General features: G+C 34.0%; 58 protein-coding genes and 1 tRNA gene (1 of these 59 running past the window's edge). 27 read left to right on the top strand and 32 right to left on the bottom strand.

From position 1 onward, the window contains the following. The 3 genes from GIY83_RS00290 to GIY83_RS00280 all read left to right on the top strand — a co-directional run. Positions 1-95 carry the 3' end of a hypothetical protein gene (locus GIY83_RS00290; protein ID WP_229029177.1) on the top strand. It extends 283 nt beyond the left edge of the window, so only the last 95 of its 378 coding nucleotides appear in the window; its start codon lies beyond the left edge, outside the window; it ends in the stop codon at positions 93-95. 93 nt (positions 96-188) lie between these two features. Then, positions 189-2,348: a TonB-dependent receptor gene (locus tag GIY83_RS00285; protein ID WP_208684033.1), complete on the top strand. Its 2,160-nt coding sequence runs from the start codon at positions 189-191 to the stop codon at positions 2,346-2,348. Between the two features lie 165 nt (positions 2,349-2,513). Further along, positions 2,514-4,112, top strand: a complete 1,599-nt coding sequence (locus tag GIY83_RS00280; RefSeq protein ID WP_229029176.1) for a PepSY-associated TM helix domain-containing protein — start codon at positions 2,514-2,516, stop codon at positions 4,110-4,112. A 280-nt stretch (positions 4,113-4,392) separates the two neighbouring features. Here GIY83_RS00280 and GIY83_RS00275 read toward each other — a convergent pair whose 3' ends face one another. The 4 genes from GIY83_RS00275 to cysC all read right to left on the bottom strand — a co-directional run bounded on the left by GIY83_RS00275 (position 4,393) and on the right by cysC (position 7,331). Then, positions 4,393-5,055 carry an RNA methyltransferase gene (locus GIY83_RS00275; protein WP_121320266.1) on the bottom strand — a complete coding sequence of 221 codons (663 nt, stop codon included), beginning with the start codon at positions 5,053-5,055 and terminating at the stop codon, positions 4,393-4,395. A gap of 72 nt (positions 5,056-5,127) precedes the next feature. Next, complete coding sequence (locus GIY83_RS00270) at positions 5,128-6,087, bottom strand: sulfotransferase family protein (RefSeq protein ID WP_194617601.1); 960 nt, start codon at positions 6,085-6,087, stop codon at positions 5,128-5,130. Positions 6,088-6,096: 9 nt separating this feature from the next. Further along, on the bottom strand, positions 6,097-6,780 hold the full coding sequence (locus GIY83_RS00265; protein ID WP_208684031.1) for an aspartyl/asparaginyl beta-hydroxylase domain-containing protein: 684 nt from the start codon (positions 6,778-6,780) through the stop codon (positions 6,097-6,099). A gap of 20 nt (positions 6,781-6,800) precedes the next feature. Next, positions 6,801-7,331, bottom strand: coding sequence for an adenylyl-sulfate kinase (cysC, locus tag GIY83_RS00260; RefSeq protein ID WP_208684029.1), 531 nt, complete (start codon positions 7,329-7,331; stop codon positions 6,801-6,803). Between the two features lie 322 nt (positions 7,332-7,653). Here cysC and GIY83_RS00255 point away from each other — a divergent pair, with 322 nt between their 5' ends. The 4 genes from GIY83_RS00255 (at position 7,654) to GIY83_RS00240 (ending at position 13,012) form a co-directional block, all read left to right on the top strand. Beyond that, the gene (locus GIY83_RS00255) at positions 7,654-8,355 is read left to right on the top strand and encodes an NAD-dependent deacylase (RefSeq protein ID WP_208684027.1); all 702 of its coding nucleotides are present in this window, start codon (positions 7,654-7,656) and stop codon (positions 8,353-8,355) included. Further along, positions 8,352-9,044 (top strand): sterol desaturase family protein, encoded by a 693-nt coding sequence (locus GIY83_RS00250; protein WP_208684025.1) that lies wholly within the window; start codon positions 8,352-8,354, stop codon positions 9,042-9,044. The genes GIY83_RS00255 and GIY83_RS00250 overlap by 4 nt, the downstream gene beginning before the upstream one ends. Positions 9,045-9,133: 89 nt before the next feature. Then, positions 9,134-10,480, top strand: coding sequence for an adenylosuccinate lyase (gene purB / locus GIY83_RS00245; RefSeq protein ID WP_208684023.1), 1,347 nt, complete (start codon positions 9,134-9,136; stop codon positions 10,478-10,480). A 282-nt stretch (positions 10,481-10,762) separates the two neighbouring features. Then, positions 10,763-13,012, top strand: a complete 2,250-nt coding sequence (locus GIY83_RS00240) for a cation:proton antiporter (protein WP_208684021.1) — start codon at positions 10,763-10,765, stop codon at positions 13,010-13,012. 104 nt (positions 13,013-13,116) lie between these two features. On the opposite strand, the gene GIY83_RS00235 is transcribed toward GIY83_RS00240, so the two are convergent. Beyond that, complete coding sequence (locus GIY83_RS00235; RefSeq protein WP_194617594.1) at positions 13,117-13,755, bottom strand: peroxiredoxin; 639 nt, start codon at positions 13,753-13,755, stop codon at positions 13,117-13,119. Between the two features lie 111 nt (positions 13,756-13,866). Beyond that, a complete protein-coding gene (locus tag GIY83_RS00230; protein WP_194617593.1) occupies positions 13,867-14,778 on the bottom strand; it encodes an AEC family transporter in 912 nt (303 codons plus the stop codon). 118 nt (positions 14,779-14,896) lie between these two features. Here GIY83_RS00230 and GIY83_RS00225 point away from each other — a divergent pair, with 118 nt between their 5' ends. The 3 genes from GIY83_RS00225 (at position 14,897) to meaB (ending at position 17,401) form a co-directional block, all read left to right on the top strand. Next, entirely contained in the window at positions 14,897-15,304 is a 408-nt protein-coding gene (locus GIY83_RS00225) for an Rrf2 family transcriptional regulator (RefSeq protein ID WP_194617592.1), read from the top strand. 58 nt (positions 15,305-15,362) lie between these two features. Next, entirely contained in the window at positions 15,363-16,004 is a 642-nt protein-coding gene (locus tag GIY83_RS00220; RefSeq protein ID WP_194617591.1) for an NAD(P)-dependent oxidoreductase, read from the top strand. A gap of 299 nt (positions 16,005-16,303) precedes the next feature. After that, positions 16,304-17,401: a methylmalonyl Co-A mutase-associated GTPase MeaB gene (gene meaB / locus GIY83_RS00215; RefSeq protein ID WP_194617590.1), complete on the top strand. Its 1,098-nt coding sequence runs from the start codon at positions 16,304-16,306 to the stop codon at positions 17,399-17,401. 61 nt (positions 17,402-17,462) lie between these two features. On the opposite strand, the gene GIY83_RS00210 is transcribed toward meaB, so the two are convergent. The 3 genes from GIY83_RS00210 to GIY83_RS25060 form a co-directional block, all read right to left on the bottom strand. Then, positions 17,463-19,397: an LTA synthase family protein gene (locus GIY83_RS00210; protein WP_208684019.1), complete on the bottom strand. Its 1,935-nt coding sequence runs from the start codon at positions 19,395-19,397 to the stop codon at positions 17,463-17,465. A gap of 58 nt (positions 19,398-19,455) precedes the next feature. Further along, a complete protein-coding gene (locus GIY83_RS00205; RefSeq protein WP_055095484.1) occupies positions 19,456-19,683 on the bottom strand; it encodes a hypothetical protein in 228 nt (75 codons plus the stop codon). Between the two features lie 316 nt (positions 19,684-19,999). Further along, on the bottom strand, positions 20,000-20,125 hold the full coding sequence (locus GIY83_RS25060) for a hypothetical protein (RefSeq protein WP_255474273.1): 126 nt from the start codon (positions 20,123-20,125) through the stop codon (positions 20,000-20,002). A gap of 98 nt (positions 20,126-20,223) precedes the next feature. On the opposite strand from GIY83_RS25060, the gene GIY83_RS00200 reads away from it, so the two are divergent. Continuing rightward, the gene (locus GIY83_RS00200; RefSeq protein ID WP_194617588.1) at positions 20,224-20,739 is read left to right on the top strand and encodes a hypothetical protein; all 516 of its coding nucleotides are present in this window, start codon (positions 20,224-20,226) and stop codon (positions 20,737-20,739) included. A gap of 169 nt (positions 20,740-20,908) precedes the next feature. Beyond that, complete coding sequence (locus GIY83_RS00195) at positions 20,909-21,844, top strand: DUF6268 family outer membrane beta-barrel protein (protein WP_208684017.1); 936 nt, start codon at positions 20,909-20,911, stop codon at positions 21,842-21,844. Between the two features lie 2 nt (positions 21,845-21,846). Here the strand turns inward: GIY83_RS00195 and GIY83_RS00190 are convergent, their stop codons facing one another. From GIY83_RS00190 to GIY83_RS00165, 6 genes are all read right to left on the bottom strand, one after another. Then, complete coding sequence (locus tag GIY83_RS00190) at positions 21,847-22,560, bottom strand: LytTR family DNA-binding domain-containing protein (protein WP_194617586.1); 714 nt, start codon at positions 22,558-22,560, stop codon at positions 21,847-21,849. 274 nt (positions 22,561-22,834) lie between these two features. After that, positions 22,835-23,884, bottom strand: coding sequence for a sensor histidine kinase (locus tag GIY83_RS00185; RefSeq protein ID WP_194617585.1), 1,050 nt, complete (start codon positions 23,882-23,884; stop codon positions 22,835-22,837). A gap of 127 nt (positions 23,885-24,011) precedes the next feature. Continuing rightward, a complete protein-coding gene (locus tag GIY83_RS00180) occupies positions 24,012-24,602 on the bottom strand; it encodes a porin family protein (protein ID WP_194617584.1) in 591 nt (196 codons plus the stop codon). A 322-nt stretch (positions 24,603-24,924) separates the two neighbouring features. Beyond that, a complete protein-coding gene (locus tag GIY83_RS00175) occupies positions 24,925-26,706 on the bottom strand; it encodes a cytochrome-c peroxidase (protein ID WP_194617583.1) in 1,782 nt (593 codons plus the stop codon). Positions 26,707-26,802: 96 nt separating this feature from the next. Further along, complete coding sequence (locus GIY83_RS00170) at positions 26,803-28,260, bottom strand: hypothetical protein (RefSeq protein ID WP_194617582.1); 1,458 nt, start codon at positions 28,258-28,260, stop codon at positions 26,803-26,805. Positions 28,261-28,454: 194 nt separating this feature from the next. Then, a complete protein-coding gene (locus GIY83_RS00165; RefSeq protein ID WP_194617581.1) occupies positions 28,455-29,336 on the bottom strand; it encodes a PPK2 family polyphosphate kinase in 882 nt (293 codons plus the stop codon). A gap of 221 nt (positions 29,337-29,557) precedes the next feature. Here GIY83_RS00165 and GIY83_RS00160 point away from each other — a divergent pair, with 221 nt between their 5' ends. From GIY83_RS00160 to GIY83_RS00115, 10 genes are all read left to right on the top strand, one after another. Continuing rightward, positions 29,558-30,268, top strand: a complete 711-nt coding sequence (locus GIY83_RS00160; RefSeq protein ID WP_194617580.1) for a YgcG family protein — start codon at positions 29,558-29,560, stop codon at positions 30,266-30,268. Between the two features lie 38 nt (positions 30,269-30,306). Next, a complete protein-coding gene (locus tag GIY83_RS00155) occupies positions 30,307-31,143 on the top strand; it encodes a hypothetical protein (RefSeq protein WP_194617579.1) in 837 nt (278 codons plus the stop codon). 5 nt (positions 31,144-31,148) lie between these two features. Continuing rightward, a complete protein-coding gene (locus GIY83_RS00150) occupies positions 31,149-31,667 on the top strand; it encodes a hypothetical protein (RefSeq protein ID WP_194617578.1) in 519 nt (172 codons plus the stop codon). A 311-nt stretch (positions 31,668-31,978) separates the two neighbouring features. Then, positions 31,979-32,479 carry an RNA polymerase sigma factor gene (locus tag GIY83_RS00145; protein ID WP_194617577.1) on the top strand — a complete coding sequence of 167 codons (501 nt, stop codon included), beginning with the start codon at positions 31,979-31,981 and terminating at the stop codon, positions 32,477-32,479. Between the two features lie 2 nt (positions 32,480-32,481). Continuing rightward, on the top strand, positions 32,482-33,423 hold the full coding sequence (locus GIY83_RS00140) for a hypothetical protein (protein WP_194617576.1): 942 nt from the start codon (positions 32,482-32,484) through the stop codon (positions 33,421-33,423). A gap of 92 nt (positions 33,424-33,515) precedes the next feature. Continuing rightward, complete coding sequence (locus GIY83_RS00135) at positions 33,516-33,881, top strand: TonB-dependent receptor plug domain-containing protein (protein WP_194617575.1); 366 nt, start codon at positions 33,516-33,518, stop codon at positions 33,879-33,881. Between the two features lie 130 nt (positions 33,882-34,011). Further along, a complete protein-coding gene (locus GIY83_RS00130; protein WP_194617574.1) occupies positions 34,012-34,599 on the top strand; it encodes an LURP-one-related/scramblase family protein in 588 nt (195 codons plus the stop codon). Between the two features lie 114 nt (positions 34,600-34,713). Continuing rightward, positions 34,714-35,430: a 3-ketoacyl-ACP reductase gene (locus tag GIY83_RS00125; protein ID WP_208684015.1), complete on the top strand. Its 717-nt coding sequence runs from the start codon at positions 34,714-34,716 to the stop codon at positions 35,428-35,430. Between the two features lie 109 nt (positions 35,431-35,539). Next, positions 35,540-36,049 carry a hypothetical protein gene (locus tag GIY83_RS00120; RefSeq protein WP_194617572.1) on the top strand — a complete coding sequence of 170 codons (510 nt, stop codon included), beginning with the start codon at positions 35,540-35,542 and terminating at the stop codon, positions 36,047-36,049. A gap of 3 nt (positions 36,050-36,052) precedes the next feature. Beyond that, positions 36,053-36,670, top strand: a complete 618-nt coding sequence (locus tag GIY83_RS00115; protein ID WP_208684014.1) for a hypothetical protein — start codon at positions 36,053-36,055, stop codon at positions 36,668-36,670. A 203-nt stretch (positions 36,671-36,873) separates the two neighbouring features. On the opposite strand, the gene mtaB is transcribed toward GIY83_RS00115, so the two are convergent. Continuing rightward, positions 36,874-38,208 carry a tRNA (N(6)-L-threonylcarbamoyladenosine(37)-C(2))-methylthiotransferase MtaB gene (gene mtaB, locus GIY83_RS00110; protein WP_208684012.1) on the bottom strand — a complete coding sequence of 445 codons (1,335 nt, stop codon included), beginning with the start codon at positions 38,206-38,208 and terminating at the stop codon, positions 36,874-36,876. Positions 38,209-38,712: 504 nt separating this feature from the next. On the opposite strand from mtaB, the gene GIY83_RS00105 reads away from it, so the two are divergent. Continuing rightward, positions 38,713-39,231: a hypothetical protein gene (locus GIY83_RS00105; protein WP_065451486.1), complete on the top strand. Its 519-nt coding sequence runs from the start codon at positions 38,713-38,715 to the stop codon at positions 39,229-39,231. A 102-nt stretch (positions 39,232-39,333) separates the two neighbouring features. On the opposite strand, the gene GIY83_RS00100 is transcribed toward GIY83_RS00105, so the two are convergent. The 12 genes from GIY83_RS00100 to hisS all read right to left on the bottom strand — a co-directional run bounded on the left by GIY83_RS00100 (position 39,334) and on the right by hisS (position 50,547). Continuing rightward, a complete protein-coding gene (locus GIY83_RS00100; RefSeq protein ID WP_208684010.1) occupies positions 39,334-39,861 on the bottom strand; it encodes a GNAT family N-acetyltransferase in 528 nt (175 codons plus the stop codon). 12 nt (positions 39,862-39,873) lie between these two features. After that, positions 39,874-40,677, bottom strand: coding sequence for a Cof-type HAD-IIB family hydrolase (locus GIY83_RS00095; protein WP_194617568.1), 804 nt, complete (start codon positions 40,675-40,677; stop codon positions 39,874-39,876). A gap of 65 nt (positions 40,678-40,742) precedes the next feature. Further along, positions 40,743-40,961, bottom strand: coding sequence for a putative signal transducing protein (locus GIY83_RS00090; protein ID WP_072961853.1), 219 nt, complete (start codon positions 40,959-40,961; stop codon positions 40,743-40,745). Between the two features lie 28 nt (positions 40,962-40,989). Further along, on the bottom strand, positions 40,990-41,805 hold the full coding sequence (locus GIY83_RS00085) for an alpha/beta hydrolase (protein ID WP_208684007.1): 816 nt from the start codon (positions 41,803-41,805) through the stop codon (positions 40,990-40,992). A 69-nt stretch (positions 41,806-41,874) separates the two neighbouring features. Further along, positions 41,875-42,540: a DEAD/DEAH box helicase gene (locus GIY83_RS00080; protein ID WP_194617566.1), complete on the bottom strand. Its 666-nt coding sequence runs from the start codon at positions 42,538-42,540 to the stop codon at positions 41,875-41,877. A 102-nt stretch (positions 42,541-42,642) separates the two neighbouring features. Continuing rightward, positions 42,643-43,806, bottom strand: coding sequence for a sigma-54 dependent transcriptional regulator (locus tag GIY83_RS00075; protein ID WP_194617565.1), 1,164 nt, complete (start codon positions 43,804-43,806; stop codon positions 42,643-42,645). Between the two features lie 210 nt (positions 43,807-44,016). Then, positions 44,017-45,333, bottom strand: a complete 1,317-nt coding sequence (locus GIY83_RS00070) for an ABC transporter permease (protein WP_208684005.1) — start codon at positions 45,331-45,333, stop codon at positions 44,017-44,019. Positions 45,334-45,411: 78 nt separating this feature from the next. Beyond that, positions 45,412-46,341 carry an ABC transporter ATP-binding protein gene (locus GIY83_RS00065; protein ID WP_194617563.1) on the bottom strand — a complete coding sequence of 310 codons (930 nt, stop codon included), beginning with the start codon at positions 46,339-46,341 and terminating at the stop codon, positions 45,412-45,414. A 163-nt stretch (positions 46,342-46,504) separates the two neighbouring features. Further along, positions 46,505-47,617, bottom strand: coding sequence for a molecular chaperone DnaJ (gene dnaJ / locus GIY83_RS00060; RefSeq protein WP_194617562.1), 1,113 nt, complete (start codon positions 47,615-47,617; stop codon positions 46,505-46,507). Between the two features lie 78 nt (positions 47,618-47,695). Next, positions 47,696-48,274 (bottom strand): nucleotide exchange factor GrpE, encoded by a 579-nt coding sequence (locus GIY83_RS00055; RefSeq protein WP_194617561.1) that lies wholly within the window; start codon positions 48,272-48,274, stop codon positions 47,696-47,698. A 472-nt stretch (positions 48,275-48,746) separates the two neighbouring features. Then, positions 48,747-48,817 (bottom strand) — tRNA-Trp (locus GIY83_RS00050). A 302-nt stretch (positions 48,818-49,119) separates the two neighbouring features. Further along, a complete protein-coding gene (hisS, locus tag GIY83_RS00045; RefSeq protein ID WP_194617560.1) occupies positions 49,120-50,547 on the bottom strand; it encodes a histidine--tRNA ligase in 1,428 nt (475 codons plus the stop codon). 202 nt (positions 50,548-50,749) lie between these two features. Here hisS and GIY83_RS00040 point away from each other — a divergent pair, with 202 nt between their 5' ends. Further along, on the top strand, positions 50,750-51,994 hold the full coding sequence (locus tag GIY83_RS00040) for an ABC transporter permease (RefSeq protein ID WP_194617559.1): 1,245 nt from the start codon (positions 50,750-50,752) through the stop codon (positions 51,992-51,994). Between the two features lie 188 nt (positions 51,995-52,182). Here GIY83_RS00040 and prmC read toward each other — a convergent pair whose 3' ends face one another. The 3 genes from prmC to GIY83_RS00025 form a co-directional block, all read right to left on the bottom strand. Next, the gene (gene prmC / locus GIY83_RS00035; protein WP_194617558.1) at positions 52,183-53,049 is read right to left on the bottom strand and encodes a peptide chain release factor N(5)-glutamine methyltransferase; all 867 of its coding nucleotides are present in this window, start codon (positions 53,047-53,049) and stop codon (positions 52,183-52,185) included. Positions 53,050-53,130: 81 nt separating this feature from the next. Further along, positions 53,131-53,940 (bottom strand): hypothetical protein, encoded by an 810-nt coding sequence (locus tag GIY83_RS00030; RefSeq protein WP_208684003.1) that lies wholly within the window; start codon positions 53,938-53,940, stop codon positions 53,131-53,133. A 4-nt stretch (positions 53,941-53,944) separates the two neighbouring features. Further along, on the bottom strand, positions 53,945-54,430 hold the full coding sequence (locus GIY83_RS00025) for a GNAT family N-acetyltransferase (RefSeq protein WP_194617556.1): 486 nt from the start codon (positions 54,428-54,430) through the stop codon (positions 53,945-53,947). Positions 54,431-54,536: 106 nt separating this feature from the next. On the opposite strand from GIY83_RS00025, the gene ribD reads away from it, so the two are divergent. From ribD to GIY83_RS00010, 3 genes are all read left to right on the top strand, one after another. Then, the gene (gene ribD / locus GIY83_RS00020) at positions 54,537-55,586 is read left to right on the top strand and encodes a bifunctional diaminohydroxyphosphoribosylaminopyrimidine deaminase/5-amino-6-(5-phosphoribosylamino)uracil reductase RibD (RefSeq protein ID WP_208684001.1); all 1,050 of its coding nucleotides are present in this window, start codon (positions 54,537-54,539) and stop codon (positions 55,584-55,586) included. Then, the gene (locus GIY83_RS00015; protein ID WP_208683999.1) at positions 55,579-56,181 is read left to right on the top strand and encodes an HAD family phosphatase; all 603 of its coding nucleotides are present in this window, start codon (positions 55,579-55,581) and stop codon (positions 56,179-56,181) included. Before ribD ends, GIY83_RS00015 begins: the two co-directional genes overlap by 8 nt. 234 nt (positions 56,182-56,415) lie before the next feature. Then, positions 56,416-57,048 (top strand): YigZ family protein, encoded by a 633-nt coding sequence (locus GIY83_RS00010; RefSeq protein WP_208683997.1) that lies wholly within the window; start codon positions 56,416-56,418, stop codon positions 57,046-57,048. A 31-nt stretch (positions 57,049-57,079) separates the two neighbouring features. Here GIY83_RS00010 and GIY83_RS00005 read toward each other — a convergent pair whose 3' ends face one another. Next, complete coding sequence (locus GIY83_RS00005; RefSeq protein WP_173971691.1) at positions 57,080-57,484, bottom strand: thioesterase family protein; 405 nt, start codon at positions 57,482-57,484, stop codon at positions 57,080-57,082. Between the last annotated feature and the right edge of the window lie 187 nt (positions 57,485-57,671).

Genomic DNA, 57,671 nt, shown 5'->3' with positions numbered 1-57,671 from the left:
CAATAACATCGAGAAAAGCCGTTTTTGCTTATTTCGATAAAAAACCAATTTCGGTTTCGAATGCTACTTTTCATCCTCCCTCTTATTTGATATAGATTTTAGTTTCGCTTTTCAATTCTTTTGAAGGGCTTTTACTCGTGTTCTACCAAGAGAATACCTGTTACTTTTTAAAATTTATATCATTTAAAATGAAGAAAATATATCTCATCCTATTGCTTATAGGTCAATGTGTCGCAGCACAAAATAAAGTCGAAAAAGATACCACAAAATCTCAGGAACTTGAAAACGTTTTTATAACGGCCAATCGTACAGCTACTTTACGCAAGGAAACTCCGGTTGCTATTAGCAAACTGACTGCTAAAACTATCAACGAAACCAAGGCGACAGCGGTTTATGAAATTATCAATAAAACTCCTGGAGTATTGATGGTGAACTTAGGCAACGAGCAACATATGATGTCGATTCGTCAGCCTATGACTACTAATGCTTATTATTTATATCTCGAAGATGGTTTGCCGATTCGGCCAATGGGAATCTTTAATCACAACGCTTTACTGGAAATTAATCAGTTTAATTTGCAAAGTATCGAGGTTGTAAAAGGTCCTGTATCCTCTTTATACGGACCTGAAGCGGTTGGCGGAACTATCAATTTAATTTCGCAAAAACCACCTGTTGATCCGGAATTTAAATTTGGGGTTCAGGCTGACAATTATGGTTACAGAAGATTTCAGGCCGCTGGTGGTGCAACAATCGGGAAAGTTGGTTTTCATATTGCCGGAATTTCGAGTTTGCAGGAAAACGGCTGGATGACGTATTCTGATTATAACAAAGACAATCTGAATGCGAGAATCGATTATAACATCTCCCCTTCGACCCGATTGAGCAGTAATACGATGTACGGAAAATATTATTCGGACATGAGCGGAACGGTTATTGAAGAGGCTTTTAATAACAGAACCTATAAAAGCACTTCTAACTTTACTTATAGAAAATCTCAGGCTTTACGAACACGATTAACATTAGAACACGATTGGAACCCTAATTCAAGCAGTTACATTACAGGATATTTACGCGATAACAAATTAGGTCAAAACCCTTCGTACGGAATAAGATGGAGTCCAACCATAAATCCTACAACTGCTAAAGGCGAAGTCAACTCGAATAACTTTAAAAGTTATGGTGCAATTGGGCAGCATACTCAAAAGTTTGATTTCTTGAATGCCAAATTGGTTGCCGGAGCTTTATATGATTATTCTCCCGTAACCTATTGGTCTTATGTTATTGATCTAAAAGCCAATCTAAATCCTGGAGAAGCCGGAAAACAAACCGTGAGTTCTTACGAAATTATTGCAGAACATCCAGATTCAAAATTGGCGGATTATACTGCAGACATTTTCAACTCTGCCGGATATGCACAAATGAGTTTCAATCCAATCGAAAAATTAATTATTACTCTTGGCGGTCGTTATGACAACATGAAAGTGAACTATGACAATGCTTTAGACAAATCGACCGGCAGTAAAGTTTATGACAAAATGACTTTTAAAGCAGGTGTCAATTACAATCCGTTTGAATTTGCAGGTTTTTATGGCAATTACTCGCAAGGTTTTGCGCCTCCCGGAATTACATCTATTTTCAGGACCAAACCCAGAACTGGCGGAACAACAGGAGTTCCTGCTGATTTTTATTATAATCTGGAGCCTGCCAGTTTCGACAATTACGAACTGGGCGGATGGCTTTCTTTCTTTCAAAATAAGCTGAATTTTGATTACGCTTTGTATTATATGGAAGGTAAAAATGAATTGCTAAACATTAAACTCGCTGATAATTCGACCGATTATCGTTCGGCTGGAGAAACGCGTCATAAAGGAGTTGAGTTTGGCGCTTCGTACCGTCCGTCAAAACAATTCAATATTCGTGTTGGCGGAACTTATGCGCAGCACACTTATATCGACTTTGAACTTTCTGACAAACCAAGCGATCCTGTTCAGAATCTGGACGGAAAAGAAATGCCTGCAGCACCAAAATGGTCTGGAAATTCTGAGGTAAGTTATTACCCCAACTGGCTCCCGAATCTTAGAACTTCTGTGGAATTGCAACTTGTTGGAAGTTATTATCAGGATCAGATCAATACCGTAAAATATAGTGGTTATAATATATTCAATGCCAGAATCGGTTATCAATGGAAAAAAATTGAAGTATATGGAAACGTACTTAACCTGACGGATAAATTATATGCTTATAATGTTTCCCGAGCCAATACCGCAAACGCTCAGCCAACTTATACAGCAGCCGCGCCAAGAACTTTTGTGTTTGGAATACAGTATAATTTTTCATTAAAAAAATAGAAAATTCATGCCACAGATTAAAATAATTAAAAAGATTAAGGAATTTTAAAATTTGAACCATTAAGATATTAAGATTCATTAAGCGAAATTTAACTTTTCTTAATTTCTTAATGGTAAAAAAATCATTTTAATCTGTGGCAAAAAAATTAGCGAAATCATAAAACTATGAGCAAAGAAATAAATAAGGACAAAAAGTCTAAAAAGAAGGATTCAAAGTTTGTCAAGAAAATCAAACAGCACATGTACAAATGGCATCGTGGGATTGGATTAATCACCATTATTCCGGTGATCTTCTGGACGCTTTCAGGATTAATGCATCCGTTTATGGCGCATTTCTTTAAACCAGAAATTGCGCACGATAAACTGGAAACACCAATAATTGATAAAACGAAACTGCACTTTTCGATTCAGGAAGTTTTACAGAAAAATGAACTTACACAATTTAAAAATTTCAGAATCGTTTCGTTCAACAATAAAACCTATTATCAGCTGAAAACTATAATTGGTGAACTTTGGTATTTTGATGCTTCGACTGCTGAAAAACTGGAAAATGGAGATCAAAAATATGCAGAATGGCTTTCGCGTTATTTTCTGGATGACCAAAAAAGTGCCGTAAAAAATAGTGAAGTTGTAACCGAATTTACTTCGCAATACAAGTACGTAAACCGTTATTTACCCGTGTACAAACTCAGTTTCGACCGTCCGGATGCCATACAGGTTTATGTAGAAACATCATCTGGCAAACTAGCCACTTATAACCCAACTTCAAGGCAAGCATTTATCTGGTTCTTTGACACGTTTCATAATTGGTCGTTTATTGATTCCATATCAAATAATAGTATCCGAATCATTACCATGATTTTCTTATTATCCATCATTGGATTTTCTGCCTTGAGCGGAATCCTGATTTATGGTTTATTGTGGAAACAATTCAAAAAAACAGATAGTTTAGCACCTAAAAAAGGCCTTAGAAAATACCATCGCCAAATTGGGATTTGGGTTTCACTTTTTACTCTAACATTTGCTTTTAGTGGCGCCTATCACGCCACCACAAAATGGAATCCGTATACTTTATCGCAAATGGTTTATGAACCAACATTCGAAACTAAAGAAATTCCGGTTGCCAATACTAATCTGGATTTAGACTGGAGCCGTTTCCAGAATGCGGGTATTATTACTTTAAATGATACGACATATTTTCGTTGTGAATTGCTTGAAAAACAAAAATTCAAAACATCGAAATCAGATTCTAATGCAAAATGGAATAAAAAAGACGATCCAAAATCTGAGGTGGTTTACATTAATGCCGCCACTAATGAAGTTGCGCCAAATCTGGACTTTCGATACGCGGAATTTCTGGCTTATTATTTTACAGATGGAGCACCTAAACTTGCTTGTTGCGAAATGGATCAGGGTTCAGATGAAGCTCATACTTCTTTAGAAAACGTAAAATTATTAGAATCTAAACTCTTAACTGATTTTAGCAGTCGCGAATATGGTTTTGTCAACAAAAGATTACCGGTTATAAAACTGGCTTACGACACACCGCAAAAAACAACTTATTTCATCGAAACTGCCACTTCAAGATTGGCTGCTGTAGTTAAAAATAGCGATATGATAGAAGGTTACTCGTTTGCTATCCTCCACAAATTTTTATTTATGGATTGGGCAGGAAAAAACATTCGCGATCTAACAATGGTTGTAGCCGCACTGACTATTTTGATTGTTAGTATTTTGGGATTTATTTTGTTTTTGAGAAAATAAAAAATCTTGCAAAGTCAAGTCGCAAAGTTTTTTTATTAGCCACAGATTAAAAAGATTAAAAAGAATTATTTCACGCAGATTCTGCAGATTTAGGCAGATTTATTTTTTACTAAATTATAATAATCCTGCTTATTTTTTTTAAAAATCTGCGTGAAACAAAATAAAACTTTGCGACTTAGCTCCCGATATCGGGATTGCGATATTAAATTTATAATTATTATCAGCTTGTCTGGTACAAGTTTTTTTCTCAGCAACTTAGAATCTTAGCCTCTTAGTAACTTTATCTCGGATTCTCTTCAAAATAACGCGCCTCAATTCGTTTAATATCTTTAATCGAATTTTTAGCCCAGGCCAAACGTTTCTCCAGAATTTCTTCTTCGGATAAATGCCAGTTGATATCTGATTTTTGTAATCTGTTGGTTAGGTTCTGAATGATGATGGCTGCAGAAACAGAAATGTTTAAACTCTCTGTAAAACCAACCATTGGGATTTTAAGAAAACCATCGGCTTTTTCTAGAATTTCCTCGGATAATCCATCTCTTTCTGTTCCGAAAAATAAGGCACTTGGTTTTGTAATATCAAAATCTTCCAACAAACAGTCATTTTCATGAGGCGTTGTGGCAATAATTTGATATCCCTGATCTTTTAAAGTCGAAATACAATTGGTAACCGAATCGAACTGGTTGATGTCTACCCATTTTTGGGCACCCATGGCAATTTCTTTATCGATCTTTTTTCCGTAACGCTGCTCGATAACATTGAGTTCCTGAATTCCAAAAACTTCGCAACTGCGCATAACAGCACTTGTATTGTGCATCTGAAAAACATCTTCTACAACAACTGTAAAATGCTTTGTACGATTTCCGAGTACTTTTAAGAATTTTTCTTTGCGGTTATCAGTCAGTATATTTTCAAGGAAAGCGAGGTAATCTAAATCAATCATTATATTCGTGTTTCCCGCAAAAATACACCATAATTAAAACAGAAAGAAATTTCACCTCCATTTTCAACTGTCTTAATAGGCAACTAAACTATTATTCAGTTTTTCATGCAAAATGTTGAGTTTCGAAAAATCGATTTGCAAAGTTTCTTCTTTAAACTCATCTCCTGTAAAAACGGCATTTTCATTTTTAGAATGTCTTTTTAAACGATCATACATTTTTTCTAATTCATCATTAGCATAATCAACTTTTATAAATGGGATAAATTTCTCCAGAACTGCTTTCATTCCATCATTATAATTAAGCATTACAACGTTTGTATCTCTTTTATAAAAATCAAGAAATCCCTGAAAATATTTCTCGAGAACTAAACCTCCATATTGCTCCAAAGTATTTTCACTGATTTCTTTAGCAGAAATTCCAAAAACAATCGAAGGCAATAGATTAGGAACCATATGCATTCCCTTCAATTTCTGATGCGATTTTAAAACCTCTGTTGGGTTTCTATAAAGTAATGCGAAAGGAATTTCAGGATAAATTGATCTTAAATACGACGCCTTAAAAATATGCCAGGCATCGAGTTTTATAATTAAATGCTTTTGTTCAGGATATCTTTTTTGGCCGAGTAATTTTATTACTGATTTTAATAGCGACGTTTTTTTATCGTCACTAAAAAGATCACTTCTTAAAATTTGATCGATAATTGGCGCTTCAGAAACCATTATATTTTTTGAAGAACTCGCCAAAGACTGACTCAACATCGTAGAACCACATCTTGACACATGAAAAACCAGTGATTTTAATTCTGCGGAAATTAATTCATTAGACCAATCTATAAGATTCTCTACTGTACTTACTACTTTAAATGGTTTCGAATTAAAAGCATGACTTCTACACTTTGCTATACTTTCATCAAAAAACGGATCGGCATATTTTATATCTGCCAAATAAATCCATTCGAAATAAATCTCGTTGTCTTTTTCTATTAACTTATAGGGAATCCAATTTGAAAGAGGATGATTTTGATTTTCCATTTGATAATTTTATTTTGATTGTAAATCGGCAATAATTTTGGCCCCGGCTTCTGACGGATTTCGGGAAAGTTCATCAATAATTAGCTGTTTCATTTCGTCAGAATATTGATTCTCTTTTGGCGGTTCATTCATATCAAAACCCATGTTAGTAAACAATTGATCAGACCAGTCGTTTCTTATACAGTCCAGTGTAAAATGAATGCGAGGTTCAGCACTTTTGTTTTCTACACTATGCCGAAGCTGAAAATTGGCATACCAGCACTCCCCCATTTTCATAGGAACACGCTTTTTATCTACATAAAAAAAGACATTATCATTGGTTATAATAGGTATGTGAATTCTAAAAAAACCATCTTCATAAGAGGTGTCATTATCTACATGCTCCTTAATTTCGCTTTGAGGATCTAATCGAAGTAATCTGACAGCTTCTTTTTCGCATTGAAACCAATCCATAATTTCTCTAAAATAATGGCAGCGCTCCAGTAAATTGGTGTTTTTATATTCTTTGTTTGGAAAAGATGTAATGTCATTTATCAAACCCGATTGCGACCTTAGGGAAACGCTTGTCCATTTTCCCTCGTAGCGATTGGTATTAAAATGCGGTGTCCATAAATCATTTTCGCATATCACAAGATCTTCTTGTAATTTATCTATCGAAAAAGAAATGGGAAGTTGACTCGAAGAAGGATTCATATACTAAAGGATAAAGTTATTCAATATTCAGATAAATTATTAATGATAAAATTATAGAGCTTATTTGTCGAAATACTCTCGGCTTCTACATCTGTTTTCAACACTAAATCTGCATTGGATGGAATTTCAAAAACATCGCTTATTCCGGTAAAATTGCTGATTTTATTACGGTCGTTGTCCGGCAGCAAAGCTTTTTGATACAATCCTTTTGGATCTCGTTTAATGAGATTATTTATCGAACAATCTAAATATACCGTTCTGACAAACTCATAGGTTCTTAACTCGTTACGCAGATTTTCATAAGGATTAATCACCGACATTAAAACGATTGTATCTTCTCTAACAAAGTTTTGTCCCACCTGAAACAAACGCCTGATATTTTCGCACCTGTCTTCTCTGGAAAATCCTAAATCACTGCAAATGGTTTTGCGATAAACATCTCCATCAACGATTTCGACCTTATAACTTTTATCCACTAACAAATGCCGGACATTTTGAGCCAATGTGGTTTTACCTGATCCTGATAATCCTGTAAACTGAATTAAAATCATTGAAATTTTGGTTTGATTTGTAACTCATTAAAAATAAACATTCTGTAAGACTCTTACAATAAGTATAATTACGCTTTTATTAGCTGCAAAAAATAAAAATCCAAAATGTGCCTTTAGGTACACAATGCTGGTAGTCATTAGATTCTGCTATTCTTTAGCGTACCGTGGTACGCAACAAAAACGATTGCTATTGTCTACCTGCGGCACGCTAAATCTATTCCCATTCTTATTTCTACCAATATTTGGTGCCTAACGGCACAAAATATATACTTTAACTTTTTTATTCCCATAAATCACTATTTTTATCCTTCAATTGAATAAGATGAAAAAGAAATTAGTTGTTTTAACCGGAGCCGGTATAAGTGCTGAAAGCGGTATTAAAACTTTTCGCGAAAGCGATGGTTTATGGGAAGGACATGATGTAATGGAAGTGGCAACTCCTGAAGGCTGGAGAAAAAATCAGGAATTGGTTTTGGACTTTTACAATAAAAGACGCCAGCAGCTTAAAGAAGTGAAACCTAATTTAGGTCACAAAATTTTAGCCGAATTAGAGCAGGATTTTGATGTACATATTATTACGCAGAATGTAGATGATTTACACGAACGCGCCGGAAGTACCAAAGTCTTGCATTTGCACGGAGAATTACTAAAAGTACGAAGTACTCAAAACCGTTATTTAATTCTCGATTGGCCAGACGACTTATATACAGGAGATCTGGACGAAAACGGACATCAGCTTCGACCACATATTGTTTGGTTTGGCGAAGATGTTCCGGCTCTGGAAGAAGCTATCGAAATTACAGAAACTGCTGATTATTTTGCCGTAATTGGTACTTCATTACAAGTTTATCCGGCAGCGGGATTGATTTCATATACTTATAGTATTACGCCCGTTTTTTATATTGATCCTAAACCAATTGCGATCCCGAATATTCAGAATAAAGTAGAAGTTATCGCCAAAGTCGCCTCAGAAGGTGTTTCGGAATTAAGAGAACGATTATTTGAAATAGAAAACATATCATGATATTCGAAAGCTGGCTGCAGCAATTATCTCAGTTCAATTTATTTACGCTCTCTATTTTCTTTCTGGCAGAAAATGCAGTTCTGCTGTTTCTTTCGATAATGCTGGGAAAAATAATTGAGTATGAGAATACAAGACTTAGTAAAACAGATCGAAAATGGATTTTGTCGACTCTTATTTGTAATACCTTAATAACGCTATTGGGATATGAATTGTATTATTATGAGATTCTGAAAATAGATTTTTCAACCTCACTTGTATCGATACTATCGGATACTTTGCTGCTGATTTTTATAATGGACTTTTTTATGTTTGTTTTTCATTATCTGGTACATCAGTTAAAATGGTTTTATCCTATTCATCAGCTTCACCATACGCATGTTGAAACAAGTGTTTACAGCTTATTTGTACTTCATCCTGTAGAAACTTTTGGGTTTGGTATTATATGGCTGTTTTCTATTACTATATTTGAGTTTAATTTTATCAGCATTATAATTTATCTGGTTTTAAATCTTTTATACGGGATATTTGGGCATTTAAAAACGGATATTTTTCCGGAATTCTGGTATAAAAGTCTTTTTACAAAATGGATCTCGACAACAAAATTTCATGCAAATCATCATAAAAATGAATCTCATAATTTTGGTTTCTATTTTACCTTTTGGGATAAAATTTTTAAAACCATAATTTAATTATTAGTTTCTGCTATAATAACTCTTCGGTAATTTTCAGAAGTTTTAACAATAGCTTATATTTGTGCCTTTCGAAAAACAACATAACAATGACTACTTTAAACGAATTGAATGCTATATCACCAATTGACGGACGATATAGAAGTAAAACCCTTTCATTAGCTCCATTTTTCTCTGAAGAAGCTCTGATAAAATACCGCGTATTAGTTGAAATTGAATATTTTATTGCTTTGTGCGAAGTTCCTTTGCCACAACTTGCAGGTGTAAACCCAAATTTATTTGACAGCTTACGCGACATTTACAAAAATTTCTCTACAGAAGATGCTCTTTGGATAAAAGAAACAGAGAAAGTAACCAACCACGACGTAAAAGCGGTTGAATACTTTATCAAAGATGCTTTTGAAAAACTAGGCTTATCTCAATACAAAGAGTTCATTCACTTTGGTTTAACTTCTCAGGATATCAATAATACTGCGATTCCGCTTTCTACAAAAGATGCGTTTGAGCAGGTTTATATGCCATCATTAATTTCTTTAATTTCTAAATTGAAAGAATTAAGCGTAGAATGGAAGGATATTCCGATGTTGGCGCGTACCCACGGACAACCGGCTTCTCCTACTCGTTTGGGTAAAGAGATTTTGGTATTTGTAGAACGTCTTGAAGAGCAAATGCGTTTGTTATTTAATATTCCGTTTGCGGCTAAATTTGGTGGAGCAACAGGAAACTACAATGCGCATCACGTTGCTTACCCACAAATCGACTGGAAACAATTTGGTAATAAATTTGTTGAAACTGATCTTGGTTTACACCACTCTTTTCCAACTACTCAAATTGAGCATTACGATCATTTTGCTGCGTTTTTTGATGCTTTAAAAAGAATCAATACAATTGTGATCGATTTAGATCGTGATATCTGGACGTATGTATCGATGGATTATTTTAAACAAAAAATCAAAGCGGGAGAAATTGGATCTTCGGCAATGCCACATAAAGTAAACCCTATTGATTTTGAAAACTCTGAAGGAAACTTAGGAATCGCCAATGCTGTTTTTGAGCATTTAGCAGCTAAATTACCGGTTTCAAGATTACAACGTGATTTAACAGATAGTACTGTTTTACGTAATATTGGTGTACCAATTGGCCATACAATCATTGCTTTTGAAGCTTCTCTAAAAGGTTTAAACAAATTACTTTTGAATGAAGGTAAATTTGCTGAGGACTTAGAGAAAAACTGGGCTGTTGTGGCTGAAGCTATTCAGACAATTTTACGTCGTGAGGCTTATCCAAACCCATATGAAGCTTTGAAAGGTTTGACCAGAACGAATGAAGCTATTGATAAAAAAGCGATTCATAATTTTATTGCAACATTGGAAGTTTCTGATGCTGTCAGAGCTGAATTAATGGCAATAACTCCTAGTAATTACGTAGGAATTTAAAGAAAACTAAAAATATTTTCTCAAAAAAAGCTATCTTTATCGAGATAGCTTTTTTTTATTTAATACCGGGATTTTAGCCCAGATTACTTCACTTAACTTTTATTTTCATAGGAGTTCAGTGAATGTCATTTGAAATGAAAAGTCTTTTGCGAAAAAAGCCCTATTTTTTTGCAGGTACAGAGCGACCAACGGAAGCTCCTGGAACTGCTTAAAAAATAGGCGTTTTGAGTAAAAGCTTGAAATGGAAAGCTGGATGAGCTCCTTAATATAAAATACCACTTTATGATTGCCTTAAGCGCCGCAGCAGAAACTACACACCACTTACAACCCCTTATAAGCGACTTGGGATTAATCCTGATGACCGCCGGAATTGCTGTTTTGATATTTAAAAAAATGAAACAGCCGCTGGTATTAGGATATCTAATTGCCGGATTTTTGGCTGGAAACCACTTTGACTTTTTCCCATCGATAACAGATATGAAAAGTGTGGAGGTTTGGGCAGAAATTGGGGTAATCTTTTTATTATTTAGTCTGGGGCTCGAATTTAGTTTTAAGAAGCTGATGAAAGTTGGCGGAACTTCCTCGATAACCGCAATTACTCAGATTTTATTTATGACGCTCATTGGTTATTGTGTTGGGCAATGGATGGGCTGGGGCAAAATGGATAGTATTTTTCTTGGTGCGACACTTTCGATTTCATCTACTACTATTATTATTCGGGCGTTTGATGAGTTGGGCGTTAAAGGAAAAAAGTTTGCCGGAATTGTATTTGGTGCCTTAATTGTCGAGGATATTGTTGCGATTTTAATGTTGGTTTTATTATCGACAATTGCGGTTAGCGATCAGGTTTCGGGCGGTGCGTTATTACAATCTGTTTTAAAATTAATATTCTTTTTGATTATATGGTTTTTGGGCGGAATTTTTATTATTCCGACCATTCTTAAAAAGGCAAAACATCTTTTGACCGATGAAATGCTGCTGATTATTTCACTGGCACTTTGTTTAATGATGGTCATGTTTGCGGCCAATGTGGGCTTCTCGCCTGCTCTTGGGGCTTTTATCATGGGTTCTATTATTGCCGAAACTACTCAGGCAGAAAAAATCGAACATTTGATTCAGCCGGTAAAGGATTTATTTGGTGCGGTTTTCTTTGTATCTGTCGGAATGTTAATCAATCCGGAAACTTTGGTAACATATATGCTTCCGGTTGCGCTTATCACGCTGCTGACTATTTTTGGGAAAGCATTTAGTTCTTCTATCGGGGCTTTGTTATCAGGTCAGCCCCTTAAACAATCAGTGCAAACGGGTATGAGTTTGGCTCAAATTGGTGAATTCTCCTTTATTATCGCAACTCTTGGTATGACGCTTAAGGTAACAAGTGACTTTTTGTACCCAATAATTGTTGCTGTGTCTGCCATTACGACTTTTACCACTCCGTTTTTAATTAAATATTCTGATCCTTTTTCAGGATATCTGGAACAGAAACTTCCTAAAAAATGGATTAAAAATATCAACCGTTATAGTGTCAATGCACAAGCTATAAAATCGGTTAGTACCTGGCAAATTGTACTTCGTGCCTCGATCACTCAAATCATTTTACACACTATAATTATTACGGCTATTATATTATTGTCGGCTAAATTTGTAGCACCTTTAGTAGCTGATACACGTTTTGGAAATACTTTGGCAGCATTAATTACACTGGTCATAATAGCTCCGTTTTTATGGGCTCTTTCGTTGCGACGTGTAAAAGTTGCTGAAGTGGAAGAACTTTGGGAAGAACGAAAATATCGTGGCGCGCTTTTGATGCTAATTTTAATTAGAATGAGCCTTGGTTTATTTTTCGTTGGATTTTTATTGAATATCTTCTTCTCGCCTTTGGTTGCTTTTGTTGCCCTGATCATTGCCATTGGAGCCTATCAATTGTTTCCGAAAAAATTAAACGAGCAGTATCATAAAATTGAAACTCACTTTTTAAAGAATCTAAACGATCGCGAAAACAAAAAAATAGACAGACGATATGCCAATTTAATGCCCTGGGATGGTCACATGTCAATCTTTGATATTGGTAAAGAATCTAATCTTGCCGGTAAAACCCTGGAAGAATTGCGTATTCGTGAGAATATGGGAATCAATATTGCTTTTATTCGCCGTGGTGAAATCACTATTCCTATTCCGACTAAAAATGAACGTTTGTTTCCGGGCGACGAGATTTGTGTTATTGGTACGGATGAGCAAATTTCAGAATTTACCAAATATTTACAGAATGAGGTTGAAGCTGCTAACAACTCGCAGGAATCTGATATTGTGCTGCGCCAGTTAGAAATTTCGAATGATGATTTTATACAAAAAAGAATTGGTCAGTTTAGAGAAAAAACTGGTGGACTTGTGGTGGGAATTGAAAGAAACGGTAACCGAATTTTGAACCCTGAATCGCATTTGACTTTAGAAAAAAATGATATCATCTGGGTCGTTGGAGATAAAAAACGAATGAACGAACTGATGAAGAAAAGCGTTCATGTAGAATTGTAGGTAAAGTTACTAAGAGGCTAAGTTTCTAAGATGCTGAGTTTTTTTTTTTTTTTTATATAAAACTTTTAAATCTTAGAAACTTAGCCTCTCAGCAACATAGAAACTTATTTATTCGGTTGCGGTGTTAGGCGCAAATAAGGTTTGATAGCTGTATGCCCTTTTGGGAATTTTGCCGGAATATCACTATCCGGAACAGCAGGCGTAATTACAACGTCTTGTCCGTCTTTCCAGTTTGCCGGGGTTGCTACGCTGTAATCTGCCGTAAGTTGCAAACTATCGATAACACGCAATAATTCATCAAAATTTCTTCCTGTTGAAGCTGGATAAGTCAAGGTTAACTTTATCTTTTTATCCGGGCCAATAACAAAAACTGAACGTACCGTAAATTTCTCACTTGCATTAGGATGCAGCATATCATATAGAGTCGCTATTTTTTTATCTTCGTCGGCAATGATAGGGAAATTAACGGTTGTATTTTGTGTTTCGTTGATGTCTTTGATCCATTCTTTGTGAGACTCTAAACCATCAACACTCAAAGCGATTACTTTAGTATTTCTCTTTTTAAATTCAGGAACATAATTGGCAACTGTCCCTAATTCAGTCGTACACACAGGGGTAAAATCTGCAGGATGCGAAAATAAAACTCCCCAGGAATCTCCTAACCATTGATGAAAATTGATTGGTCCTTCGGTTGTTTCTGCATGAAAATCTGGAGCAATATCTCCTAATCTTAATGTTGACATAATTATATTTTTTTAGTTCATCTAAAATTAGTCAAAAAAGGCATAAGGAAAACACGGATTTTTTAAAAAAAAGTTAAAATTCTATTTTTCCTATCTAGTTAAGGATTCAAACTAAATAAAACTTACCACAAAGTACCAAATAGCAAGGGTTACGAAGGAAATTGGGATTCCAAAACCAATCATCATACTGCTTAATTTTGGTTTTAAACCATAGGTCGAAGCTAAAATTGCGCCTGTAATCATGGGTGCCATTGCCATTTCCATAATGGTTATTTTTATGGCTTCAGAATGTTGGTTGAAAACAACGACATATAAGACGAAAATGACAGAAGGCGTTACAATAAGCCTAAAGAAAAGTCCGAGTCTAAGAAATCGCCAATGCTGACTTTTTCGATCAAAAGTAAGTTGCAGTCCTACCGAAAGTAAAGCAAGAGGAGTTACCAAACTTCCTATTTTTAATAAAGCAGTCTGAAGATTTAAATCTAAATCATATTGAAAGACATTCATTAAACAAGCTACTACAAAAGTGATAAAGGGAGGAAAAAAGATTATTTTTTTGAAAATACTAAAAGCGTCCGGACTTCCTTTTGAATAAAAAGCCGCCACGAAAACACCTAAAGTTGAAACCACTACAAAAGTTCCCGGCTGATCGACAAGAATCGCGGTTTCCAGTCCTTTTTTACCAAACAAAGCTTCGATAATAGGATAGCCGAGAAAGGATGAATTACTTAATCCCGCTGTCAGAATCAAACATCCAATGAGTTTATTAGACCAGCCTTTTCTTTTTCCTAAAAAATGAAAAAATACAAAAGCCAGCATAAAACTAATCCAGCCTGAGGCTATTGGGAATAACAATTCGTTACTCCATTTTATTTTGGGAATATGATATAAGGTAATCGCCGGTAAACATATATAAATTACAATCTTATTTAAAACCTTATAAATATGAGTTGGAAATTGCTTTATATGCTGCAAGACCAAACCTAGTGCAAGAAAGAAAAATATAAGTATAAAATTGTTCATATGGTTGAGTAATCACAAAAATAAGGATTTATAAATTGTTGGCGAATTTTAATTTTTCGTTAAAATCTTTTTTTATTACTATCAATCTAATTACATTTGTAACATATTTTATTACAGTATGATTTCAGGTAAATTTGCCATAACGATTCACATTCTTACTTTGCTCACTAAATTCCCTAATGATTATTTGTCATCTGAATTTATTGCAGGAAGTATCAATTTGAACCCTGTTTTGGTTCGAAAGGAAATTGCAAATCTGAAAGCTAATCATATTGTAGAAAGTAAAGAAGGTAAAAATGGCGGAACAAAACTGTCTGTAGATCCTTCGAAAATTACATTAAAAGAAATATTTGAAATGACTTTTGAAACCATTAATTTAGGTTATGCAAAAAATCAGCCTAATCCGGATTGTCCGGTGGGGAAAAAAATCAATGAGAATTTAAGTTCTCTGTATGCTGATATGAATCAAAAAGTTGGTTTACAATTAGAAGGTATCTCATTGGAAGATTTTTCTAATCAATTCTAAAAGTATTTTTTTAATCAAAACTGTAACAATTTTTATTACTAATTAAAATTTATATATTATGAAAATCGCACTTATTGGAGCAACAGGATTTGTTGGATCAGCCATTTTAAACGAATTAGCAAACAGAAATCATGACATTACTGCTATTGCAAGAACTCCAAACGATACCAAAAATGTTAAATGGGTTAAAGCTGATGTTTTTAATGTTGATGCTTTGGCAGAAATCCTTAAAGGAAATGATGTGATCATTAATGCTTATAATCCGGGTTGGACGAATCCTAACTATACTGATGATTTTAGCAAAGGATCAAAATCAATTCAGGAAGCTGCAAAAAAATCTGGTGTAAAACGTTTTATTACTATTGGAGGTGGCGGAAGTTTATTCGTAGCACCAGGTGTACAAGCAGTTGACACTCCTGATTTCCCTAAAGAATATCATGCAGCGGCATCTGCTGCAAGAGATTACCTCAACGTTATTAAGGAAGAAAAAGATTTGGATTGGGCATTTTTTAGTCCGGCTTTCGAAATGCATGCTGGAATTACAACAGGAAGAACAGGAAAATACCGTTTAGGTTTAGAAAATCCAGTTTTTAATGACGAACAAAGAAGTATTCTTTCTGTAGAAGACTTAGCAGTTGTTATTGCAGATGAAGCAGAAACTCCAAAACACCATCAGGTACGTTTTACTGCGGGGTATTAAAACACTAATTTCACGAATTTTCACGAATTATATATTAAAACACTCACAATAAGTACTGTTTGTCATCCTTACGAAGGAAGGATCTCCGTAAGTAGCTCGACAAAGATTGCAGATTTTGATTATAGAGTTTCTCGCGAAGATCCTTCCTTCGTCAGGATGACAAACAGAACGTAATTTAATAAAAAAACATTCGTGAAAATTAGTGAAATTCGTGTTCTATTAATAAAACAGTTTCAAAGAAAATCCTTTTTTGAAACTGTTTTTGTTTTCTGTACTTTTACAATACCAAAAACAATACTTTGTCAAGTTCAAAAAAACAATCCAGCAGCTTACAAGAAAAGGCCGGAATTTCATCTCCTGAAATCACGAATGTTGCTGCTATCCATCAAATTAAAAAGAATAGAAGACAACAGCCTTCTTCTGGTGAATTGATTGACGGAATTTTAAACCAAAACATCGCATCACTTAGCCGCGCCATCACTTTGGTCGAAAGCACCAATCCTGAACATGCTGCAAAAGCAAACGAAGTTATTAATGGATGTTTGCCTCATGCCAACAAATCTATCCGAATAGGAATCACGGGAGTTCCCGGTGTTGGAAAAAGTACTTTTATTGAAGCTTTTGGAAGTTTCCTGACTCAGTTAGGCAAAAAAGTTGCAGTACTGGCTGTTGACCCGAGCAGCTCGCTTTCGCACGGAAGTATTCTAGGCGATAAAACCCGTATGGAAGAGCTTGTAAAGGATGAAAATGCCTTTATCAGACCAAGTGCTTCTGGAGATACTTTGGGCGGTGTAGCCCGTAAAACACGTGAATCTATTATTTTATGCGAAGCGGCAGGTTTTGATACTATTATTATCGAAACAGTTGGTGTCGGGCAAAGCGAAACTGCTGTACATAGCATGGTAGATTTCTTTCTATTATTAAAAATTTCAGGTGCCGGCGATGAATTACAAGGTATTAAACGTGGTATCATGGAAATGGCCGATGCTATCGTCATCAACAAAGCTGATGGTGATAATATCAAAAAAGCAAATCAGGCAAAACTGGAATTCAACCGTGCTTTGCATTTATTTCCTCCAAAAAAATCAAACTGGCAGCCAAAAGTTACAACTTGCAGCGCCATCACCAAAGAAGGCATTTCAGAAATCTGGGATACTATCTCCAACTATTTTGAGCAAACTAATGAATCCGGTTTCTTTCCTGAAAAACGAAAAGACCAAAATCATTTCTGGATGATGGAAACCATAAACGAACAATTAAAATTAAATTTCTACAATCAGCCTGACATCATTTCGCAACTCGAACAAAACAAAAAAGCAGTGCAAAACGATGAAATATCACCTTTTGCAGCTGCTTCTAATTTATTAAAATTATATTTTAATAAAGACACAAAGTAGCAAAGGTTCAAAGCGACAAAGTTTTCACACTCTGTATCTTTGAACCTTTGTCCCTTTGAACCTATTTTTTTCTCAACTTATATTTGTTTTCTTTATATAAATTTCCTGCCGTAATTACATGCGCCAAAGCATCTTTTGCTAATTCTTCATTTAATTTTACCGGAATTAAAGTCGTATCGTTTTTGATTTCGAATTGTAAAGGTTTCAAGTTTGGTTGCATGATTACAACTTGGTTCTCAACTCTGAACGCATTGATGTCATTAAACTGCATAATCGATCTTCCTTGTGTTTTTGGATCTAGTTTGTTTAGATTTCTCCCTACCATTGGCGTTTCAAACGGAAGTCCTAAATAACTCAACAATGTTGGCGGAATATCAATCTGACTTGCCAGTTTACTATATGAAGTCCCTTTTGGAACTCCAGGCCCTATAATCAAAGCCGGAATATGGAACTTATTAATTGGCACTAAATTTTTTCCGTACGTTCTGGTATTATGATCGGCAATTACGATGAAAATCGTGTTTTTGAAATAAGGTTCTTTTTTAGCCATTTCGAAGAATTTCCCAATAGAGAAATCGGCGTATTTCATGGCGTTGTTTACCGTTGCAGGCTTCGCATCATAAGGTTTGATTCTTCCGGCAGGATATTCAAAAGGTTCATGATTTGAAGTCGAGAACATTAAAGAGAAGAATGGTTTATCTCCTTTTGCTTTAAAATAATTGTTGGCTTTAGTAACCAAATCTTCATCAGAATAACCCCAGGTTCCTTTGAAAGCATATTTGTTTCCATCAGATTCAAAATCTTCCTGATCTACAATATTTTCAAAACCATTTCCGTTGAAAAACGAAGCCATATTGTCAAAATTTGCCATTCCGCCATAAATAAAACTGGTGTCATACCCTTTTTGTTTTAAAGCTTCCGCCAAAGTAAAAAATCCTTGTTGCGAATTTCCTAGTTTCACTACACTTTCTGATGGAGAAGGTAAAAATCCGGTTACAACCGCTTCGATTCCGCGAACGCTTCTTGTTCCCGTACAATATAAATTGGTAAACAATAATCCTTCTTTAGATAATTTATCAAATTCTGGTGTTAATGGTTTTCCTCCTAAAACTCCAACGTATTCGGCACCTAAACTTTCTTGCAAAAAGATCACCAAATTGTATGGTTTCTGTTTTACTGAATCTGGTTGCTGTACATGCAAAAACGGAATTTCGGCATCTGTAAAATCATTTGGTCCGGCAATCATGTATTTTTTTACACGAGCAATCGCTTCGGCTTCATCCATTTTACCATACATCTTGGTGTTTCCTTCATTTTTTATTGAATAAGCTGCAAAAGCTACAGTATAAAATGAATTTAATCCTAGAGTATTTGTCAACTGATCTGTGGAGAAAACAGCATTACTAGCATTGATTGGGCGTTTTGAAGTAAGACTTGAACGTGCTCCAAAAAACAATAAAAAAGCCACTAATGGAAAAAGCATCAGTTTGAATTTGTATTCGGTACTTGTCGTATAGAAATATTTTTTCCCTTTTTTGAATGCAAAATAAATTACAACTCCTAAAATTATAAAAGTAACAACGATAGAGGTCAGATAACTTTTTAAAAGCATACCCACTACTTCTTTTGGATAAATAAGATAATCTAAGAAAATCTTATTCGGACGTGTATCATATTGTTTTACAAAATCCGGTGACGCCAATTCTACAAAAAGAATCAGAAACAGAAATAAGAAACTATAAATTACCAGAAAATTATTCGTGAATTTAAGCCATTTATTCGGCAGAAAAGTAATTAAAACGGCCGGTAGAAATGACAAATAACAAAGTAAAATCAAATCCATTCGAAGACCGATTGGAAAGATGTACCAGAAATCCGGTGTTTGTACTACTCTTTCTTTAAATATAAAAAATAAAAAGATTCGGCTTAAAGTAGTAATTAGCAATCCGATTGCTATGAAATTAAAAATGGGTTTTAAAAAACTTAATTTTTTCATTTGATGATATAAATTAATTTTAGGTTGAAGCATACCTTAGACACACTCTTGTGCATCTCTACTCCTCGTAACGTTTTATTTCCCTGTCGTAAAACTCATTCGCCAAAACAATTAAACCTTCCATTTCAGCATTCAATTCCGCTTCGTCAAGATCCTCAGCTTCTTCCATAAACTCAACCTCATCATCTTTTAAGTTGATTATGAATCTTGGGTAATCAAGGTGAATGATGAAAATATCATCTGGAAAATCAGTATTATCTCCGAGTAAAAATTTAGGTAATTCCATTTTTATTTATTTATTATTTTGTTCTTATTATCTTTTTTTGCCACAGATTGCACAAATTAAAATGATTTTTTATAAAATAATCTGTGAGAATCTATGAAATGTTTTTAATCTTTCAAATTTAACTATTTGAAAGTGAATTTTGGATTAATTTTTTTGTTAGGTAATGAAAGCCAATATAAAGGAAAATTACCGCAGAAGTTAATCCCGCCAAAAGTCCGATTCAGACTCCTTTTACCTTTAATTCAGCATATTATATATAAAAATTATTAATGCATATCTATTCCTAATATAATAAGGTATGCTAATCTTAATTATACTAAAACTCTTTGTCGTACTGCTTTAAATTCACCACCACTTCTTTTTTAAGTCGGCAAAGATAATCAGAAGCTTTGGATTCTTTCACATTATTAAAAACATAAGCAAACATTAAGTAAATTTTCAAGAACCCTAATATTATATAACAATTTCAAAAAATTATATAACAAGTCGAAAAGGCCTCTATTTTACTTTTACACTATTAATAATTCAAAAATATTAGCCATGAAAAAATTACAAATGTTATGCTTATCTGCCTTCGCTTTTTTATATGCCAATACTACTTTCGCTCAGGACAGCGAAATTAAAAATTACGATCAGGGTTTTAGATTGGGCTTTGGTGTAAATGGTGGAATACCAACTGACAATGATTACAGATGGTCGCTTGGTGGAGATGTTCGTTTGCAATATGATTTGACAAAGAAAGCATCGTTGACGTTAACTACAGGTTTTACAAACTTGTTTATGAAAGATCAAAATGGAGTTGAAGTAAAAGATCTTGGATTTATTCCGGCAAAAGCAGGTTTTAAAGCCTTCGTTTGGGAAGATCAATTTTATGTTATGGGTGAAGTTGGTGCAGGATTTGCCGTTACTAACGACTATAACCAAACTACTTTTTTATGGGCGCCTGGAATTGGATACGCCAACAAATACATTGACATTAGTGTCCGTTATGAGGACTACGATAAATTTAATACCAATCAGGTGGCTTTACGTTTAGCCTATGGTTTTAAATTATAAAAGATAAGGTTTATTTTATTTTTTTGTTTTTGGTATAAACCCGAGAGATCGCATAGTCTCTCGGGTTTAGTTGTTTTTATACCATTGGTCAAAACAAATGTACCATTAGTCAAATGATTTTTTAGGATTGATTTAGAACGCGGTAATTCGCAGAAAAATTAATCCAATCATGAACAAAACAGCTTTTTATCTCCTGCAGCTTTTTCTTTTATTATTAGCTGCACTGTCGGCAAGATCACAATCCGGAATCTCTGGCGAATTCAAAGTCGATTACATTCCTTTTTCGAAATACGTACGACCAATGGACAGTACTAAAACAAATGCTGAGAGCAATTTTAAAAGAGCTCAAATCACTTTTGAAGTACCTCTTTCTTTAGAAATGGACAAATACAATCATCCCAAACTTTGGTCTGTTTTTCTTAATGGAAGTTATGCCGGAATGGAAAACAAGAATTACGAAATTCAGGATCTTCCGGTAGAATTTCAAGGTGGTTTTCCAACTGAACTTCTCAATGCGCAAATTGGTGTCAAGCATTTACGCTCTATTTCTGCTTCCTGGTCTTTATTGATTATGGCTTCTGTTGGTGTTTATACAGATATGGTCGAAATTAATAAGGATGATGTCTTAATTCAGGGGGGTGTTCTTTTTATCAAACAATTCAATCCTAATCTGGCTTTGGGTGTAGGACCAGTTTTAACGAATAGTTTTGGTGTTCCGATGGTACTTCCCGGAATTTATTTTAATTGGGAATCCAGAGGGGCTTTACATTTTAAAATTACTTTTCCTGAAGGTGCAGAAGTTGGTTACCGAATGTCTGATACTTTCGATATAAAAGCGGTTATAGAACTAAGCGGAATGACATCAGAAACCAAAATTGGCAATAAATCTTCACTACTGGGTTATCAGCAAATTATTGCTGGTTTACGACCTCAGCTAAAATTTGGCGAACATTGGACATTAGAACCTACCGCAGGAACTACCCTTGTTCGTAATTTTTCGACTACAAACAGAAAAATCAAAGATATTTTTAAAGAAAAAGATATGGCAGATCCTAAATTCACCACCACTTTTTATGGAGCAATAGCCCTAAAATGGAAATTCTAGAGCTATCGGCTTAATAAGTTTTTATAGACTACCTCTTTCAATAATGCCTCACGGCGTGTTCTTGAAATAGGTAGTTCTTGTCCTTTTATAAACAATCTTCCGCCGGAGACAGAATCGATATGGGTAATGTTTACCAAAAACGATTTATGAATTCTAAAGAAAATTTCCTTTGGTAATGTTTCTTCTAGTGAAATCATGGTTTGATGTATGACGATAACTTTATCCTTAAAATGAAGTTTGGCATAATTCTGCATTCCTTCGATATATAAAATATCGACCCAGGAGATCTTCTGAAATCCTTCTTCCTGACGCACATACAAAAAGGGATCTAATTGATTTTGCTTGGGAGACTGAATCATTTCGTACCATTGTTTTGCTTTTAAAGAAGCCTGGTAAAAACGCTGAAACGTAATGGGCTTCAACAAATAATCTACCACCTGTAAACGATATCCATCTAAAGCATGTTCTGAATAAGCGGTGGTAAAAATCACCAAGGGCGGATTGTCAAGAGATTCTAAAAACTCTAATCCGGATAAATAAGGCATATTAATATCCAGAAACAGCAAATCGACTTGTTTTTCCTGAATGTACGCAGTGGCTTCTAATGCCGAAGCACAGGTGCCAATAACTTCCAGAAAATCAATTTTCGAAACAAAATCTGCTATTCCGTTTCTTGCTATAGGTTCGTCGTCTATAATGAGGCATTTCATGTTCATGTTTTTTGTTTCTGGTTGAATGTTTACTTTTTTTTTCACGCAGATTTAGCAGATCTGGCAGATTTTTTTCTTTTGAATTTTTAAAATCCTTTTAATCCTTTATCCCGATAGCTATCGGGAGTGGCTAAAAAATTTAACCGCAAGTTCGCAAAGCATTATATTAAGATTAGTAAATTATAAATTCGCGCTAATTCGTAACCCGAGCGACAGCGAACAGGCGAAGCTAATTCGTGGCAAAAAATCATTTTAATCCTTCTAATCTGTGGCAAAAAAATCACTTTAAGTCTAAAACCACTGTCACAATAAAATCTGAATCGGTTTTATTGATATTCAACTGATGTTTTTCGGGATACTGAATCGCTAGTCTTTTCTTTACGTTTTCGAGTCCTAAGCCCTGACTTTTAGATGGGATTTTGTATTGTTCTGTATGTGAATTTTCTATTTTAAAATACAATTGACTGTTGGATTGTTCACACGATAAATGCACATAACCTCTTTGGTTAGGAAGCCTTGAAACGTGTTTAAAAGCATTTTCGATCAACGGAACCAAAAGCAACGGTACAATCTGAAGTTGTCCGTCTTCGATATTCCATTTGCTTTTTACTTCTAATTCATTTCCCCAGCGGGTTTCTTCAACAGCAATTAAATCTTTGAGGTATTTGATTTCAAGATGTAATGGCACATATTCCTTATTACATTCATACAACTGATAACGTAAAATATCTGAAAACTGAACCAATAAAACAGATGCCAGTTTTACATCGCTTTGCATCAAGATATGAATATGATTCAGGACATTAAACATCAAATGCGGATTGATCTGATCTTGCAAAATCTTAATTTGTGCTTCAAGATGAACTTGCTGTAATTGTGCGTGGTCTTTTTCGATAACACTATGTTCCTGATAAAACCGAAGTCCGCAAGCAGTACCATTTATTAAAATAGCTGCGGGAATACTACCCCAAAATCTTACCCATAAAAACTGAATTGAGTTTAAATGATCTTCATCATGATACAACCGGCCTCGCGATCCTACATCCGAAAAAATAGTATAAATTAATGCCAGACAAAAGGACAAAAGCAGCACAACAATAACGCTTTGCACTGCAAACCAGTTCATTTTGTTTTTCCGCAATGCTTTGGGCAATATTACATCACTCAAAAAATGGGCTAAGAAAGTAGAACACAATAATACTAAAACGGCCTGTGTAGTAGCCGACCAAAAATTGTACTCTTCGATCATTTGTGCCCAAATAGTGATCCCCAGCAAAGACCAAAAGAAGACTAAAAATATCCAATGTCTGTTTTTATGTATTGTAATCATTTAAAAAAAAGAAATAAGTAATTTGTAAGAAATACGAAGTCAAAATTAGCCCTATATTTTCTAAACAAGCAGCAAAGAACCAAAAAAGATTCTTTGCTGCTTAGGGTTAAAAGATAAAGCGATAAACTTATAGAAAAAAGTAGCCAACACTAACATTAAACGAATTAGGTTTAGAACTAAAATTTTTATTTACATTGTTTAATCCGCCCTGATAGGTTACGTCAACAGTAAATTTCCAAATTTCGATTCCCGCACCAACCTGATATCCAATATTCGATTTATCAAATTTCCTATACGAATCTTTTAACTGATTTAATGATGAAAAATTTTCATCGAGCACATAAGAATAGACTCCTCCACCAAAAACTCTCACATTCAGAGCCGAGAGATCGATTACCTTGTATCCAACAACCAAAGGGATGTCGATACTTTTCCACTTTGCATTTTTAGATCCTGTTCCGGAAATTTTTTCAATTTTAGACGATTTCTCGCTATACAATATTTCATTCTGTATATAGAATCTTTTAAAATCAAATCGGGCCATAGCGCCACCAAAATAACCAAAAGCATGCTTAGAACTAAAACCATCTGAAACCGGTAATTCAGAATAATTAGATCCTCCCTTTATTCCCACATGAATAGGAAGTGGGGATTGTGCATTAATTTTAGAAACTAATCCTAATAAGAAAATTGTAGTAAGCAATAATAATTTGTTCATGATAATAGTATTTTATTAATTTGATGCAAAGGAGCATAAACCTAAAACGCTATTAAAATTAGTTTGATGAACTACATTGATGTTTTGACCAAAGGATTATTTTAAGTTTTTTATCTGTAAAAAATGTGGCAAAAAATTTAACCGCAAAGAGCGCAAAAGTTTTTAATTATTTACAGAATGCAAAGTTCGCCAAAGCTTTGTGTTGAACCAGCTTTGCGAACATTGTGTTTTTTTTTTAAGCTTACGCTCTTTGCGGTAAAATCCACCCACAGAGAACACAAATAGTTCCCTACTCTATCATCTATATTCTATTCTCTTTACTCTATCTTGTTTCCTCCGAATACCTCTCATCTGTCAACGTTTTCATAAACGCGATCAGCTGTTTTTTCTCCTTATCAGATAAATTCAATTTGTCTTCTGGTAAAGTTTGGTTTGGAACGTCGAATCCTAAGCCTAAACCTCCGCCCTGATCATAAAAATCAATTACCTCTTCGAGCGTTTTATAAACACCATTATGCATATAAGGCGCTGTAAGTGTTATGTTTCTTATGGTTGGAGTTTTAAAAGAATATTTATGAATGGCGGCTTGCGTGATGACAAACTTGCCCAGATCTCCATCGAGTTTTTTAGCTTTATTGGGAGTTCCTAATATTTCACTTTCAGATCTGTCAAAGTTTGGCGGAACAGTTCCGTTGGTTAGCGGGATAAAATGGCAAGTCGCACATTTGGCTTTGCCTGCAAATAAATTAAAACCTGCTTTTTCATCAGCTTTAAACTTTGCTTTGTTTTGCATATAAGCATCAAATTTAGAATCGTAATGACTCAGCGAACGAATGTAAGATGCTAAAGCATTTTTGATTTCAAATTCATTAATTTCCCCTTTCGGAAAAGCCTTTTTAAAATCCTTCACATAATCTGCATTCTTCTGAATCGCCAAAGCTGATTGCTCCAGAGATCCGTGCATTTCATTTTCATTTTTAATAACTGCGATTGCCTGATCTTCGAGATAACTTACTCTTGAATCTGCAAAAAATACGCGTTGAAAAGCAATATTGGTTAATGTTGGTGTATTACGCTGAATCATCGATTTTCCGTCTAATGAAACCGCTCTTTCCAACCCGTCTGTAAAAGCTTTTTCGGCATGATGACATGAGGCACAGGAACGCGTATTGTTTCCGGATAAAACAGGATCATTGAATAACTTTTTGCCCAAAGCAATTTTTTCCGGCGTTGTTTGATAATCGGGAAAACCTGAAAATGCTTCTGCATCAAAAGCATCTGTATCAAAAAGAGTTTGTGCCGTAACTTTCAAACCTCTTTGCTCTTTCATTACCGGAATTCCTAATTCGGCTTGTGATTTGTAAAGTCCTTTACTTAACGGATTTAAAACTTCTTTGATAAAATTTGCCCTGTCAAAAGCATTAAAATTAGTATTTGTTTTTAAATACTTTTTCCCTTTTTCCAGAATCGCAAGTACTTGTTTTCCATTCGAAACTGATTTATTCTCCAGATAAACCCGATAATATTTCTCGATAGTTTCTAAAGCTACTGAAGCTTCAGGAATTGAATTCAGCACCACCGGCGAATCAAAACCTGTAATTCCTAAAGTAATAATTCTGTACACTTCAAGTCGCATCGCATCAAAAACATGCGCATCAGTTAGTTCATTAGATTTGGATACTTTTTCTAACCGAATTAAATTTGCAGATAAAACACCCAATTCCTGAACCAGTTCCTTTTTACTGTCTTTATTGTATTTCGGGAAAACCAATTCCTCGATAACCTGAAAACCTTCTGGCGGAACAGTCACTTTATCATTTTCTTCAAACTCAGGAATCGCTGGACCGTTGATCGATTTAGAAACTGCCGGCGAATAATACTCGCTGATCATTTCGACTTTTTTATAACTCTCATGCGCTTCCAGAAATTGTCGCTGAATTTGCGCTTCGGTAGAATCCGCTTGTACAGAATATTTCAGCTTGGCTACTTTCTCGACCAGCAAAGTAATATCAGACTGAAATAATTCATTTATTTCCTGATGTTTGCTTTTTTTCTCACAAGCAACAAATACCACCAGGAAGAACAAACAATATATTTTTTTCATGATTTAATAAAAATTAAAAAGAGGAATATTCAGAAAAACAGAAACCACTACTTCAAATAGAAATAGTGGATGACTGTTTTGTAATGATTTAAAAATTTATCTCGCCAAACCTTTTATAACTACAATTTGACTTGCCTGATTTTCTTTTGGACGATTTGTTCCTCCGTCAGGGCTTAAATATTTTTCTCCAGTCCAGGTATGTGGCTGAACGCTCAACATAAAAGTATCAGCAATACCAACCTGATCAGATACATCGATCAAAGCACCATATTCCCAATCTCCAAATTTAGAAGTTCCTCCTACATTATATTTTGCAGCATCTGTAGCAGTGCGACGGTGATCTAATTCAACCACAACTTTCAATGCTTTTGTAGCAATATTGTATTGGTAGATATAAGCATCGTGAGTTTCGTCACCGTATCCGTTAGCATCTTCCTGAACGTAAACATAGTTTTTAGTTACACAAATGTTATCCGGATTTTGAAATTTACCAGCAATTCCAGAACGGTTATCTCCGTCAAGAATAACCTCAAGAGTTCCTTTTAGCGGGTCAGCAGCATCAAGATTTAATTTGTAAACTCTACCGTATTTTGTTCTTGAACCATCTGCATTTGTTCCTGTTGTAGCTTGTCCGGTTACATTAAAATACACTTCACGATCAGCAGCGTCACCACCTTTGCGGTAATCTAAATCTTCTACACGACCAAATTTAATCGCTTTTAGAGTATTTACTGATGCATTGATTTGCGCACCTGTAAGCGTTGTATGATTGTCAATTTTTACAAAAGAAACCGGATATGTTTTACTTACTTCAATATCTTTTTCTCTTTGGTTATCATCATTTCTTTTTAGCATGTACAAAGAACCATTGGTCAAATCACCCACAGCATTCGATACATACATAAAAACCTGACCTCCGTAAGTTCCAGAATCGTCATCACCAATTACAACTACCGTTTTCCCTTTATAGGCAGATGTACGCAATGGCAAAGCATTTTCAGCACTTAAACGGCCAAAACCCGATAATTCTTTAGACACAGATGCAGAACCCACACTTCCGTAAGGATCTAATGCATGCGTACGAGATTCTTCACCAGATTCTCCACAAGTTAAATAAAGCGGTCCAAAACCATGTTCTTCTTTTGTAGCCATAGTTGCCCCACACAATCTCCAGGTTCCACCGCTAGAGTTTAACAAATATTCTCCTTTAGTAGGTTTAAAGGTTTTGTCAAGTGTAATTCTCGAAACAGCAAAGTTATCTTCGTTGTTTACTAAAAAAGTAAAAGTTCCGTCAGTGTTTTTCAATAAACCAGAACCATCGGCAGATCCTCCAAAAACAAATTTTGGACTGTCCGGAAATACATCATCTGAACTAAAAAGAGAATAAATTTTCAGACTCTCAAAACCTGCCTGCGCCTTCAATAAACTTGGTGTTACAGATTGATCCTTTAATACAACACTCGTTGGTGTTTCTGTTTCGTCTTTAGAGTCGTTATTGTTACAAGATGTAATCAACGAACCTAAAATAACCAGGGGTAGAATAATTCTTTTCATTTAGCTAAAAATTGGTTTTATTTTTTTTTACAAAGTAAATCCCTACCCTTTAACTTAAAATGATTTAGATATTATCAAAAAAATAAGACTGAGATCAAAAACTCAGAAAAACCACAAAAAAATTAACATTAAATTAGTAATTCAAAACACACGTAAACTTCCCGTAACATCAAAGCTAAAAAAAGAGCCTTACTTTAAGACTCTTTTTTTAGTTGTTCCTTATACTCCTCAAAATTGGCTTTTATTTTTTCATCCAGTTCCGGTTCCTTTATATCAGTGTATTGTTTCATTTCTTCCCAGATGATCTTGGCCACAATATAACGTGCCATTTCTTTATCATCAGCAGGAACCACATACCATGGCGCATGTTCTGTCGACGTTTTGTTTATAGCCTCCTCATAATATTCCTGATATTCATCCCAATATTCACGTTCTTTCAAATCACCAGGCGAAAATTTCCAGTTGTGTTTTCCTTCTTCCAAACGGCGTAACAAACGTTGCCTTTGTTCCTCTTTACTCAAATGAAGATAGAACTTCATCACAATCGTTCCGTTCTCTGCAATATGACTTTCAAAATTATTAATTTGCTCGATTCTCCTTTTCCAGAATTTAGGTTTAATATCCTCAACCGAATTAATTCCCGGTAAATTCTCTGCCAAAATAAATTCAGGATGAACACGCGTTACCAAAACATTCTCATAATGCGTACGATTAAAAATCGCAAACTTTCCTTTTTCCGGCAACGCATTATAATGTCTCCACAAATAATCATGTTCCAATTCAGCCGAATTAGGCGTTTTAAAACTATGCACCACTACTCCACGTGGATTAAATTCCTTAAAAACTTCTCTAATCAAGCTATCCTTTCCCGAAGTATCCATTCCCTGAAGGCAAATTAAAACCCCGTATTTATTATGTGCGTACATGACATCCTGCAAATCACTCAATTTTGCCTGTACTTTATCCAGTTTTTCTTCTTTTTCGTCATCATCCGCTTTTACCTTTAATAAGGTCGGAATTTTTGATAATTTTATTTTATCTGTAACTCTAAAATCATTCGGCTCTATCGATTTCATACCATTTTCATTTTTATAATTATAAATATAGTAATTTTACGAATCCCGATAGCTATCGGGACTGCTCATTGCAATACTTTTTCGGTAAATTGTTTTTTTTTTCAAGCCACAACAAGAGCTTCCTCCGGTAGCTTTGTTCTGTCAGGAAAAAATACAATTTCTTTTTAAAGTATTTATTCCGAAGCTTCGGGTCTATCAGGGCTAATATCTAAAATCTAAAAATGAAGAAAATCCGATTTCTAATTTTATTCTATGTAATTTTCATAAACTTAAAATCAAATGGACAATCTATTTCAGATATTTCATTAAAAATATGTGATTCTATTCAATCTAATAAGTCTTTTGTTTCTGATACAATCATATTACAACAAGCTAAAATATACTCTAAGTTTTTAGATGACTATCTCACAGTTAAAAAAAATGATTTTAATTTTTCAAATTGGAAAAATGAGATCAATTCCATCAATTATAAACTAACTCGAGAATTAAATAAAACTTGCGAAAAACTTAAAATCAAAACATCTGTCATATTACCGTTTACAAATCTTATAGAAATTGATTCTGTATTTTCAACTGAACAGAGTAAAAAAATAACGCATATATCAAATGAAATAAAATATAAAAATAAAATGGAAATTGTAATTCTATCGATTGATGAATTATATCCTGATAATGAAATTCGAAACTTCTCAAATAATAAACTTATGGAATGGCAAATTGGTGGAGTTTTTGAGAAAGGTGGCACAATAATAGTTTTCAGTAAGAAATTAAGAGTGGTAGCAATATCAACAACTGAAACTGCCATGAAATATTTAACGAATAAAGATTGCGACAAACTAATTGCAGACTTTATGATTCCAAATTTTAAAAACAACAACTATTATGATGGAATATATAAATCGTTAATTGAGATAAAAAATATTCTCAAATAAAATCATTACTTAGTACATAGCTTTCAAAACAAACATTCATGGAAAAATTCACATTAGAAATATTATTTCAAATCATAGGCATCGGTTCTGCATCAGGATTATTTTTCAATAACGATTCATTGTATATCATTGGCGACAACAGCGGATTTTTATACGAATATAATATGCAAAACCAACAATTAAACCAACACGCTTTAATTGATAATCCAACACAAAACATTCCCAAGAACCTAAAACCCGATTTTGAATCGCTAACACATCATAACGATACTTTATATGTTTTTGGTTCAGGTTCTACCGAAAACCGAAACAAAATGATCGAGTTTGATCTTAAAAACAAAACTATTTTACAAAAAAACAATCTGGTCGATTTATACGGCTTAATGCAAAGTTTTGGCGAAATAAAACCGGAAGATTTTAATCTCGAAGGTGCAATCTTCGATGGCGAAAACTGGTACTTATTCAATCGTGGAAACGGAATATCAAACAAAAACACCATTTTCACCATTCACGCTAAAAACTTAGGCGAAGAATTTGCTTTGGTTGCTACCAATTATAAACTGCCAAAAATAAAAGGCATTCGCTCCAGTTTTACCGATGCTATTTTGGTCGAAGACAAAATTTATTTCCTTTCTACCGCCGAAAACACCAAATCAACTTACGATGACGGCGAAATCCTGGGAAGTTTTATTGGACGAATCGACCTTAAAACCATGAAAATAGATTTTACTCAAAAAATAACTTCAACCAATAAATTCGAAGGTTTGACTTTCTATAAAAAAGAAAATAACAAAATCGAGTTTTTGCTTTGTGAAGATAATGATACTGAATTATTAGAAACTAAGATTTTTAAGTTGGTTTTGCCAGTTAAGTAAATTTCATGAGAAAAATAATTCTTTCGTTGCTATTAGTTATCATTCTTTTGAGTGGCGGATACTTATTTTATGATTTAAAAATAAAGAAAACTCGAAAAGAAAACTTTGGTACGTTCAATATTAAAGACTTTGATACAAAAAGCAAATATTTTAAAACTTTAAGCCCAAAAGATTTGAATCCAAAATCATTTATTAAAGTTTTTACAGAGAAATATAATAAAGACTCAGCATTTAATTACGTATCAATGTTAGGAGAGTTTCCAAACAATTGGGTAAAACCAAATGATATTCAATATTTAATGTCAATTATGAGATCGAAAGAAAAATGCTGTGGGTATATGAATATATTTTCATCGACTCTTTCAATTGAAAATGGTGAAGTTGGAGGTTTTTCCATAATTTTTCTAAATTCTTATATCTCAAATACTAAAATTAATTTGGGTTTGAATTGTAATCCAAAAACAGATGAAGAATCTGTTAAAAAAATAGAAAATTGGTATAGAAACATGAAAGATAAAAATTAATCTCAGTTTTTCTCATTGCGAGGAACGAAGCAACCACACTAACAAAAGCAAATTTGCTAGTCAAAAAATACTAGATGAGATTGCTTCGTTCCTCGCAATGACTCCCATAATAACGTAGAGGCGCACAGCAGTGCGTCTCCCCCAAAGAATATCCGCCAATAAAACCTCTGTTACTTTGAACCTTTGCCATTTTGAACCTTTAAAAAAAAACTTTTTTTAATCACCGTCCCAACCTTTTTATCTTTTTAACCCTCTTTAGTATAAAGACAACAATTGTGATAAACGAAACGCTAATTTCTAACTGCAAAAAAATGAACCGCGATGCGCAGCGTCAGGTTTATGAGCATATGGCTCCAAAATTGTATCGACTTTGCAAACGATACCTCAAAAAGGAAGAAGAAATAGAAGAAGCTATGGCTGACGCTTTCTATACCATATTTACAAAACTGGAACAACTAAAACAGGTTCTGGCTTTTGAGGCATGGGCGCGAAAAATAACCGTAAACCATTGTTTGGCAACGATCAAAAAGAACACCAATTTTAATATGTATCTTGATGATGTCAAATTGCTTGCGCAACCTTTTACGGATGAAATTAATACATTAGAAGAAGAGGATTTACTTAATTTACTCAATCATATTCCAGACGGCTGCAAAACTGTTTTTAATCTTTTTGTTATCGAAGGTTTCGGACACAAAGAAATAGCCGCAATGCTAAACATTTCTGAAGGCACATCAAAATCACAATTGAATGCCGCTAAAACGAAACTAAAGGAATTAGTTAACAAATTGTATTACCAAAAAGTAAAATAGTCATGGACAATCAGGATAAAATATTCGATAAATTTAAAAAAGCCGCAGAAAACTCGGAACAAAAAGACTTTCCCGGAATGGACAAAGTCTGGGCCCGCGTTGAAGATAAACTCGATAAAAAAGAAGATAAAAAAGCAATCGCATTATGGAAAAAAATTGCCATCGCAGCTTCTCTTTTATTACTTATTTCGGTAGGATCTCAGTTTATAAAATCAGACAAAACAGCCATTCAGGATACTAAAGTTGTAATTAAAGAAAATATAGAACAAAACATTTTAGAGAAAAATAAAACAGTTGTTGCTTCAGAATCACCGCTAGTTCCAAAACCCGAAGCGCTTAAAATTTTAGATAAGCAAGTCACCAGACAAAACAACGTAGCAGAAACACCTATGTATGTTACTGAGGCTGTGGGAGCAGGTACAGCAGATGCCATAATTATCGAAGAACCAGCCGCTGCACCCGTACAAGCAGATTATGCTATAGAAGAGGATAATACTATTTTGAAAGATAAAGCAGCTCAAAATTTAGATTATTCCAGAACTGTAGAAAGAGAATCAGCTAAAGTTGCTTTTGCTGATAAGCAACCACAAATGGCTAAAAAAAGTGCTCCGCTAATTGTTCTTAACGGAAATGCAATATCGCACAGCGATGACAAAAAAAGAGACAAAATGATGCAGGCAGAACTTCCGAATTTACAACCTGAAAATGTAGATTCTCTGGTAGTTTTAGATGCTCCGTTATATATCATTGACGGAATTTACTATTCTGAAAATGATTTATTTGGCACAAATCCCACAAGTCCCTACGCGCCTTTGAATAAGCAGGAAATAAAAACCATTACAGTCCTTCAGGATCTGGAAGCAACATCAAAATATGGCGAAAAAGGTAAAAAAGGAGTTGTAATTATTACTACCAAATCAGGTAAGCCAACTCCTAAAAACTAAAAGAAAAAATCTAAAATTTAATCTTAAAAATCTTTGTCAGAGTTTTAGACTTTGACAAAGATTAAACCCATCATTTATTTAAAATTACCATCATGAAAAACGTAAAACTTATTTCATTAGCACTTTCTATGCTTGTATGTTTCGTAGTAAAAGCGCAGGAAAAGCCAGTTTCTAAAGAACATGAAAAAAAATATTCAGAAATAGAAACCACACCTTTTATAAAATCAAAAGACACAATTCCAGCTAAAAAAATAGTTATCTGTGCTATATCACGACCTTTATCAAATGAACCATTAACCATTTTAGATGGGGTTATAATCGATTCAAAAAAATTTTCTAAAGTAAACCCAAATGACATTGAAAGCATTAAAGTTTTAAAAGGAATTGATGCTACTTCTATTTATGGTAGTCGGGCTGTAAACGGAGTTATTATTATTACATCAAAAAGAAAAGAGTAACCATTTCAATTCAGTCAATTTCATTCGAATTTAATATTGATTTATTAACAGAATTAGTTTTACATTTGATCTCCTTTTGAAAAACCTTCAAAACTTATTCTAGTAATATATAAAATTCAAACAAAATTTCATGAACCCACTTTTAAATCAGAATCTATTTCTTGTAAAAGAACATATCGGAATGTTTAAAGCTGCTAATAACTACGATATTTATAATCCTGAAACCAATCAGATTATTATGAATTGCAGAGAAAACAATCTTGGCTTTTTTACCAAAATGTTACGTTTTACAGATTATAAAAGAATGACTCCTTTTGATATTGAAATTACTACCGCTTCCGGCGAAAAAATAATTTCGGTAAAACGTGGTATCGCCTGGTTACGTTCGACTGTTGAAGTTTTTGACGAGAAAGACCGTTTACTGGGAACATTTAAACAAAAATTATTTTCTATTGGTGGAAAATTTGAAATTCTGGATAAAAACGAAAGAACCGCTGCTACTCTTCAGGGAAAATGGACGGGCTGGGATTTTAAATTCAGTCACGAAAATAAACAATTGGCTCAGGTAAGCAAAAAATGGGCAGGAATGGGTAAAGAGTTTTTTACCAGCGCTGATAATTACGTGCTGCAAATCGAAGAAACTGTTGCACCTGATAGTCCGCTTAGACAATTAATCCTTGCTGCTGTTATGTGTATAGACATGGTACTGAAAGAATAGATTAAAGTTGTTAAACTTAGATTAAGAAAATAGCTGAAAGCATCATTTTAGCAAGCAAAAACTGTATTTTTGTGTTACTAAAATGATGCTTTTTGCATTTCTAAAAAATAAATCATGACAGACTTAAAAAATAAAAATGCCTTAATTACAGGTGCAGGAAAAGGAATTGGAAAAGCAATTGCGATTGCACTTGCCAAAGAAGGAGTAAACGTAATTTTAGTTTCAAGAACTCAGAGTGATGTTGATCAATTGGCGACTGAAACTGCTGCTTTAGGTGTAAAATCCCTGGCTTTATCTGCTGACGTTTCGGACATTACTTCTATCAATAGTGCTGTAGAAAAAGCTTTTACCGAATTTAAAACCATAGACATTTTAATCAACAATGCCGGAATCGCTGCTTTTGGCAATTTCATGACATTGGAACCATCGGACTGGGAAAAAATTATTCAGGTAAACTTAATGGGAACGTATTATACAACCCGCGCTGTTTTACCTAATATGATCGAAAGACAAACTGGTGATATTATCAATATTTCGTCGACAGCAGGATTAAACGGAAATGCATTGACAAGTGCTTACAGTGCATCAAAATTTGCTGTTTTAGGATTAACTGATTCTCTGATGCAGGAAGTTCGTAAATACAATATTCGTGTTACGGCCTTAACTCCGAGTACGGTTGCCACAGATTTGGCTTTAGACTTAAAACTTACAGATGGTAATCCGGATAAAGTAATGCAATCTGAAGATGTAGCCGAATTAATTATTGCACAATTGAAATTAAGCCGTCGTGTGTTTATAAAAAACAGCAGCATTTGGTCTACTAATCCTTAAAAAAAATAATTTTCAATATTTTTAAATTCCAAATTCCAATTGTTGATTGTAAAAAACTTCATGAATTGGAATTTGGAACTTTAAAGATTGGAATTTTAAAAAAAATATGATGGAAAAATATTTAAGACAATTAATCTCAATAGAATTCACAGATAAAAAAGAACTTTTTACCGGATTTCTAATTGATTATTCTGATGACTGGATTTTACTGCGAAACAATCCCGAGGATTTTATACTGGATGGTTTTGTGATTTTGAAAAACAAAAATATCGAAGCCGTTCACAGAGATCAAGATCTTGAATTTACAGAGAAAGTAATTCGTTTGAAAGGTTTAAAAACAAACGCCGAAGATATTATCCCAATTCGTGATTTAAGTTCGATCCTGAATTATGTAAATAACAAATATGGTATTTTTCAGATCTCTAAAAAATCAGCTAAATCAGCTTATTTAGGGAAATTACTAGAATTAAACGACGAAGAACTTACCATTGATTTCCTGGATATAAAAGGTCAGTTTGGTGGTGAATTGAGTTTTAATCCGGAGAAGATCAGAGTTGTTGAGTTTGATACGGATTATATTAATTCTTTGAAGTTGGTGATTCCGGAAGATCAGAAGTAGAATATGAAAAAACTTGTTATCTTACCAGTATTATTCATCTTGGTTTACTGCTCTCAAAAAAGCAAAACTGAGGATATAAATCCTGAAATCTCAAAAAAAGATTCTGTTTCCATAAAAACGGAAAGGAAAACTTCGCAAGAGGAAAAAACAAGTAAACTTTTGGTGGGTACAAAAATCGAAGGTGATTTTGATGGTGACGGGAAAAATGAATTTGCCACTGTTACAAAAACAAAACAAGGAGAAGGAAATCCTATAGAAGACGGAACTCCGGATGAGTATACTATTTCTTTTAGTAATCCATCATTAAAAGCAATACCTATTAATTGTTGCGAAGCTACTCTTATTAATGAAGGCGACTTAAACAATGATGGAAAAGATGATTTTTCAGTTTTTCAGGCTCCCATGAACGGATGTATGTATACTATGACTACTTATTCTTTACAAAATTCAGAATGGAAACAAATTGTAGAAACTTTTTCAGTTCCCACAGGCTGTGATGGATTTACTGCTGAAGATTTACAAAACAGCATTTTTATTGAAAACAAAACAGTTTATAAAATGGAAAGGGATCCTAATGACGAAAGTTTAAAATTGATTCGAAAGAAAATTGAATTGAAATAAATATCTTTAGTGTTTGCTATTCATTCTCTGAAATTGGTAATTCTGGAAGATCAGAAATAGAATTTATTCTAAATACAACTAACGTTTCAACTTTGACAAAATTTTTCGAAAACAGAAAAGCCCTTTTCACAAAGGGCTTTTCTGTTTTTATTAGTGTGGTTGCTTCGTTCCTCGCAATGACAAACTTTGCGCAAACTATATGTTTATGCTTCCGCCAATTTATTTAAAAACTCTAAACGAACACTTCCGTCTTCGTCGATCTTTGTCAGATTGATTTCTTGTAAAGTATTTACCAATGCCGGATTCCACGGCGTTTTTACCTTTACGTAGTTTTCGGTAAAACCGTGAATGTAACCTTCTTTGTTTTCACTTTCGAATAAAACCGTTCGGTTAGATCCTAGTTGACTTTCGTAAAAAGCACGACGTTTTTTAACCGATAATCCGCGTAGCATTTTGCTTCGTTTTGCTCTAACATTTGCGGGAACAATTCCTGGCATATTTGCAGCTTCAGTATTGTCTCTTTCTGAATACGTAAACACGTGTAAATATGAAATATCCATTTCGTTAAGGAAATGATAGGTTTCTAAAAAGTGCTCATCGGTTTCACCAGGAAATCCAACAATCACATCAACACCAATACACGCGTGCGGCATTACTTCACGAATCTTGTTTACACGTTCTGTATATACTTCACGTAAATAACGACGTTTCATTAATTTTAAAATATCATTACTTCCTGATTGCAACGGAATATGAAAGTGAGGGACAAAAGTTCTGCTTTTAGAAACAAATTCTATTGTTTCATTTTTTAGCAAATTAGGTTCGATAGATGAAATTCGTAAACGTTCGATTCCGTCAACCTTATCCAAAGCCTGAACTAAATCAAGAAAAGTATGTTCGTGTTTTTTATTTCCAAATTCTCCTTTTCCATAATCACCAATATTTACTCCAGTTAAAACTATTTCTTTGATATTTTGAGCCGAAATTTCTTTGGCATTCTGCAATACATTTTCTAAAGCATCACTTCTCGAAATTCCTCTTGCTAACGGAATCGTGCAATAGGTACATTTATAATCGCAACCATCCTGAACTTTTAAGAAAGCACGGGTACGATCACCAATGGAATAACTACCTACATAAAAATCAGCTTCGGCAATTTCGCAGGAATGAACTTCACCCATGTCGTTTTTACTCAAATCGGTAATATAATTGGTAATTTTAAATTTTTCGGTAGCACCAAGAACCAAATCAACACCATCAACAGCCGCTAATTCTTCTGGTTTTAATTGTGCGTAGCAGCCTACTGCAGCTACAAAAGCTTTATCATTAAGTTTCATTGCTTTTTTTACCACCTGCTTAAATTGCTTATCAGCATTCTCAGTAACTGAGCAAGTATTGATAACATAAATGTCTGCTATTTCTTCAAAATCAACGCGATCAAAACCTTCGTCACTAAAGTTTCTGGCGATTGTAGAAGTTTCTGAAAAATTCAGTTTGCAACCAAGCGTATAAAAGGCAACTTTTTTTCTGTTTTCCATGGGAATAAACTACGTTTTAAGTAGTAAGATATTATATTTACATCTCTTTTAAAGAGTTTGCAAATTTACGTACAATATTCTTTAAAATAAAATCAATAATACACTATATATCAATATTTTGGAGCAAACCAATATTTAGTCTATCCTAAAAAACTATATGTTAAACCAAACAAACAGGGAATAAAATTTATTTGTTTAAAAAAGAATTCATGAATTCAATAAGAATAAAATGACAAAATTATCGATTAAATGCAAATATCATCGATTAAATACATTTTTTTGCGTGTTAAATTCAAATTTTCTTACATTTAACTTTGTTTAATTCGTTCATAAAAAGTAATTTCACCTCCTATAAAAGTAGTGAGTAAAAATTATATTATTTAAACAATAAATCGGCATAACAATTTTGATTTTCCCTCGTTATGTTGTTGTTTTGTTGTTATAAAAAAATGGGAAGGCCGAAAACCAGAAAGAGTAGGCAAAATTTATAAATTAAAATTCCATATGAAAGCATTTTTACCCACAATCTGCTTGATGTTCTTAACTATTTTTAGCTCGCAAGCGCAAACTGCTGCTCCAGCTGCTAATCCATTTCCTTCTATTAGTACATTGACAACATGGGCGAGCTTAAACTCTCAATCTCAATTTGATATTGCAATTCGTGCGGTTGGATTTAAATTTGAAGTAAAAGAACCGGGTGAAGGCTCAACAGCTTACACTTATATTCGCAAAGTAACAGTAAATGAAGTAAACTATACAGATAGAATCGTTTACAGAATTACAAGTAATAATTCAGCAAGTATTATTTCTTTAGTAACAGCTTCTACTGATTTGGTTAGTTTGTATACACCACAATTGTCTACTTTTAAAAACAACAATTGTAAAACTGAAATGTCTAAAGACAAAAATACTACTTGTACTTGTTATGAAAGCGCGAATTTTGCAATCGATCTTTGCGACGAGCGTGTAAAACTAACAATGGGTGACGGAAATAAATATTTTGTTTCTGTAGCTAAAAAATAATATCTAATTAAAGTATTAGAAAAACTACGAGCTGTTTTCCAAATCTTTGTGAATCTTAAACGAGATTAAGTTTGCAAAGATTTGGAACGCATTTCTTAGGTTTTATAAGTTTGGATTTTTTAGTTCGTACCAAACTTCCATTTCTCCTTCATATTCAAAAGAATTTACGTAACGCATACCCAACTTTTCAAGAATTCTTCTCGAGTTTTCATTCCCTTTATCAGCGTAAGCGTATAACGCATCTACTTTCATTGTATTAAAAGCATAGTCTACAAAAGCATTTCCGGCTTCGGTCGCATATCCTTTTCCCCAATGTTTTTCGATAAAACGATATCCAATTTCATAAAAATCTTTATGATGATTGATTTCATTGGTAATAAATTTTATTCCGGACCAGCCTATAAACTCTCCCGTTTCTTTTAGAACAACTGCCCAGCGACCTGCACCTAAATCCCTGTATTGTTGTTGAATAATTTTGATATGAGAGCGACTTTCCTCAATATCTTTTACCGGTTTTTTACCAACAAAAATATGTACGTTCGGGTTAGAATCTAATTCAAACATTCCTTGGTCATCTGATGCTATCAATTCTCTTAAAATCAAACGTTCTGTTTCTATTGGTTCTTTCATCTCAGGAATAATTTAGTATAGAATATAGCGCTGTACCACTTCAGCAACTCCGTCATTATTATTTGAAGCCACAATAACATCTGCCCTGTCACGTAATTCAGGCGTAACATTATCAACCCAAACGCCAAGTCCGGCATATTCGATCATAGTTAAATCATTTCCTGCGTTTCCTACGGCGATAATTTCACTTTGATGAATATTTAGCTTTTCAGCCAAAAGTTTTAAACTGGCTGCTTTATCAATTCCGTTTTGAGCGGCTTCCAGGAAAAAAGGTTTAGACATCGCAACACTCAAATGCGGCATTGCCAATTTTAAATCTTTTTCTACTTCTTTTAGATAAGAAGGTTCTGCCAACAAAATGCATTTTACCGCTGGTTTGGTAACTGCTGCTTTAAAATCAGCTACTTTATTGTGTGGTAATCCGGTGATTTCTTTTTCGATGTCGATATACTCAGAATCTGTTTCGCTAACAATTTCACCGTCAATATAGGTAATAATATGCGTTTTCATTTTTACACTATAATCGTACAAATCATGAATTTGTTCCGGCGTCAGGCATTGTTCAAACAACACAAGATCATCTTTTACAGTACTGATTACTGCTCCATTAAACGAAATAATATAAGAATCGTACAAATCAAGCTGCAATTCCTTAGCATAAGCCGTCATTGCTGATGTTGGTCTGCCCGAAGCCAAAACTACATGAACACCTTTTGCCTGCGCTTCAAGAAGTACTTTTTTATTTAAATCTGAAATTTTATGATCGTCTGTCAACAAGGTATCATCCATGTCGAGCACTAGCATTTTATACTGCATTTTTTTTTTAGTTTTCAGTTTTCAGTCACAGTAAACAGTTCTCTACTGAGACTAAAAACTTTCCTTTATATACTCATTCTGAATTCTTCGATAACCGGATTTGCTTTTGCAAAATCTGTTTCCTGAATAAATACCTCAACGGCCAAATCAGATTGTCCAAAACCTCCTAAACGAGCAGACTGAATATTGTCTTTTTTTGTAGTTTCTACTCCCGCTTCTTCTAATCTTTCTTGTAAAGCAAGTGCTAAAACTTCACTTCCCGAATACACTTTCATTAATCCCATAACATTCTATTTTTATTATTTTTTATTTCTATTGTAATATTATTTTTAGCTGATTCTGAAAATCATTGTTTTCATTCATACCAATATGCTCCTGATTTTTTAGCGGATAAAAATGCCCGTTACTTTTTAAAAGCTGACTTAAACGAACTGAATTTTGATACGAAATCAATTGATCCTTCATGCCATGAAAAATATAAATTGGTGCTTTTACTTTTGGCAGATATCCAAATGTTTCTAAACTAAACTTTTTCAGAAAATCAGGAAAAAATCGCACTCTATTGCTCGACAATTCTGTAAAACTATAATAAGGCGATTGCAAAATTAAAGCTTTTGGTTTATTCTGAGAAGCCAGAATAGTTGCAATCCCGGAACCAATTGAATAACCTGCAATAATAATTTTATCTTCAGGATATTTTTTACTCAATGATTTATAGGCAATAGAAATATCCTGATTCAACTGTTCTTCATTCTCAATTTCTCCTTCACTTTTACCAAAACTTCTATAATCTAAAATAAAAATATCATACCCTAAATTAGTGTAGATTTTAGCAATTTTACCCCAAGTTTCCAAAGTTCCTGCATTTCCATGAAGATAAAAAACCAAACCTTTAGAATTTTCAGCTTTAAATAATAAACCATTTAATTTTGCCCCATCAAAAGACGTAATATTCAATTCTTCAAATTTATGCTGATAATCAAACTGATAATCTTTTGGGAGTTTACTACTCTGAAAAACCATATCAACCTGATTAAAATAAACATAGGAAACAATGATTACATAAATAATAACAAAAAATGCAAGAAGCACAATTATTAAAAATTTAAGTGTTTTCAACATTTCCATAGATTACTTTTTTAGTTTTCAGTCGCAGTCACAGTTTTCAGACTAAGACTGAGACTGAAAACTGCAACGTTATTCCTCTTCCTGAATATCATCTTCTTCCTCATCAAGCTCCTCTTCACCTTCTTCATCCATATCAAATAAATAAGGTTCAAGCATCATTTTATCGGCCAGAATCTCGATACGTTCTGTCAATGTTTCAGCAAAAATAAGACGTTGTGTTTTGGTGATACTGTTTGAAATACGCATGATTTTAGTTTCGTGACGTAATTTCAGCATTGGATCAGCATCATCGATAATAAACATTTTCAAACGGTTTACGTTATAACCTGCTGTTGTAAACATATCACTTAATTTATTTGGCGTACCAATTAAAACGTCTATTCCAGTAGAAATATAATTTTTATCATAATCCGTATCACCTTTATCGTGTACTCCGTAAACCTCCAGATTAGAATATTTTCCGTACTTCTCAAAAAGAGCTTCCATTTCTAACACCTTGGCTTTATCCTCAACAAAAATCAAAGCACGCGGCGACTCTTCAGTATGACCTGACAATTGCTGAATAACATTCAAAACAATCGTTGTCGTTTTTCCGCTTCCGGCAGGAGAAAGAATAATGCAATCTGCACCACTTTTTATCGTCGAAAAAGTTTCCTGCTGCAAAACATTTGCTTCAGTTAAACCATTTTCGATTAATGCATTTTGTAATTTTTCGTTTATTTTTTTTAGTTTCATCTTTTTTATGCTTTAAGCTTTAAGCTCTATGCTTTAAGCAAAAATTATTTATTCTTTTTGATAGCCTAAAGCTTAAAGCTTAAAGCCTATTGCGCGAAGCACCTATTTACTTGCAAACATTTTCACATCGGTTTCAGAAATTTCGTTTCCTCCTAAAATGATTAATCTTTCGACTACATTTCGAAGTTCGCGGATATTTCCTGTCCAATCGTATTCCTGCAATAATTTTATGGCTTGCGCCGAAAATATTTTAACCACATTTCCTTGCTCCGAAGCAATTTTAGCAGCAAAATGTCTGATCAAAGCCGGAATATCATCACGTCTTTCATTCAATGGCGGAACTTTAATTAAAATTACAGCCAGACGATGGTACAAATCTTCACGGAAACGACCTTCGGCAATTTCAGTTTTCAAATCTTTGTTTGTTGCGGCAACTACGCGAACATCGACTTTTATATCTTTTTCGGCTCCAACTCTTGTAATCATACTTTCCTGCAAAGCGCGCAACACTTTGGCTTGCGCCGAAAGACTCATATCTCCAATTTCATCTAAGAAAATAGTTCCTTTGTCTGCTGCCTCAAACTTTCCTGCACGATCTTTTACTGCTGATGTAAATGCACCTTTTACGTGACCAAACAATTCGCTTTCGATTAACTCGCTTGGTATTGCGGCACAGTTTACTTCGATTAAAGGAAAATTAGCACGTTCGCTTTTTTCATGTAATTGATGTGCTACTAATTCCTTTCCGGTTCCGTTTGGTCCCGTAATTAAAACTCTGGCTTCGGTTTGCGCTACTTTGTCAATCATCAATTTAATATGATTGATGGCTTCGCTCTCGCCTACCATTTCGTAGTTTTTGCTGACTTTTTTCTTTAAGATTTTATTCTCAACTACAAGTTGTTTTTTATCTAAAGCATTACGAACCGTATTCAATAAACGATTTAAATCCGGTGGTTTTGAGATATAATCAAAAGCTCCCAAACGCATGGTATGAATCGCCGTTTCCATATCTCCGTGACCTGAAATCATTACCATTGGGATTTCCGGTTTGATTTTTTTAGCTTCTTCCAAAACCTCAACACCATCCATTTTTGGCATTTTGATATCGCACAAAACCAAATCGTAATCGTTATTTTTTATTTTTTCAAGACCCGCAACTCCATCTTCTGCTTCATCTACCTGATAGGTATCATTCTCTTCTGATAAAATCTTTACCAAAACTCTTCTGATCGATGCTTCGTCTTCTATAATTAGTATTTTACTCATTTTTTTTAAAGGTTCAAAGTTGCAAAGGTTCAGAGGTACAAAGTTTAAAATCTTTGTTGCTTTCTTACCTTTTAACCCATTATTAGTAATCTATCTATCTTTAATGCTCAATATAATTTTAAAACTTGCTTTTTATTCTAAGTTATATAGTTCATTTTTTTTTAAACCTTTGAACCTTTGTACCTCTGAACCTTTGCAACTTCAAAAAAACTAATATTTAAGCCATCTATACAATTCTTTCCAGGTTGGTTTCTTGCCATACATTAAAATACCGATTCGGTAAATTTTGGCTGCGAACCAAACTACAAGGAAAAACGTAGCAAACAATAATGATACCGAAATTGCGATTTGCCACCACGGCACTCCAAACGGAAGTCGCATCAACATTACAATTGGTGAGGTCAGTGGAATCATCGAAAATACTACGGCAATACTTCCGTGTGGATCATTGACAACCGTAAAAAATCCGATGTAAACACTTAAAATAAGCGGCATTAAAATAGGCAAAAGAAATTGTTGAGAATCGGTTTGATTGTCAACTGCGGCTCCAATTGCTGCGTAAAACGAACTATATAAAAAGTATCCTCCAATAAAATAAATTATAAAACCTATTATAATACTGGGGATTGGTAAATTCCATAATTCGCTAATATACATTTGAGCACTTCCTGACATTTCGTTTTGGGCTGATTGCATCAATTCAGGTGAAATTCTGGCTGTTGGCCCAACATTTACACCAAAAAATGCCGAAGCTGCAAACATTAATCCTAAACCGATAATAGCCCAAATCATAAATTGTAATAATCCGGCCAGTGAAGTTCCGATGATTTTACCAATCATTAACTGAAATGGTTTTACCGATGAAATAATGATTTCTATAATTCGGTTTGTTTTTTCTTCGATCACACTGCGCATGACCATATTTCCGTAAATGATAATGAACATCATGATCAAATAGCCAAATGCGCCGCCAATCCCGATTTTAATTTCATTTAATCCTTTTAAACTTTCTTCGCCAGAAGCTTTTATCAAATGAATGTTAACTGCTGATTGTGCTTTTTGAATGGCTAAAGTATCCAAATTTGCTTTTCCAAGATTTATCTTTGTAATTTTCTCCCCAATAACATCCTGCGTTTTTTCGATAAAAGAAATGCTTGGACTGTTATTCGAAATAAATTCAATTTTACTTTCTAAATCTTTTAAATTATTTGTTTTTGGAATAATAATTAAACCATCAAAACTTTCGTTCGTAATACTATCTTTTAGCGCTTTTGCATCTATTTGAGAAAGATCCAGATACTTAAATACTGCTTCTTTTTTGTTCTGTTTTACAAAATCATTCGCAAACAAACCTGTTTCATCATGAATGGCGATTCGTTTGGTTTCGGCTTTCATCGAACTCAAATACCCAATAAATCCTGCAATTGCAACAAACAGCAACGGACTTAAAAAAGTCATGACAACAAAAGACTTATTGCGAACTTTTGCAATGAATTCTCTTTTTATAATCAACGAAATGATGCTCATAAATATTTTAATTTTCAAATTCCAATTTCCAGTTTTGATCGCTCTAACATTGGAATTTGGAATTTATTTTTTGAAATTTTATTTTTTGTTTTCGGTTACTGTCTGAATAAAAATATCATTTACACTTGGTATTTTTTCTAAAAAATGAGTTACTTGTCCGCGTTGTGTCAGGATATTCAATAACTCATTTGGAGTCGAATTCCCAATCTGGATATCTAATTTTAAATCATCATTTAATGATTTAAAACTTGCCGGCGAAACCGTAAACTTTTGTGTGATATCGTACATCAAACCTTCGACATTACTGGTCAAAATTCCGACCTCAAAACTATTGGTTCTAAACTGACGTTTGACATCGCTTAATTTTCCTTCGATTAATTTATTCGATTTATGAATTAAAGCAATATGATCGCAAAGTTCCTCAACACTTTCCATACGATGTGTCGAAAAGATAATGGTTGCGCCCTGCTCTTTTAGTGCCAGAATTTCATCTTTGATAACATTGGCATTTACAGGATCGAATCCTGAGAAAGGCTCATCAAAAATCAACAACTTTGGCTTATGCAATACACAAACCACAAACTGAATTTTTTGCGCCATTCCTTTAGAAAGTTCCTGGATTTTCTTGTTCCACCAACCCTGAATTCCTAAACGGTCAAACCAATACTCTAACTGCACTTTTGCTTCGGCTTTAGTAAGTCCTTTCATTTGTGCCAGATACAAACATTGCTCTCCTACTTTCATAGAAGTATACAATCCTCTTTCTTCGGGAAGATAACCAATAGTCTGCACGTGTTTTGGCTGTAATTTTTCTCCATCTAAGATTATTTCGCCACTATCGGGCAAAGTAATTTGATTGATGATTCGTATAAGGGAAGTTTTTCCGGCTCCATTTGGACCTAATAGCCCATAAATACTGCCTTTTGGCACATTTAATGAAACTTCGTTAAGCGCTACATAATCACCGTATTGTTTTACGACTTTATGTACTTCGAGTAAGTTGCTCATGCTATATTTAAGATTTTCTGCTTCAGTTGGATCATTATGATCAACAGCCTGTAAAAGTAAATAATTCGAAGCGAATCTTTGTATAATTACGAAAAAAACCCATTCTAAATTTGCATTAGAATGGGTTTTTAAATTTATTTAAACATTTTTAAAAAAGTTTAGCTTATGAAAACATATCTTTTACTTTCTCAAAAAATGATTTTTCTGATTTTTCAGGACTTGGAATAAAGTGATCGTCGTTTAAAGCATTTTCAAAAAATTGTTTTTGCTCTTTATTCAACGTTTTTGGCGTCCATACATTCACGTGAACTAGTAAATCACCGCTTCCGTAACCGTTTATACTTGGGATACCTTTTCCTTTTAATCTCAGGATTTTTCCGGATTGGATTCCTTCTTCTAACTTAATACGAACTTTTCCGTTGATGGCTTCGATATCTTTAGAAACTCCTAAGACTGCTTCCGGGAAACTGATGTATAAATCATAGTGAATGTTCTCACCTTCACGTTTCAGGAATTCGTGCTCCAGCTCTTCGATAGCTACAATTAAATCTCCGGGAATACTATTTCCGGGAGCATCGTTTCCTTTATTAGAAACTTTCAATTGCATACCATCAACAACTCCAGCAGGAATTTTGATTGATACTGTTTCATCTTCCTGAACCATTCCTTGTGAATCTGCTTCAGAAGGTCTTTTGTCTAAAATCTGACCAGAACCTCCACAAGTAGGACAAGTTGACGCAGATTGCATTCTTCCTAAAATAGTATTGGTTACGCGCATTACCTGCCCCTGACCGTTACAAGTCGAACACGTTTTGTATGTTACTCCTTTAGCCTGAACTTTACGTTTTACTTTTACTTTTTTCTCAACACCATTTGCAATTTCTTCTAAAGTCAGTTTTACTTTGATTCGAAGATTGCTTCCTTTAGCACGACGAGGGCCACCGCCACCGCCTCCACCGAAACCACCAAATCCGCCTCCAAAAATATCACCAAACTGGCTGAAAATGTCATCCATATTCATACCACCGTGGCCACCGCCAAATCCGCCGGAACCATCAAATGCCTGGTGTCCGTATTGATCGTATTTCGCTTTTTTGTTAGGATCGCTTAAAACTTCATACGCTTCTGCAGCTAATTTGAAGTTTTCTTCTGCCTCTTTGTCGCCTGGATTTTTATCCGGGTGATATTTCAATGCACTTTTTCGGTAAGCTTTTTTAATTTCGGCAGCGTCAGCATTTTTTGAAATGCCTAGTATTTCGTAAAAATCTTTTTTCATAATTTAGGTTAAATTCCAAATATTAAAATCCAAAATCCAATTCTTAAAAAATTGACATTCAGAATCTAATTCGTATTTTTAGTTTCCGGTAACAACTTTAGGGAAGCGAATAATTTTGTCTCCTAATTTGTATCCTTTTTCAATAACATCAACAATTTTCCCTTTTAATTTCTCAGACGGAGCCGGAATTTGGGTAATTGCCTCAGCAAAATCAGCATTAAAAGCATCACCTGCTCTTACTTCAACTTGCTCTAAACCTTTAGAAACCAAAGTATTTTTCAATTTTTCGTGAATCAACTCAACACCTTTCTTCAAATTTTCATCATCAGACTTGTTGATTTCTACAATCGCTCTGTCAAAATCATCCAAAACAGGCAGCATTGCTACCAAAACATCCTGGTTTGCAGTTTTAAACAAATCGATACGCTCTTTTGAAGTTCTTTTTTTGTAATTTTCAAATTCAGCAAATAATCTCAAGAATTTATCTTTTTCTTTCGCAAGGTCTTGAGCTAATTGCTCTTCAACACTTAATTCTTCAACAATTAACTGCTCGCCATTGGCATTATTTTCTAACGTTGCATCATCTAATTCTTGATCGAACTCTGTATTTTCCGTAGTCATATTACTTTTATTTTTAAAAATATTCTTAAACTTCATTTTTTATTCTTTCTGTTGGATTGCAAAAGTACTGCCAAATCTTGTAAAATGTCAAATTGTCACTTTATTGCAACTGAGCCGTTTAAAAAACGAAAACTATGAATTAAAATTTAATACAATTTTAAGACTATTACGTTTTAGTTTATAGTAAATTTGAGTTCCAAAATTAGAAATTAAATTATCACCAATCAAAATTGAATTTAAGGGTTAGCTTCGGCTTTATAAATAATTATTAATTCAACTTTACCTTATATTAAAAAAAGCTTCGTCTATTTCAGACGAAGCTTTTTTTTATGCTTTTTGACAAAAAAAATTACCGCAAAGGACGTTAATATTTTTACGCTTGGCTTTTAAAAAAATAAAAAGTTCGCAAAGCTTTGTATTGATCTAGCTTTGCGAACTTTTGTGTTTTTTTTTTAATATTTTTAGATAAAAATCTTTGCGCTCTTTGCGGTAAAAAATAATTTAATTGCACGGGCGGAGGGATTCGAACCCCCATCAACGGTTTTGGAGACCGCTATTCTACCCTTGAACTACGCCCGTAACTTAAGGTCGGCAAATTAAAAGTTTTTTTTCTTCTCCGGCAACTATTTCAAGCAGAGATTTTAAAAGAAAACCCTTTAAATCTGTGCGATTCAAAGCAAAAACCTTTGATTCAAACAGTTAACCTCTAATTTTTTATTTCACGCAGATTTTAAAAAGATTTAGGCAGATTAATACCGATTTATTTCACATAACGATCAAATTAAATGTGCTTGAATCTCCAAAATCTGCGTGAAACAAAAATCTAAATAATCCTTTTATCCCGATAGCTATCGGGAGTGGCAAAATACTTTATCATTCAATTATGCTAACAAAGCGTTTTTCAACCCTTCAAAATCAACAGAAACCTGTTCTCCTGATACTAAATTTTTAAGCGAATAAGAATTGTTTGCAATTTCCTGATCGCCCGCAATTACTGCAAACGGAATCAAACGCTTATCTGCATATTGAAACTGTTTCCCCACTTTTACATTATCAGGATACAACTCTACTTTTATATTTTCTTTTCTCAATTTCTGAATCGCTTGCGAAGCGTACAAAGCCTCAGCATCTCCGTAATTGATAAACAATGCTTTTGATGTTGCTGCAACAGTCTCAGGGAATAATTGTAATTCTTCCAGAACCAGATAAATTCGGTCTAAACCAAAAGAAATTCCAACCCCGCTCATATTTTTCAGACCAAAAATACCTGTTAAGTCATCGTATCTTCCGCCGCCGCCAATAGAACCCATCGAAACGGTTTTTGGTGCTGCTACTTCAAAAATAGCTCCCGTATAATAATTCAATCCGCGGGCAAGCGTAACATCAAGATCTAAGGTGGCTGTTGCCAAACCTAAAGTTGCCACATTGTCACAAATAAATTTCAATTCCTCTACTCCTTTCATTCCTTCCTCAGATTCAGCTAATAAATCTGAAAGCTGAGCAATTTTATCCGAGAACGTTCCGGTAAAACTAAAAAGCGGCTGCACTTTAACCAAAGCTTTTTCATCAATACCTTTTTCGATCATTTCTTTTTTCACACCATCTTCACCAATTTTATCCAGCTTATCAAGAGCCACCGTAAAATCGATCAATTTATCAGATGCGCCAATAACTTCAGCAATTCCCGATAATATTTTACGGTTATTGATTTTGATCGTTACACCTTCTAAACCTAAAGATGTAAAAACCGTATCATATAACTGAACCAATTCTACTTCCTGCCATAATGATTTCGAACCTACAACATCGGCATCACATTGATAAAACTCTCTGTAACGTCCTCTTTGCGGCCTGTCAGCTCTCCAAACCGGTTGAATCTGATATCTTTTAAAAGGAAATTCAATTTCGTTTTGGTGCTGTACAACGTATCTTGCAAACGGAACAGTCAGGTCATAACGTAAAGCTTTCTCAGAAATCTTTCCTGTAAATTTATTCAGCTCAATTCTTTGATTCAAATCTATTGTTTCAGCCGAATTAGACTGCAATGCTTCGATAGATTCCGGTAATTCAATTTTATTTTTATTAAAGAAAAAATTACCTGAATTCAAAATTTTAAAAATCAAACGATCACCTTCTTCTCCATATTTACCCATTAAGGTATCTGAATTTTCAAAAGATGGCGTTTCGATTGGCTGAAAACCAAATTTCTCGAAATTATTTTTTATCGTTTGAATAATATATTGACGTTTTGACACCTCTGCAGGCGAAAAATCTCTTGTTCCTTGTGGTATGCTTGGTTTTGAAGCCATCTTTATGATTTTAGATTTTTAGATTTTAGATTTTAGATTATTTTCTAATCTTAACTCATAAACTCTTTTACGTTAATTTTATTGGGATTATAGATTTACTACTAATCACAAATCGACTGCAAATATCTTATTTTTTAAAATAAATAATGCCAGTTCGAAAACAAACTTGTAACAAAAAACGTATTTTCGTGACAAATTGGTCATGATGCTAAAATTATTTAAAGAAAATATCCGAATTGCTTTTGGTTCTATCAAAACACAATTACTGCGCACTATTCTTACCGTATTAATTATCGCTATCGGGATTACCGCTTTGGTGGGAATCTTAACGGTGGTAACAGCACTCGAAAATACCATTTCGACCAATTTTGCTTCTATGGGAGCGAATACCTTCAATATTAACCAATACGAAAACAACCTTAAAAACCGCGGAAGTAACGAGCGTGAAATCGTAAACCCAATTATTTCCTATCCTGAAGCCGTTGCTTTCAAAAACAAATACAAATACCCTTTTACCGAAACTTCATTATCCTTTACAGCAACCCGAACGGCAGAAGTAAAATATCTGGAGAAAAAAACTGATCCGGAAATCCAGATTCTTGGTGTCGACGAACATTTTATATCCAACTCAGGTTTAGAAATAAGCCTTGGCCGTAGTTTCAATCAATTTGATATCGATAATAATACCTATTCCTGCGTTGTAGGATCTGATTTCGAAAAAGGTTTATTAAAAGATGTGAACCCAATCGACAAAATAATCTCGATTCGTGGTGCGCGTTTTAAAGTTATTGGTGTTCTAAAAGAAAAAGGATCTACGTTTGGCAACAGTCAGGATTTACGCGTTTTAATTCCAATTCAGGTGGCACGTTCCTTATTTACTGCCCCAAACATCAATTATACTTTGAGCGTAATGGTGGCCAAAAAAGAACTTCTTGACGAAGCTATCGACAATGCCACAAGTACTATGCGACGCGTACGAAAATTAAGTCCAACGCGCGACAACAATTTCGGAATTGGCCGTAGCGACGATTTAATCAACCGTATCTTGGGCATCACAAAATATTTAGGCTGGGCATCCTGGATCATCAGCGTGATTACCATCTTAGGATCTTCAATCGCTTTAATGAATATCATGATCGTTTCGGTTACAGAACGTACACGCGAAATAGGCGTTCGTAAAGCTTTAGGCGCAAAAAAAATCACTATTGCCGTTCAGTTTTTTATCGAAACTTTACTGATCGGACAAATCGGAGGTTTGATTGGTATTATAATCGGAATCCTTTTAGGTTTTGCAATTGCAACTGCAATGAGTTTTGCATTCGTGATTCCGTGGGTAGCCATTTTTGCAGCATTTGCAACCAGTTTTACCGTTGCGATTGTTTCGGGTTTATATCCTGCTATAAAAGCCTCAAAACTAGATCCTATCGAAGCTTTGCGTTACGAATAATTTTTTTTAGTTTTCAGTCGCAGTTTTCAGTTCTCAGCTTCTTAATAAATATTTGAAGCAGCAATTAATCATTTCAAAAGAAAACTTGCCCCACTATTCGTTGCAATCTTTTATGCCGAACACCGACATAAAAGGATTTTCACTGCTATCGGGGCCAGATTAGAAGTTTCATTTTTTCAAGAACTTAATTATACCGTTTTAGAAACCTTACCAAAAATCATACGGTCATTATCGTAGATATCTTTTCGCAATTCGATGCTTTTAAAATTCATTTTTTCTAATAAATCTTTCATTTCACAACCAAGATACTGATTGATTTCAAAATATAATTGCCCATTTTCTAACAGATTATTTTGCGCCAGCCCAGCAATCTTTCGATAAAAAATCAAAGCATCATTATCTTCTACAAAGAGTGCTAAATGCGGTTCATAATCCAGCACATTCTTCTTGATTTCTTCTTTCTCTAAATTACGCACATACGGCGGATTCGAAACTATAATATCAAAATTACATTTCAATTCTTCTGCATTCAAGACATCCTGAAGAATAAAAGTAACATCTGTTTTATTGTTCACAGCATTTCGCTTAGCAGTTTCTATTGCTTTTTTCGAAACATCCATAGCATAAACCTGAGCGTTCGGAATATTTTTTGCCAACGAAATGGCAATACAGCCACTCCCGGTTCCTATATCCAGGATTTTTATTTTTTTAGCTCTATCAGTCTTAGAATTCTCATTGATAATCCATTCTACCAATTCTTCGGTTTCAGGTCTTGGGATCAAAACATTTTCATTGACCTCGAAATCTAAACCGTAAAAATTAGTTTTTCCTAATAAATACTGAATCGGAACTTCCTTTTTCAACTGCGCCAATAACGAATCCCACACCACAAAATCACTATCCGAAAAAGTCAGTTCGTGATTCAATGCCAAATCTATTTGACGCAATTTATGTTTGTCCTCTAATATTAAATAAAAAAAACTCTCCGCTTCATAAGCATCATAAAAAGGCGATAATTCTTTTATAAATTGAGTTCGATATTGTTTGATTCTCATTTTGAGTTTATTTTTTAATGCCTCAATTTTTAAGCAAATATTGTATTCTTATTTTTCCAGCAATCAGTTTAGTTTACAATTCTAGCAATCAAACTGAACTGCTATCTCTGAAACTTTTTTCACCACTTCGTCATTTTTAGCTCTTGAAGAGAGAAATAAAATTACCCGTTCTTCTTCATAATTTCTGTTAGCACCAAAAACAAAGTCTAATTTTCCATCCTGGTCAATATCTCCGGCAAAAAGTAATTCTACAAATGTATCATCAAATGATTCTTCTGATAAAAGCAGTTTTTCAGCATTATTTGCAGTTGATAAATAAAGTTTATAATGCGCTACTTCTTTAAAAACTTCCTCCTTATCGTCGTCAGTAGATCTCTTTTCCTCAGAAATCACTTTTCCTTCCGCTCTCAAAGTATAAACATCATTATTAAATGTAAAACTCAATTTTTCTTTAGGCCAGATTTTATCTTCCTCAATTTTCAGAGACTTTATTTTTCCTACTTTAAGTTCTGGATAATTTATAAAAACTACAGTCTTCTTTTTAGAAATAATCGATTGTAAAGAATCTCCCGAACATTCGTCAAATCCTTTTTCGATTTTAAAATCAGCTTTCCCTAAAAAATATTCCCCATTATCTTCATACAACTCAATCCAATTTTTGGTCAGCGACGAAGCTGGATTCATTTTGTCATAAGTTCGATAACTCCTTGGCAACAAAATCTCAAAGTCACTTTTAAATTCTTCATCTGAAGTAATTTCATTCTCACGAAGAGTATCCTTAACAATAGCTTTATTCGCTATAACAGTTTTTCTTTCAACTTTCTTTTCCTTAGAGCCATTGCAAGAAAACAAAACTGTAACCAAAACAATTCCAAAAACAAAATTTTTCATAAGCTTATAAAACTTTCAACATCCACACTGGGCAAGAACTGTGCCCTGTATTTCCTAAAGGAGCATCTAAATATTCAAAACCCGATTTTTTATATAATTTTTGAGCGGCATACATAAAAGGCATTGTTTCGATATAACATTTTTCGAATCCAAAATCTTTTGCCTGCTCTAGACATTTATTCATCATTTTACTTCCAATCCCTAAACCACGAGTTTCAGGCAGGAAATACATCTTTTGCAATTCGCATATTTCAGGATCTCCATTTTCAAGCGGTGCCACTCCTGCGCAACCTACAATTTTGCCTTCATTTTCGACCACAAAATAAACTGATTGTGGCTTATTATATTCTTCAAACATTAAATCTAAATAAGGATCTTCGTACGCTGTACCTACTTTCGGAATTTCCATTTCATCAAAAACCGATCTTATTAATTGAGCAACTGCCTGATTGTCTTCTTTTTTAATTGCTCTGATAACCCAATTTTCCATTTTTCTTTATTCGTGTATTTTATTACAAAAGTAAAAATACTTTTTTGATAGTTTCTTAACAATATCGTTAACTATCGAACTAAACAAAAATAACTACTTTTGTACCGTGAATATACATGAAAAATACATAAAACGCTGCATAAAATTGGCAGAAAATGGCTTTGGAACTACATATCCTAATCCGATGGTGGGTAGCGTAATTGTTTACGAAAATCAAATCATTGGCGAAGGCTGGCATAAAAAAGCCGGAGAACCACATGCCGAAGTAAATGCCATTCGATCTGTAAAAGACAAATCATTATTAAAAAAAGCTACTATTTATGTAAGTCTGGAACCTTGCAGCCATTTTGGTAAAACACCTCCGTGCTGCGATTTGATTATAGAACATCAAATTCCGAACGTAGTGGTTGGAACCGTTGATCCTAACGAAAGAGTAGCAGGAAACGGTATTAAAAAATTAATTGCTGCCGGAGCAAATGTAACTGTTGGCGTTTTAGAAAAAGAATGCAACGAACTCAACAAACGCTTTTTTACTTTTCATCAGCAAAAAAGACCTTATATAATATTAAAATGGGCCGAAACTCTGGATGGTTTTCTTTCTCCGGAAAAAAAAATCGGTCAGGATCGAAAACCGGTTTGGATTACCAATACCTATTCAAGACAATTGGTTCATAAGTGGCGCAGCGAAGAACAAGCTATTTTAGCGGGAACCCAAACTGTGATCGATGATAACCCGAAGTTAAACACCAGAGACTGGTCAGGAAATAATCCGGTAAGAGTTATTCTGGATCAAAATAATCGCATATCAAAAGAAAGTTTTGTTTTTGATAATACCGTAAAAACAATTGTATTTACAAAATCTGAAACCAACATTTCAGCAGAAAACACTAACTTTGAAGTAATTGATTTTAATCAAAATATAATACCACAAATTTTGGCTGTTTTGCATCAAAACCAAATTCAGTCTATTATTATTGAAGGCGGATTGCAAACTTTACAATCTTTTATAGATCAGAATATTTGGGATGAAGCCCGGATTTTTATCGGAAATATTTCTTTTGGAAAAGGAACTAAAGCACCAATTATTCAAAAGAATAATCCAACCAAAACGTACATTCAAAGCGACGAATTATTAAACATTAGAAATCATGATTGATACTATAATTTTTGATTTTGGAGATATTTTTATCAATTTAGATAAACAAGCGACCATTTCAGGATTGCAGCAATTGGGCATGACGGAATGGAATGCAGAATTGGATCGTTTGAATCTTTTGTTCGAAAAAGGAGATATATCGCATGATGATTTTCTGGCAGGTTTCCAGAAAGAATTACCAAATGCTTCGACAGAAGAAATCTTAAAAGCGTGGAATGCGGTTTTAGCAGATTTTCCATTATATCGATTAGAATTTCTACAAATGCTTTCAAAAAAATACCGTTTGTTTTTATTGAGCAATACAGATTCTATTCATATCGCTACTTTCGAAAACAAAAGCGGCATTTCGTTTTACAGCGATTTCTATCAATGTTTTGAAAAAGTTTATTTTTCTTTTGAAATTGGAATGCGCAAACCAAACGCAGAAGTTTTTCAATACCTGATCAACAAACACGAACTATCCCCAAAGCGCACTTTGTTTGTCGATGATAAAAAAGAAAACACAGATTCAGCCGCCGCTTTAGGTTTCCATGTTTGGAATCTGCAAGTGGGCCAGGAAGATGTGGTTGATTTATTTGAGAAAAAGATATTGTAAATTGAATTTGGAGAGAATTTACAGCAAAGACGAAATCCCGATAGCTATCGGGATATGCAAAGTTCGCGAAGATTTTAACGAATTACGAATACAAAGTTCGCAAAGCTTTGTATTGATTTAGCTTTGCGAACTTTTTAAGCTTGCAAACAGACAGTTAACAATAAAACCTTGGCAAACTTTGCGGTAAAATCAACTCTGCAAAAAAAACATTAAATATAATTTAGAATTTTACTTTTGGAATACGACGACACTTATAAAACCATAGCCTTTGAATCTGAAGAAGTACTTTTTAAAGAAAAAGGAAGCAAGTTCTTTGGTTACGCCTTTCCTATAGAACACGAAGACGAAGTAAAACCCATCATCGAAACTTTAAAAAAACAACATCCGCACGCAGTACACTATTGTTATGCGTACCAATTTGGTACTGCACCAAAAATTTCATATCGCGCCAATGATGATGGCGAACCAAGCAATACTGCCGGAGCACCAATTTACGGACAAATACAATCTTTTGGCCTGACAAACGTTTTGGTAGTCGTAGTTCGGATTTTTGGAGGAATAAAATTAGGTGTTGGCGGATTAATTGCCGCTTACAAAACAACGGCTCAATTGACTCTTGAAGTTTGTGAGATTATCGAAAAAACAATTGATGTTCACTTTTTAATCTCTTTTGATTACAAAAACATGAACAAAGTAATGCGGGTTATCAAAGAAAAAAAGCTGGAAATCACATCTCAGGAAATGGAAATTGACGAAGATTTAGGTTTACCAATTGGCAAAATCAAGACAAAGACGCGCAAAAAAAATGCCGAATCAGTATTCGACATTTTTGATTTAATGTTTGAAATCGATATTAAAATTATATAAATTAATACAAAAACCTATCTCATTTTAACAATTATTCAAGTGTTTTAAACAATTCTAAAATATAATCCGGAGGGGCAGTTGGGCGACCCGATTTTAACGAAATAAATACTAAAATAAACACCGCAGTTGTTAATAACTCATTCGCCTCATTATAAATCTCACAGTCAAATTCAATCTTGACTGAGGATTGACTTTTGAAAGTTGTATGAATTGTAAGAAGCTCATCATAGCGTGCTGATTTTTTATAATTTATTTGCATCGAAACAATAGGCAAACCAATTCCGCTTTCTTCCATACTTTTATACGAAATCCCTTTGTTTCTAAGCCATTCCACGCGTCCTATCTCAAAATAAGGGACATAATTTCCGTGATAAACGACTCCCATTTGATCGGTTTCTGAGTAACGAACACGCACTTGCGTTTGATGATTTTTCATTATTTATATATTAAAAAAAATTAAATTCCAAAAGTTCACTTACAACTTTTTTTTATAAAATTAGAGCCCAAAATATTTTTTTTTACAGAAATTTGTTCACATATTTGTTATCCCGAAATACGGAATAAAATTGCTCCTTTTTTATTAGGAGAATCTTTATCAATAATAAAAAAATTTATCTGAATCT

Origin of the sequence: Flavobacterium sp. SLB02, from assembly GCF_009664855.1 — a bacterium.
Classification (GTDB): Bacteria; Bacteroidota; Bacteroidia; order Flavobacteriales; family Flavobacteriaceae; genus Flavobacterium.
Note: the sequence above shows the minus strand (reverse complement) of the source record. Positions and strands in the feature narration are given on the sequence as shown.

Coding starts and splice junctions, on each gene's coding strand:
- GIY83_RS00285 (WP_208684033.1), top strand. CDS start 189: ATGAAGAAAATATATCTCATCCTATTGCTTATAGGTCAATGTGTCGCA.
- GIY83_RS00280 (WP_229029176.1), top strand. CDS start 2,514: ATGAGCAAAGAAATAAATAAGGACAAAAAGTCTAAAAAGAAGGATTCA.
- GIY83_RS00275 (WP_121320266.1), bottom strand. CDS start 5,055: ATGATTGATTTAGATTACCTCGCTTTCCTTGAAAATATACTGACTGAT.
- GIY83_RS00270 (WP_194617601.1), bottom strand. CDS start 6,087: ATGGAAAATCAAAATCATCCTCTTTCAAATTGGATTCCCTATAAGTTA.
- GIY83_RS00265 (WP_208684031.1), bottom strand. CDS start 6,780: ATGAATCCTTCTTCGAGTCAACTTCCCATTTCTTTTTCGATAGATAAA.
- cysC (WP_208684029.1), bottom strand. CDS start 7,331: ATGATTTTAATTCAGTTTACAGGATTATCAGGATCAGGTAAAACCACA.
- GIY83_RS00255 (WP_208684027.1), top strand. CDS start 7,654: ATGAAAAAGAAATTAGTTGTTTTAACCGGAGCCGGTATAAGTGCTGAA.
- GIY83_RS00250 (WP_208684025.1), top strand. CDS start 8,352: ATGATATTCGAAAGCTGGCTGCAGCAATTATCTCAGTTCAATTTATTT.
- purB (WP_208684023.1), top strand. CDS start 9,134: ATGACTACTTTAAACGAATTGAATGCTATATCACCAATTGACGGACGA.
- GIY83_RS00240 (WP_208684021.1), top strand. CDS start 10,763: ATGATTGCCTTAAGCGCCGCAGCAGAAACTACACACCACTTACAACCC.
- GIY83_RS00235 (WP_194617594.1), bottom strand. CDS start 13,755: ATGTCAACATTAAGATTAGGAGATATTGCTCCAGATTTTCATGCAGAA.
- GIY83_RS00230 (WP_194617593.1), bottom strand. CDS start 14,778: ATGAACAATTTTATACTTATATTTTTCTTTCTTGCACTAGGTTTGGTC.
- GIY83_RS00225 (WP_194617592.1), top strand. CDS start 14,897: ATGATTTCAGGTAAATTTGCCATAACGATTCACATTCTTACTTTGCTC.
- GIY83_RS00220 (WP_194617591.1), top strand. CDS start 15,363: ATGAAAATCGCACTTATTGGAGCAACAGGATTTGTTGGATCAGCCATT.
- GIY83_RS00210 (WP_208684019.1), bottom strand. CDS start 19,397: ATGAAAAAATTAAGTTTTTTAAAACCCATTTTTAATTTCATAGCAATC.
- GIY83_RS00205 (WP_055095484.1), bottom strand. CDS start 19,683: ATGGAATTACCTAAATTTTTACTCGGAGATAATACTGATTTTCCAGAT.
- GIY83_RS00200 (WP_194617588.1), top strand. CDS start 20,224: ATGAAAAAATTACAAATGTTATGCTTATCTGCCTTCGCTTTTTTATAT.
- GIY83_RS00195 (WP_208684017.1), top strand. CDS start 20,909: ATGAACAAAACAGCTTTTTATCTCCTGCAGCTTTTTCTTTTATTATTA.
- GIY83_RS00190 (WP_194617586.1), bottom strand. CDS start 22,560: ATGAACATGAAATGCCTCATTATAGACGACGAACCTATAGCAAGAAAC.
- GIY83_RS00185 (WP_194617585.1), bottom strand. CDS start 23,884: ATGATTACAATACATAAAAACAGACATTGGATATTTTTAGTCTTCTTT.
- GIY83_RS00180 (WP_194617584.1), bottom strand. CDS start 24,602: ATGAACAAATTATTATTGCTTACTACAATTTTCTTATTAGGATTAGTT.
- GIY83_RS00175 (WP_194617583.1), bottom strand. CDS start 26,706: ATGAAAAAAATATATTGTTTGTTCTTCCTGGTGGTATTTGTTGCTTGT.
- GIY83_RS00170 (WP_194617582.1), bottom strand. CDS start 28,260: ATGAAAAGAATTATTCTACCCCTGGTTATTTTAGGTTCGTTGATTACA.
- GIY83_RS00165 (WP_194617581.1), bottom strand. CDS start 29,336: ATGAAATCGATAGAGCCGAATGATTTTAGAGTTACAGATAAAATAAAA.
- GIY83_RS00160 (WP_194617580.1), top strand. CDS start 29,558: ATGAAGAAAATCCGATTTCTAATTTTATTCTATGTAATTTTCATAAAC.
- GIY83_RS00155 (WP_194617579.1), top strand. CDS start 30,307: ATGGAAAAATTCACATTAGAAATATTATTTCAAATCATAGGCATCGGT.
- GIY83_RS00150 (WP_194617578.1), top strand. CDS start 31,149: ATGAGAAAAATAATTCTTTCGTTGCTATTAGTTATCATTCTTTTGAGT.
- GIY83_RS00145 (WP_194617577.1), top strand. CDS start 31,979: ATGAACCGCGATGCGCAGCGTCAGGTTTATGAGCATATGGCTCCAAAA.
- GIY83_RS00140 (WP_194617576.1), top strand. CDS start 32,482: ATGGACAATCAGGATAAAATATTCGATAAATTTAAAAAAGCCGCAGAA.
- GIY83_RS00135 (WP_194617575.1), top strand. CDS start 33,516: ATGAAAAACGTAAAACTTATTTCATTAGCACTTTCTATGCTTGTATGT.
- GIY83_RS00130 (WP_194617574.1), top strand. CDS start 34,012: ATGAACCCACTTTTAAATCAGAATCTATTTCTTGTAAAAGAACATATC.
- GIY83_RS00125 (WP_208684015.1), top strand. CDS start 34,714: ATGACAGACTTAAAAAATAAAAATGCCTTAATTACAGGTGCAGGAAAA.
- GIY83_RS00120 (WP_194617572.1), top strand. CDS start 35,540: ATGGAAAAATATTTAAGACAATTAATCTCAATAGAATTCACAGATAAA.
- GIY83_RS00115 (WP_208684014.1), top strand. CDS start 36,053: ATGAAAAAACTTGTTATCTTACCAGTATTATTCATCTTGGTTTACTGC.
- mtaB (WP_208684012.1), bottom strand. CDS start 38,208: ATGGAAAACAGAAAAAAAGTTGCCTTTTATACGCTTGGTTGCAAACTG.
- GIY83_RS00105 (WP_065451486.1), top strand. CDS start 38,713: ATGAAAGCATTTTTACCCACAATCTGCTTGATGTTCTTAACTATTTTT.
- GIY83_RS00100 (WP_208684010.1), bottom strand. CDS start 39,861: ATGAAAGAACCAATAGAAACAGAACGTTTGATTTTAAGAGAATTGATA.
- GIY83_RS00095 (WP_194617568.1), bottom strand. CDS start 40,677: ATGCAGTATAAAATGCTAGTGCTCGACATGGATGATACCTTGTTGACA.
- GIY83_RS00090 (WP_072961853.1), bottom strand. CDS start 40,961: ATGGGATTAATGAAAGTGTATTCGGGAAGTGAAGTTTTAGCACTTGCT.
- GIY83_RS00085 (WP_208684007.1), bottom strand. CDS start 41,805: ATGGAAATGTTGAAAACACTTAAATTTTTAATAATTGTGCTTCTTGCA.
- GIY83_RS00080 (WP_194617566.1), bottom strand. CDS start 42,540: ATGAAACTAAAAAAAATAAACGAAAAATTACAAAATGCATTAATCGAA.
- GIY83_RS00075 (WP_194617565.1), bottom strand. CDS start 43,806: ATGAGTAAAATACTAATTATAGAAGACGAAGCATCGATCAGAAGAGTT.
- GIY83_RS00070 (WP_208684005.1), bottom strand. CDS start 45,333: ATGAGCATCATTTCGTTGATTATAAAAAGAGAATTCATTGCAAAAGTT.
- GIY83_RS00065 (WP_194617563.1), bottom strand. CDS start 46,341: ATGAGCAACTTACTCGAAGTACATAAAGTCGTAAAACAATACGGTGAT.
- dnaJ (WP_194617562.1), bottom strand. CDS start 47,617: ATGAAAAAAGATTTTTACGAAATACTAGGCATTTCAAAAAATGCTGAC.
- GIY83_RS00055 (WP_194617561.1), bottom strand. CDS start 48,274: ATGAAGTTTAAGAATATTTTTAAAAATAAAAGTAATATGACTACGGAA.
- hisS (WP_194617560.1), bottom strand. CDS start 50,547: ATGGCTTCAAAACCAAGCATACCACAAGGAACAAGAGATTTTTCGCCT.
- GIY83_RS00040 (WP_194617559.1), top strand. CDS start 50,750: ATGATGCTAAAATTATTTAAAGAAAATATCCGAATTGCTTTTGGTTCT.
- prmC (WP_194617558.1), bottom strand. CDS start 53,049: ATGAGAATCAAACAATATCGAACTCAATTTATAAAAGAATTATCGCCT.
- GIY83_RS00030 (WP_208684003.1), bottom strand. CDS start 53,940: ATGAAAAATTTTGTTTTTGGAATTGTTTTGGTTACAGTTTTGTTTTCT.
- GIY83_RS00025 (WP_194617556.1), bottom strand. CDS start 54,430: ATGGAAAATTGGGTTATCAGAGCAATTAAAAAAGAAGACAATCAGGCA.
- GIY83_RS00015 (WP_208683999.1), top strand. CDS start 55,579: ATGATTGATACTATAATTTTTGATTTTGGAGATATTTTTATCAATTTA.
- GIY83_RS00005 (WP_173971691.1), bottom strand. CDS start 57,484: ATGAAAAATCATCAAACGCAAGTGCGTGTTCGTTACTCAGAAACCGAT.